This window comes from Acidobacteriota bacterium (genome assembly GCA_040754075.1).
In the GTDB taxonomy this organism is placed as follows: Bacteria; Acidobacteriota; Blastocatellia; order UBA7656; family UBA7656; genus JBFMDH01.
Genome location: JBFMDH010000012.1, coordinates 1 through 57,671, shown reverse-complemented (window position 1 = coordinate 57,671; position 57,671 = coordinate 1). Strand labels below are relative to the sequence as shown.

The 57,671-nt window shown below is 48.4% G+C and carries 51 protein-coding genes, 1 tRNA gene and 1 pseudogene (1 of these 53 running past the window's edge); 34 read left to right on the top strand and 19 right to left on the bottom strand.

Features of this window, described 5'->3' with window-relative positions:
• The 5 genes from AB1757_14525 to AB1757_14505 all read left to right on the top strand — a co-directional run.
• On the top strand, positions 1-1,545 hold the 3' portion of the coding sequence (locus AB1757_14525; GenBank protein MEW6128252.1) for a hypothetical protein. It extends 513 nt beyond the left edge of the window; only the last 1,545 of its 2,058 coding nucleotides appear in the window; its start codon lies off the left edge, out of view; the stop codon is at positions 1,543-1,545.
• A gap of 89 nt (positions 1,546-1,634) precedes the next feature.
• Entirely contained in the window at positions 1,635-2,243 is a 609-nt protein-coding gene (locus tag AB1757_14520) for a hypothetical protein (GenBank protein MEW6128251.1), read from the top strand.
• Between the two features lie 278 nt (positions 2,244-2,521).
• Positions 2,522-3,286 carry a 5'/3'-nucleotidase SurE gene (gene surE / locus AB1757_14515; GenBank protein ID MEW6128250.1) on the top strand — a complete coding sequence of 255 codons (765 nt, stop codon included), beginning with the start codon at positions 2,522-2,524 and terminating at the stop codon, positions 3,284-3,286.
• Positions 3,283-3,951, top strand: coding sequence for a protein-L-isoaspartate(D-aspartate) O-methyltransferase (locus AB1757_14510; GenBank protein ID MEW6128249.1), 669 nt, complete (start codon positions 3,283-3,285; stop codon positions 3,949-3,951). The genes surE and AB1757_14510 overlap by 4 nt, the downstream gene beginning before the upstream one ends.
• Before the next feature lie 29 nt (positions 3,952-3,980).
• Positions 3,981-4,643 carry a DedA family protein gene (locus AB1757_14505; protein ID MEW6128248.1) on the top strand — a complete coding sequence of 221 codons (663 nt, stop codon included), beginning with the start codon at positions 3,981-3,983 and terminating at the stop codon, positions 4,641-4,643.
• A 27-nt stretch (positions 4,644-4,670) separates the two neighbouring features.
• On the opposite strand, the gene truA is transcribed toward AB1757_14505, so the two are convergent.
• Entirely contained in the window at positions 4,671-5,462 is a 792-nt protein-coding gene (gene truA, locus AB1757_14500; GenBank protein ID MEW6128247.1) for a tRNA pseudouridine(38-40) synthase TruA, read from the bottom strand.
• 155 nt (positions 5,463-5,617) lie between these two features.
• On the opposite strand from truA, the gene AB1757_14495 reads away from it, so the two are divergent.
• The 10 genes from AB1757_14495 (at position 5,618) to AB1757_14450 (ending at position 13,294) form a co-directional block, all read left to right on the top strand.
• A complete protein-coding gene (locus AB1757_14495) occupies positions 5,618-6,118 on the top strand; it encodes an Lrp/AsnC family transcriptional regulator (protein ID MEW6128246.1) in 501 nt (166 codons plus the stop codon).
• A gap of 33 nt (positions 6,119-6,151) precedes the next feature.
• Positions 6,152-7,393, top strand: a complete 1,242-nt coding sequence (locus AB1757_14490; GenBank protein MEW6128245.1) for a PLP-dependent aminotransferase family protein — start codon at positions 6,152-6,154, stop codon at positions 7,391-7,393.
• A 10-nt stretch (positions 7,394-7,403) separates the two neighbouring features.
• The gene (locus tag AB1757_14485; protein ID MEW6128244.1) at positions 7,404-8,327 is read left to right on the top strand and encodes a PhzF family phenazine biosynthesis protein; all 924 of its coding nucleotides are present in this window, start codon (positions 7,404-7,406) and stop codon (positions 8,325-8,327) included.
• A 122-nt stretch (positions 8,328-8,449) separates the two neighbouring features.
• A complete protein-coding gene (locus tag AB1757_14480; protein ID MEW6128243.1) occupies positions 8,450-8,899 on the top strand; it encodes a GNAT family N-acetyltransferase in 450 nt (149 codons plus the stop codon).
• A gap of 114 nt (positions 8,900-9,013) precedes the next feature.
• Positions 9,014-10,021 (top strand): type I glyceraldehyde-3-phosphate dehydrogenase, encoded by a 1,008-nt coding sequence (gene gap / locus AB1757_14475; GenBank protein MEW6128242.1) that lies wholly within the window; start codon positions 9,014-9,016, stop codon positions 10,019-10,021.
• Between the two features lie 76 nt (positions 10,022-10,097).
• Complete coding sequence (locus AB1757_14470) at positions 10,098-11,303, top strand: phosphoglycerate kinase (protein ID MEW6128241.1); 1,206 nt, start codon at positions 10,098-10,100, stop codon at positions 11,301-11,303.
• A 28-nt stretch (positions 11,304-11,331) separates the two neighbouring features.
• Positions 11,332-11,922, top strand: a complete 591-nt coding sequence (locus AB1757_14465) for a hypothetical protein (GenBank protein ID MEW6128240.1) — start codon at positions 11,332-11,334, stop codon at positions 11,920-11,922.
• A 12-nt stretch (positions 11,923-11,934) separates the two neighbouring features.
• Entirely contained in the window at positions 11,935-12,690 is a 756-nt protein-coding gene (gene tpiA / locus AB1757_14460; protein MEW6128239.1) for a triose-phosphate isomerase, read from the top strand.
• Positions 12,691-12,701: 11 nt separating this feature from the next.
• Positions 12,702-13,154 carry a preprotein translocase subunit SecG gene (secG, locus tag AB1757_14455; protein ID MEW6128238.1) on the top strand — a complete coding sequence of 151 codons (453 nt, stop codon included), beginning with the start codon at positions 12,702-12,704 and terminating at the stop codon, positions 13,152-13,154.
• Positions 13,155-13,212: 58 nt separating this feature from the next.
• Positions 13,213-13,294 (top strand) — tRNA-Leu (locus AB1757_14450).
• An 85-nt stretch (positions 13,295-13,379) separates the two neighbouring features.
• On the opposite strand, the gene AB1757_14445 is transcribed toward AB1757_14450, so the two are convergent.
• Complete coding sequence (locus tag AB1757_14445; protein ID MEW6128237.1) at positions 13,380-14,294, bottom strand: cation diffusion facilitator family transporter; 915 nt, start codon at positions 14,292-14,294, stop codon at positions 13,380-13,382.
• Positions 14,295-14,426: 132 nt separating this feature from the next.
• Between AB1757_14445 and AB1757_14440 the strand changes: the two genes are divergently transcribed.
• The 10 genes from AB1757_14440 to AB1757_14395 all read left to right on the top strand — a co-directional run bounded on the left by AB1757_14440 (position 14,427) and on the right by AB1757_14395 (position 28,284).
• A complete protein-coding gene (locus AB1757_14440) occupies positions 14,427-14,873 on the top strand; it encodes an OsmC family protein (GenBank protein MEW6128236.1) in 447 nt (148 codons plus the stop codon).
• Positions 14,874-14,972: 99 nt separating this feature from the next.
• Positions 14,973-17,411: a prolyl oligopeptidase family serine peptidase gene (locus AB1757_14435; protein ID MEW6128235.1), complete on the top strand. Its 2,439-nt coding sequence runs from the start codon at positions 14,973-14,975 to the stop codon at positions 17,409-17,411.
• Between the two features lie 433 nt (positions 17,412-17,844).
• The gene (locus AB1757_14430; GenBank protein ID MEW6128234.1) at positions 17,845-18,009 is read left to right on the top strand and encodes a hypothetical protein; all 165 of its coding nucleotides are present in this window, start codon (positions 17,845-17,847) and stop codon (positions 18,007-18,009) included.
• Positions 17,984-21,277, top strand: a complete 3,294-nt coding sequence (locus AB1757_14425; protein ID MEW6128233.1) for a C25 family cysteine peptidase — start codon at positions 17,984-17,986, stop codon at positions 21,275-21,277. Before AB1757_14430 ends, AB1757_14425 begins: the two co-directional genes overlap by 26 nt.
• A gap of 99 nt (positions 21,278-21,376) precedes the next feature.
• The gene (rho, locus tag AB1757_14420; GenBank protein MEW6128232.1) at positions 21,377-22,522 is read left to right on the top strand and encodes a transcription termination factor Rho; all 1,146 of its coding nucleotides are present in this window, start codon (positions 21,377-21,379) and stop codon (positions 22,520-22,522) included.
• A 393-nt stretch (positions 22,523-22,915) separates the two neighbouring features.
• Positions 22,916-24,229 (top strand): asparagine--tRNA ligase, encoded by a 1,314-nt coding sequence (gene asnS / locus AB1757_14415; GenBank protein ID MEW6128231.1) that lies wholly within the window; start codon positions 22,916-22,918, stop codon positions 24,227-24,229.
• Positions 24,230-24,240: 11 nt separating this feature from the next.
• A complete protein-coding gene (locus AB1757_14410; protein MEW6128230.1) occupies positions 24,241-25,281 on the top strand; it encodes a tetratricopeptide repeat protein in 1,041 nt (346 codons plus the stop codon).
• A 3-nt stretch (positions 25,282-25,284) separates the two neighbouring features.
• Positions 25,285-25,833, top strand: coding sequence for an LOG family protein (locus tag AB1757_14405; protein ID MEW6128229.1), 549 nt, complete (start codon positions 25,285-25,287; stop codon positions 25,831-25,833).
• Positions 25,834-26,042: 209 nt separating this feature from the next.
• Positions 26,043-26,954 carry an arginase gene (gene rocF / locus AB1757_14400; protein MEW6128228.1) on the top strand — a complete coding sequence of 304 codons (912 nt, stop codon included), beginning with the start codon at positions 26,043-26,045 and terminating at the stop codon, positions 26,952-26,954.
• 208 nt (positions 26,955-27,162) lie between these two features.
• A complete protein-coding gene (locus AB1757_14395) occupies positions 27,163-28,284 on the top strand; it encodes a D-alanine--D-alanine ligase (protein ID MEW6128227.1) in 1,122 nt (373 codons plus the stop codon).
• A 373-nt stretch (positions 28,285-28,657) separates the two neighbouring features.
• Here the strand turns inward: AB1757_14395 and AB1757_14390 are convergent, their stop codons facing one another.
• Both AB1757_14390 and AB1757_14385 read right to left on the bottom strand, forming a co-directional pair.
• Positions 28,658-29,401, bottom strand: coding sequence for a pyridoxine 5'-phosphate synthase (locus AB1757_14390; GenBank protein MEW6128226.1), 744 nt, complete (start codon positions 29,399-29,401; stop codon positions 28,658-28,660).
• A 25-nt stretch (positions 29,402-29,426) separates the two neighbouring features.
• Positions 29,427-30,203, bottom strand: a complete 777-nt coding sequence (locus tag AB1757_14385; GenBank protein ID MEW6128225.1) for a dolichyl-phosphate beta-glucosyltransferase — start codon at positions 30,201-30,203, stop codon at positions 29,427-29,429.
• Between the two features lie 42 nt (positions 30,204-30,245).
• On the opposite strand from AB1757_14385, the gene AB1757_14380 reads away from it, so the two are divergent.
• The 6 genes from AB1757_14380 (at position 30,246) to AB1757_14355 (ending at position 35,719) form a co-directional block, all read left to right on the top strand.
• Positions 30,246-30,566 (top strand): hypothetical protein, encoded by a 321-nt coding sequence (locus AB1757_14380; GenBank protein ID MEW6128224.1) that lies wholly within the window; start codon positions 30,246-30,248, stop codon positions 30,564-30,566.
• A gap of 1 nt (position 30,567) precedes the next feature.
• Entirely contained in the window at positions 30,568-31,512 is a 945-nt protein-coding gene (locus tag AB1757_14375; protein ID MEW6128223.1) for a VWA domain-containing protein, read from the top strand.
• Positions 31,513-31,753: 241 nt separating this feature from the next.
• On the top strand, positions 31,754-32,149 hold the full coding sequence (gene gcvH, locus AB1757_14370) for a glycine cleavage system protein GcvH (GenBank protein MEW6128222.1): 396 nt from the start codon (positions 31,754-31,756) through the stop codon (positions 32,147-32,149).
• A 4-nt stretch (positions 32,150-32,153) separates the two neighbouring features.
• Positions 32,154-33,521, top strand: coding sequence for an aminomethyl-transferring glycine dehydrogenase subunit GcvPA (gene gcvPA / locus AB1757_14365; protein ID MEW6128221.1), 1,368 nt, complete (start codon positions 32,154-32,156; stop codon positions 33,519-33,521).
• 14 nt (positions 33,522-33,535) lie between these two features.
• A complete protein-coding gene (gcvPB, locus tag AB1757_14360; protein ID MEW6128220.1) occupies positions 33,536-35,053 on the top strand; it encodes an aminomethyl-transferring glycine dehydrogenase subunit GcvPB in 1,518 nt (505 codons plus the stop codon).
• A gap of 177 nt (positions 35,054-35,230) precedes the next feature.
• On the top strand, positions 35,231-35,719 hold the full coding sequence (locus AB1757_14355) for a DUF2934 domain-containing protein (GenBank protein MEW6128219.1): 489 nt from the start codon (positions 35,231-35,233) through the stop codon (positions 35,717-35,719).
• Positions 35,720-36,096: 377 nt separating this feature from the next.
• Here AB1757_14355 and AB1757_14350 read toward each other — a convergent pair whose 3' ends face one another.
• A complete protein-coding gene (locus AB1757_14350) occupies positions 36,097-37,338 on the bottom strand; it encodes a cation:proton antiporter (GenBank protein ID MEW6128218.1) in 1,242 nt (413 codons plus the stop codon).
• Positions 37,339-37,356: 18 nt separating this feature from the next.
• Positions 37,357-38,352 (bottom strand): VWA domain-containing protein, encoded by a 996-nt coding sequence (locus tag AB1757_14345; protein ID MEW6128217.1) that lies wholly within the window; start codon positions 38,350-38,352, stop codon positions 37,357-37,359.
• Positions 38,353-38,518: 166 nt separating this feature from the next.
• On the opposite strand from AB1757_14345, the gene AB1757_14340 reads away from it, so the two are divergent.
• The gene (locus AB1757_14340) at positions 38,519-41,014 is read left to right on the top strand and encodes an LptF/LptG family permease (protein MEW6128216.1); all 2,496 of its coding nucleotides are present in this window, start codon (positions 38,519-38,521) and stop codon (positions 41,012-41,014) included.
• Between the two features lie 90 nt (positions 41,015-41,104).
• Here the strand turns inward: AB1757_14340 and nudB are convergent, their stop codons facing one another.
• Positions 41,105-41,563, bottom strand: a complete 459-nt coding sequence (gene nudB, locus AB1757_14335; protein MEW6128215.1) for a dihydroneopterin triphosphate diphosphatase — start codon at positions 41,561-41,563, stop codon at positions 41,105-41,107.
• A gap of 163 nt (positions 41,564-41,726) precedes the next feature.
• The gene (locus AB1757_14330; protein MEW6128214.1) at positions 41,727-42,029 is read right to left on the bottom strand and encodes an HU family DNA-binding protein; all 303 of its coding nucleotides are present in this window, start codon (positions 42,027-42,029) and stop codon (positions 41,727-41,729) included.
• A gap of 470 nt (positions 42,030-42,499) precedes the next feature.
• Between AB1757_14330 and tatA the strand changes: the two genes are divergently transcribed.
• Positions 42,500-42,685: a twin-arginine translocase TatA/TatE family subunit gene (tatA, locus tag AB1757_14325; protein ID MEW6128213.1), complete on the top strand. Its 186-nt coding sequence runs from the start codon at positions 42,500-42,502 to the stop codon at positions 42,683-42,685.
• Positions 42,686-42,749: 64 nt separating this feature from the next.
• On the opposite strand, the gene AB1757_14320 is transcribed toward tatA, so the two are convergent.
• The 6 genes from AB1757_14320 to AB1757_14295 all read right to left on the bottom strand — a co-directional run bounded on the left by AB1757_14320 (position 42,750) and on the right by AB1757_14295 (position 50,572).
• Positions 42,750-43,157, bottom strand: coding sequence for a DUF2203 domain-containing protein (locus AB1757_14320; GenBank protein ID MEW6128212.1), 408 nt, complete (start codon positions 43,155-43,157; stop codon positions 42,750-42,752).
• A gap of 97 nt (positions 43,158-43,254) precedes the next feature.
• Positions 43,255-45,012, bottom strand: a complete 1,758-nt coding sequence (locus AB1757_14315; protein ID MEW6128211.1) for a glycoside hydrolase family 3 N-terminal domain-containing protein — start codon at positions 45,010-45,012, stop codon at positions 43,255-43,257.
• A 98-nt stretch (positions 45,013-45,110) separates the two neighbouring features.
• Complete coding sequence (locus AB1757_14310; protein ID MEW6128210.1) at positions 45,111-46,271, bottom strand: FAD-dependent oxidoreductase; 1,161 nt, start codon at positions 46,269-46,271, stop codon at positions 45,111-45,113.
• A 35-nt stretch (positions 46,272-46,306) separates the two neighbouring features.
• Positions 46,307-48,094 (bottom strand): sodium:solute symporter family protein, encoded by a 1,788-nt coding sequence (locus tag AB1757_14305; protein MEW6128209.1) that lies wholly within the window; start codon positions 48,092-48,094, stop codon positions 46,307-46,309.
• 626 nt (positions 48,095-48,720) lie between these two features.
• Complete coding sequence (locus AB1757_14300) at positions 48,721-49,359, bottom strand: D-alanyl-D-alanine carboxypeptidase family protein (GenBank protein MEW6128208.1); 639 nt, start codon at positions 49,357-49,359, stop codon at positions 48,721-48,723.
• A 256-nt stretch (positions 49,360-49,615) separates the two neighbouring features.
• Positions 49,616-50,572, bottom strand: a complete 957-nt coding sequence (locus AB1757_14295; GenBank protein MEW6128207.1) for a thermonuclease family protein — start codon at positions 50,570-50,572, stop codon at positions 49,616-49,618.
• 244 nt (positions 50,573-50,816) lie between these two features.
• Here AB1757_14295 and AB1757_14290 point away from each other — a divergent pair, with 244 nt between their 5' ends.
• Entirely contained in the window at positions 50,817-52,526 is a 1,710-nt protein-coding gene (locus tag AB1757_14290; GenBank protein ID MEW6128206.1) for a DUF4388 domain-containing protein, read from the top strand.
• 606 nt (positions 52,527-53,132) lie between these two features.
• Here AB1757_14290 and AB1757_14285 read toward each other — a convergent pair.
• The 5 genes and pseudogenes from AB1757_14285 to AB1757_14265 all read right to left on the bottom strand — a co-directional run.
• Positions 53,133-53,327 (bottom strand): annotated as a pseudogene (locus AB1757_14285) (DnaJ domain-containing protein).
• A 256-nt stretch (positions 53,328-53,583) separates the two neighbouring features.
• On the bottom strand, positions 53,584-54,144 hold the full coding sequence (ruvC, locus tag AB1757_14280) for a crossover junction endodeoxyribonuclease RuvC (GenBank protein MEW6128205.1): 561 nt from the start codon (positions 54,142-54,144) through the stop codon (positions 53,584-53,586).
• Positions 54,141-54,887: a YebC/PmpR family DNA-binding transcriptional regulator gene (locus AB1757_14275; GenBank protein MEW6128204.1), complete on the bottom strand. Its 747-nt coding sequence runs from the start codon at positions 54,885-54,887 to the stop codon at positions 54,141-54,143. The genes ruvC and AB1757_14275 overlap by 4 nt, the downstream gene beginning before the upstream one ends.
• 262 nt (positions 54,888-55,149) lie before the next feature.
• Entirely contained in the window at positions 55,150-56,514 is a 1,365-nt protein-coding gene (ltrA, locus tag AB1757_14270; protein ID MEW6128203.1) for a group II intron reverse transcriptase/maturase, read from the bottom strand.
• 665 nt (positions 56,515-57,179) lie between these two features.
• Positions 57,180-57,671: HYR domain-containing protein (locus AB1757_14265; GenBank protein MEW6128202.1), on the bottom strand; the 492-nt coding region annotated here is incomplete at its 5' end.

The window sequence follows — 57,671 nt, the reverse complement described above, 5'->3', positions numbered from 1 at the left end:
TTCGATCAGGATGGCAAAGTCGTGTTGGATCTCGGCTCGACGTCGGAAGCCTTCAAGGTGGCTATGCAAGAGGATGGCAAGATTGTCGCAGTCGGTGATTCCCGACCGCAGAACAGCCTGGAATTCACCATTGTACGACTCAACCCGGCGGACGGGTCACTCGATAATACTTTCGGTACAAATGGCGTGGTGCGGATTGACTTTGGCAACGCTGACCGAGCGATTGATCTGGCGATTGACAACGAGAACATCTTTGTTTGCGGGTTCGCGGTCAAGAGCGCGACCGATTCCAATTTCGGCATCGTTCGATTGAACCTCGCTAACGGCAGTTTAAATCCTGCCTTCGACGGTGATGGCAAACGCGAAATAGATTATTTTGGCAAGCAGGACGGCGCGCAGGCTATCTCCATCCGGCAACCTGTCGCGCCGGTGAATGTACCCCACTTAATCGTCGGCGGCAACGCAATCAACACGGGAGCGGAGGATTTTGCAGTCGCTGCTCTCGATTTCAACGGCAATCTCATCCCTTCGCTCTTCGACCAAGGTTTGGCGACATTTGATTTTAATGGTGTCAGAGACCTGCTTTTCGATTTGGACATTCAGCCGGACGGTGACATCGTTGGCGCAGGTTGGGCTGGCAGCGGAGCGAATTTCGATTTGGGCATAACCAAGTGGGATCGTAATGGCCGTCTGGATTCAAACTGGGGGTTACAGGGCGAGTACACCTTTGATACGGCTGCGGGTGGGAATAACGTCGCCTTTGATGGAATCATATACGGGGCTAATCTTATCACCGTCGGCACAAGCATCAACCCGGTTACCCGAAACGACGACTTTACGATCACCCAGCACGAGAACGAGAAGTTTGTCGAGTTCACAAAGACCGCTTCGCCCGACCCGGCGGTGGAGGGCGATTTAATCACCTACACGTTCACGATAAAGAACCTCACAGACAACACTATTGATTTCTCGATCTTGGATTTCTTCTCTGAAAAAGTCAGCTTTGATCAAGCTAAAAATCCTCTTTGGATCGAAGATCCAGGGCTGGGCATAGAAGAAAGCGCGCTTACTAAAACCTTAACGGTCAGAAACATGGAAATCAAAGAAGTCATTCTGGTTCTCCGTGCTATGTCATCGGGGTCTGTGCAAAATAATGCCGAGCTACTTTATAAGATCGGCGGGGATTTTACAGTTGTTGAGAAAAATAGCATTCTTGCAAAAGCCAACGTGCGGCACGAGGTGACAAAGAATGAAATCACCGGCGTTACGCGAGATGGCAAGAATCTGAATGTCACCGTTAATTCAACCGGCGCAACCCAATCAAGCGCAATCGCGCCCAACGGCTTCGAGCCGCAAGCCGCGTGCCCGGTCGTCCTCTTTGATGGAGTGGAGCAACCGACCAAGCTCGACCCCGATAATCCTTCAACTGTGCTCATCGTCAAGAAAGGCTTCAAGAGAATCACGCCCGGTCAAACTGTGATGATCAAGGTGCGGCTGTGCAGCGGCATCGAGACCGATGTCTTTCTCTACACCCGCCCGCAATGACCGATCAGCGTACAGCCTTAAAGCTGTACGCTGATCCTTCGCCTATTTTCAAGAAACTTATTTGCCAATTCCCAGAAAGGAGATTTTTTATGAGCATCAACCTGATTCTCAGTCTGCGTGACATTACTCTTCTCAAACTACAAGAAGGTGATGAGGATGAAATCTATGTCATCGGCGGCGTAAAAATCACTAGAGACGGCAATCCGGTGGTAGCTAAATCTAAATACTTTGCCTCTTCAAACGTGATGACTTTTACGCAATCCGACAAAGGTCAACCGCGTCGCCTCAACCCGCAAGGCGATGTCTATGACGAGGTACTTGAGGACGACGAGGTTGCTTACACGCGCATCTATGTCGTTGAACACGACGCTGCCTCTACCGTTCAGGACATTACCGGAAAGCTCCGTGAATTTTTGGAGAACACCGACCTGTCTGAACTGCTTGAGAATACGCCACTCGAACAGGGCGCAGACCTGGCAAAGATTCTCCTGGAGTTTATTGACACGCTTGGCAACATCTTCGATGAAGATGACATTATCGGTGAGTGGCAAAAAACCTATCGAATGAAATCCATCAAGCGCGAGATGAGTGCCAGAAACGCCAGAGTTTTGAGCGACAAAATTTCTTTCGCCGCAAACATGGACGATGCCTTGTATGAACCGGTGACCGCGGAAGCCTTTTTTATAAGTCAGAAATAATTGATTTCTGACAACCCCTGTCGCCTCCCGATTGACATCGTGTGGGCGAACGATAACCCACCATTCCCGTTACTAAGCAAAAGACCGGTCAGTGCCACCCTGCTAACACTGGTGGCACTGACCCATCTTGCCTGACGACCAGCGATTGCCCTGCCAATTATTTGCGCTCGACTGATTTCCCCAACGAACGTATAATAACGAATTTATTATTACACGTGATTGCTTGCTGTGAACGGATGTCCCCCTGAACTCCTCTTCACTGCGCCGTTTTTCTAACTATGCCGAAAATATTAGTTACTAATGATGATGGAATTCATTCGGAGGGGATTATCGCTTTGGCAAATGCGTTAGCCGAAGTTGCTGAAATCGTAGTTGTCGCGCCCGCGCATGAAATGAGCGCGGCTTCGCGCTCACTCACCCTGACGCGCCCCCTGCGCATTGATAAAATTGATGAGCGCCATTTTGCGGTTGATGGCACGCCGACCGATTGCGTCACCCTGGCGATGAATAAAATCCTGATCGACAACCCGCCGGATATGGTCTTTTCGGGAATCAACAAAGGCGGCAACCTCGGTGATGATGTCACCTATTCGGGAACCGTTGCAGGCGCGCTGGAAGGCTCGATGTACGGATTGCCGAGCGTCGCCCTCAGTTTAATCGGGCGCGGCGAATTCAATTTTAAATACGCAGCAAACTTAGCCGCAGACCTCGCCGGTTTAATACTAAAGAGCGGATTGCCGCTTGGCACTTTACTCAATGTCAACATTCCGCCGGGCGAAATTAACGGCATCCGATATTCACGACAAGGCGCAAAAACCCTGCGTCCCACCATTGTCGAAGGCACTGACCCGCGCAAACGCTCTTATTATTGGATTGGCGAAGAGACCCCCACCTGGAACGACGAACATGGAACCGATTATGAAGCTGCACGACAGGGACTGGTTTCGATTACGCCGCTTCGCAATGATTTAACCGATTACCGAATTCTTGAGGAACTTAAAAACGGGTTATGGGATGTAGCCCCGAAAGAACATTTGAAATGAGACCGATTTTCGACACCCCAACCGCAAACCTTTATAAAAGCCAACGCGAAAAGATGGTCGAGTTATTGCGTCAACGCGACATTCGTGATGAACGCGTCTTGAAAGCCATGATGGATGTCCCAAGACACCTCTTCGTTTCCGAAGCGCTCGCCGCCAATGCCTACGGCGACCATGCCTTGCCCATCGGTGAAATGCAAACCATCTCTCAACCCTACATGGTTGCGCGCATGACCGAACTGCTTGAAGTCAATAAAAATTCGACGGTATTGGAAATCGGCGCGGGTTCCGGTTATCAAACCGCTGTGCTGTCACAGCTCGCCGGAAGAATTTTTGCGCTTGAACGAATCGGCGAGCTTGCCAGAATCGGACTCGCCAATATCCGCAAACTCGGGTGTTATAACGCCACCATAAAAAATCTCGATGGCACAATCGGGTGGGCTGAATACGCGCCTTATGATGCGATACTGGTAGCCGCCGGAGGCCCGGATATTCCGCAACCGCTGCTTGAACAACTCGCGCCCGGTGGTCGGTTGGTGATTCCGGTTGGCAACGATAAAAATCAACGGTTAATCCGTGTGATAAAAACCGAAACCGATATACACTATGAAGACCTGGGCGCTTGCGTGTTCGTTAAATTAATCGGTAAACATGGCTGGTCGTCATAACTCCGAATGCGAATGAGGAAATATTTTATATGGAATTAATCAAGTCACTGATTGATCTTTTTTTACACCTTGATAAACACTTGAATGAAATTATTCGTGACTACGGTGTATGGACTTATCTGATTCTTTTCCTCGTCATTTTTTGCGAAACCGGACTGGTGGTCACGCCGTTCCTGCCCGGTGATTCGTTGCTCTTTGCCGCCGGCGCTCTGGCTGCAACTGAGGGCAGCCCGCTCAGTGTCTGGTTATTATTTTTCCTTTTATGCATCGCTGCGGTTATCGGCGATACGGTGAATTATTGGATTGGCGCAAAAATCGGTCCCAAAGTTTTCACTCAGGAAAAATCGCGATTTTTCAAGAAAGAGCATCTCCTTCGCACGCAAAAATTTTATGAAAAATATGGCGGCAAAACGATCATCATTGCCCGCTTCATTCCCATCGTTCGCACCTTCGCGCCGTTTGTTGCCGGTATCGGCACCATGAACTATTTCAAATTTATCAGCTATAACGTCATCGGCGGTATCCTGTGGGTCAGCATCTGCCTGTTTCTCGGATATTTCTTCGGCAATATCCCCATCGTGAAAAAGAATTTTTCTCTGGTGATTCTGGCAATCGTGTTTATCTCTGTGCTTCCGGCAGTCTTTGAAATTATTCGCAGCCGGTTTAAACCAGCCGCATCGGTTGCCGATTAAATGTTCGAGCATTTCTAAAATAATTTTTTACAGATTCAATGTCGGTTTGATGGGAAGGGGTTTATCTTTTTCCGTGTAAGTGATTTTTTCTAAAAAGAGACCCGATGGCGGAGCCGTGTTTGCCGCAATATCGAAAATCTGCTTTGCCGCTTCCCGGCGTGAATCCAACAAGGCGCTAAATTGCTCAACCGCTAAATTGCCGCGCCCAACGGCAGCCAAAGCGCCGACGATGCGCCTGACCATCTTCCATAAAAAGTGTGACGCGCCAATTCTCAAGACGATTAAATCGCCTGCCACTTTCAGTTCGCAACCTTCGACAACTACGATGGTGCTTTTCTCTTCTTCGCGTTTATCACTGAATGCCACAAAATCATGGCGACCTGATACCAAGCAGGCGGCTTGCTGCATTTTCTCAATATCCAGAGAATCTTTAATCCACCAGACATATTTTTTGGCAAACGCCGACCGCCGCCGCGATATTTGATAAAGGTAAAATCTCAATACCGCATCGTGACGCGGGTGAAAATTATGACGCGCTTCTTCGACGGATAAAATATTGATGTCAGAAGGCAACCGGTCATTCAATACCCGAATTAATTCAAGCGGGCGCAGCATTTTTGCGGCGCGCAATCGCGCCACCTGCCCCAGCGCGTGAACCCCCGCATCGGTTCTTCCGGCGCCACTCAATTCAACCGGCGCTTTGAAAAAATCTTCAGCGGCACGACGAATTTCGCCGGCAATGGTGCGGGCATTTTTTTGCTCCTGCCATCCGTGATAGCGCGTCCCTTCATATTCAATTGTCAGTTTCCAGGTCGGCATAAATTCAACCGTTCAGAGCTTGCTGAACAAAGCTCACGATGTCAAATCGTCGCCGTTCATTCATTTGGTTCAGAAAAGCCGCATTTCAGTTGACACCAGGTGATTGCTATTTTATTATCGCCACGAACAATAAATACTTAATTTTTATAAGAAAAATGTCATTGAATTCTATAGATTATAAGATACTGGAAATTCTTCAAAAAGATGCGCGCATTACCCAATCCGAACTCGCCGCGGCGGTCGGATTATCACAACCGGCGGTTGCCGACCGCATGCGAAAACTCGAACAGGACGGGGTCATCCTGCAATATGCCGCCCGCATCGATGCGCGTAAATTAGGCAAAGACATCACTGCCTTTATCGGTGTCGGCATCGACCATCCCAAACACAATAAAAATTTTGCCCGCAAAATCATGGGCTTATCCGAAGTCCTGGAATGCCACCACGTCACCGGTCAGGATTCCTATTTATTAAAAGTCAAAATTGAAAATACCGAAAAGCTGGATGAATTAATTTCCGAACATATTCGCACCATCCCTGGGGTCACGCGAACTCACACGGCAATTGTTATGTCTTCGGTTAAAGAGTGTTCATACATCGCAACACCGGAAAAAAATTCACAGCCTGTACAGCGCAACCCAAAACGAAGTAAATAGCTTGCTGATATTTTTTACTGAAAGGAAATAACATTGATAAACAAACCCGCACCCGCAACCGGCGCGCTCTTATCTCTGCCGCTCACTCAGACAGCCTCTTATCGATTCGCTCGTCGCATGTCCAAAATCGGCGTATCGGCGGTTCGTGAAATTTTAAAAGTTACCGAACAACCCGACATCATCTCTTTCGCCGGGGGACTTCCCGCCCCGGAATTATTTCCCGTCGAAGTCATCGCCGATGCGCACGCTGCAGTGTTTCGCGAAAGCGGCGCTCAGGCAATGCAATATAGCACGACAGAGGGCTGGATGCCGCTGCGTCAATGGATTGCCCGACGTCAGGAATCGAGAGGAATCCATTCAGACGCCGGAAGAATCCTCATCACCACAGGGTCGCAGCAAGGTATTGACCTGGTTGCCAAAATGTTTATCAATCCCGGCGATAAAATCATCGTGGAAAACCCGACCTATCTTGCTGCGATTCAGGTCTTCAATGCTTATGAAGCTGAATTCGTTACCGTTGAAAGTGACGATGACGGCATGCGCGTCGATGAAGTCGGACAGGCGATTATCGAACATCATCCGAAATTCATTTATATTGTCACCGATTTTCATAATCCCAAAGGAACTTCGCTAACCCTTGAACGCCGCAAACAATTGATTGAAATATCGCGACGTTTTCGCATCCCGATTTTGGAAGACAACCCCTATGGTGAATTGCGTTATCGCGGAGAGTTGATTCCGTCACTGGCATCACTCGATAAAGACGGGCTGGTGATTTATCTCAGTACCTTTTCAAAAACCCTGAGTCCCGGAATGCGCATCGGTTGGGTTTCGGCTCCCGAAGAAATTTTTCAGGAACTGGTGGTTTGTAAACAGTCTGTCGATTTGCATACCTGCACCATCGAACAACGCGCAGCGGCAAAGGCTTTGGAAATTTTTGATTATGAAGCGCACATCAAAAATTTACGTCAGGTTTATGGTGAACGATGTTTAACCATGATTCACGCGATTGAAAAATATTTCCCAGCCGAAACCCAATGGACACGACCCGAAGGCGGGCTGTTTTTGTGGTTGGAATTTCCTGAAACTCTCGATGTCAAAGCGCTATTTCGCGATGCCCTCGCTGAAAAAGTCGCTTTTGTACCCGGCGCGCCATTTTTTGCGGTCGAAGCGCGCCAGCATTTCGCCCGTTTGAACTTTTCCAACAGCAAACCTGCAATGATTGAGGAAGGCATTCGCCGACTCGGGCAAGTCATTAAAAAGCAACTTTCGTGAAAGGAATTTTATGAGCAGTAAAAATTTCATCATTGCTGATGTGTTTACCGAAAAACCGTTCGGCGGCAATCAACTCGCGGTATTTACGGATGGTTCGGGATTGGATACGGAGGTCATGCAGACCATCGCCCGCGAGATGAATTATTCGGAAACCACCTTTTTGCTTCCCCCGGAAAAAGGCGGCGATTTTCGCGTGCGGATTTTTACCCCCGCCAGTGAATTGCCGTTTGCCGGTCATCCCATCGTCGGAACCGGCTATGCAATCGTTTCCGAAGGGTTGAAAGCCGTCGAAGATGGCTTAACCACGGTTCGCCTCGAAACCGGAGTGGGTGAACTCGTGGTTAAAGTTACCACTTTAAATTTGGCAGCCAAACAACTCGGTGATTCGACCATGACCCAACCGCTCCCCGAAGTGAAATCGCGCTGGACGGATTTACCCAGACTTGCAAAAGCCTTGTCGCTGGACGCGGCAGATATCGAATCCACGCAATTGCCGGTTGAGGTCATTTATAACGGCATTCCGGTGATGATTATCCCTCTGGCTTCGCTGGCAGCCTTGCAAAAAATCAAAGTCGATACCGGCGCGCTTGAAGCCATCAGCCGTGAAGCGGGGGCGATTACCGTGATGGTGTTTTGCCGGGAAACAGCTATGCCGACGAGCACGGTGCATTGCCGAGTATTCGTCCCCGTCGAAGGCATTGCCGAAGACCCCGCCACAGGTTCCGCAAACGGACCCCTGGGGTTTTATTGCGTTCGCCATCGGTTGGTTGAATGGCAACCGACAACCAAAATTATCAGCGAACAGGGGTTTGAAATGAAGCGTCCAAGCCTTATCAACATTGAACTTGACCTGGAACCGGCAACCGGCGAGGTGATGAACATTCGCGTTGGAGGTGGAGTTGTGATTTCCGGAAAAGGCGAAATTTTCATATAATCGAATCGGAATAGGCAGCTTAAAGGATGACAAACAACATACAATAGAATGAAAAACCAGATGTTTTTCTTCTCCTTTCATCCTGAATGCCTATTCCGCACTTCCCTCCCTGCAATAAAAATATGACCCACAAAATAAAGCTTCGACAGGCAACCGCAAGTGATATGGAATCAGTCCATCAATTGATTGTCGCGCTCGGTTACCCGGATATTTCCAAAGAAAAATTTCATGAGGGGTTCAACGCAGTAATCAATCACGCGGATTCGACCGTTTTCCTGGCTACTGATGGTTCGGAAAAACCGCTTGGCTTGATGACCCTCTCAAAACGTCCACAACTCCGGCTTGCCGGAATGATTTTATGCATAGATGAACTTGCGGTTCTGAATGAAGCCAGAGGCTCAGGCATCGGAAGCGCGCTTTTAGATAAAGCCAAAGCGTTTGCCGGAGAAATTCAGGCGGTCAGAATCGAACTGCATACCAATCGAATGCGGGAAAGTTACCGGCGACAATTTTATCTGAAAAACGGCTTTATCGAAGCCAATTCCGCGTTGATGCGAATTGACCTCGGTTGAGTCATCCATCGTGCTTGACTACGATGGGTCAATCCTTTAGTTTTGATAGTTCTTTTATGAATGGTTTCGCAAATCATTTGTCATCATGGGCAAATATGAGAGGAGATAAATATTATGGGAATTAAAGTTGGAATTAACGGATTTGGCAGAATCGGACGAAACATTTTTCGCGCCGCGATGAGCGGCGGCGATTTCGATTTTGTTGCGGTAAATGACATCACCGATACGAAAACCCTGGCGCATTTACTCAAATATGACTCGGTTTTAGGAAATCTGGATGCGGATATTAAAGCGGGTGACGGTTCGATCAACGTCAATGGCGATGAATTCAAAGTATTTTCCGAACGCGACCCCGGAAAAATCGATTGGGGTTCGGTTGGAGCCGAAATTGTTATCGAATCGACGGGGCTTTTTACCAAAGCCGAAGACGCCGGTAAACATCTTCGCGATGGCGTTAAAAAAGTCATCATTTCGGCACCCGCCAAAGGCGAAGACATTACCATCGTGATGGGCGTCAATCATGACAAATATAATCCTGCGGAACATCACATCATTTCCAACGCCTCGTGCACAACCAATTGTCTGGCGCCGGTTGCCAAAGTCTTACACGACAATTTCAAAATTAAAAAAGGCTTGATGAATACCATTCATTCCTACACCAATGACCAGCGGTTGCTCGACCTGCCGCATAAAGATTTGCGCCGCGCTCGTGCCGCCGGGCTTTCCATCATTCCGACGACCACAGGCGCAGCCAAAGCCATCGGTCTCGTGCTACCCGAACTCAAAGGCAAACTCGATGGCATTTCGCTTCGCGTTCCGACCCCGAATGTTTCGGTAGTCGATCTGGTTGCCGAAGTCGAAAAAGAAACCAGCAAAGACGCGATTAACGCCGCCATGAAAGCCGCCGCCGAAGGCGAATTGAAGGGCATTTTGCAATATTGCGACGAGCCATTGGTCTCGATTGATTTTCGCGCCAATCCGCACTCATCCATCCTTGATGCAGACTACACGGCAGTCATGGAAGGCACGATGGTGAAATTACTGTCGTGGTATGACAATGAGTGGGGTTATTCTTCCCGCGTCGTTGATTTGATGCGTTACCTCGTTGAAAAAGGTTTGTAATTTCCTGTGCTTTGTACGTTGGTGAAAGGCGAAAACCCGACACCAGGTACAAAGCACAAAATACCCAGCACAACTCATGGCAAAACTATCAATTTCAGATTTGGAACTTTCAGGTAAACGCCTGTTGATGCGCGTCGATTTCAATGTGCCGCTGGATGAAAATCGCCAGGTCACTGATGACACACGTATACGCGCTGCGCTTCCGACGATTCAATACGCGCTCGATAAAGGCGCGCGCTTGATTCTCGCGTCGCATCTCGGACGTCCAAAAGGTAAAGTGGATGCCAAATATTCGCTTGCGCCTGCGGCTCTCAGGCTCAGTGAACTGTTGGGTCGCGAAGTCAAACTTGCGCCGGATTCGGTTGGCGATGAAGTCAAAGCGATGGTTGACACCCTGGCATCGGGCGAAGTCCTGATGCTAGAAAATGTCCGTTTTCATGCGGGTGAAGAGAAAAACGACAGCGAATTTGCCAAACAACTCGCAGAGTTTGCTGACCTCTATGTCAACGATGCCTTTGGCACGGCGCACCGCGCGCATGCTTCGACCGAGGGCATCACCCATTTTGTCGATAAAAGCGCTGCGGGTTTTTTGATGGAAAAAGAGTTGCGCTATTTAGGTCAGGCACTCGAAAACCCTGACCGCCCGTTTGTGGTTATTCTTGGCGGCGCAAAAGTTTCCGATAAGATTGCGGTGATTGAAAACCTGCTCAAATCTGCCGATGCGATTTTAATTGGCGGCGCGATGGCTTATACCTTTTTAAAATCACAAGGCATTGCAACCGGTCGTTCACTGGTCGAAGATGACAAACTCGATTTAGCGAAAGATTTATTGCAACGCGCCAACGCCCAAGGGGTTGATTTGCTGCTGCCGACCGATAACCTCGTGGTCGATAAAGCGGCAATGGATAGCGGCGCAGAATCGCTGGCATCACATCTTTGTTCGGTTCAAGAAATCAAAGCGCATGAAGCGGGGTTGGACATTGGGGATGAAGCCATCGCGAGTTTCGTCGAAAAAATCCAAGGCGCAAAAACCATTGTCTGGAACGGGCCAATGGGCATGTTTGAACGCCAACCTTTCGATAAGGGAACGCGCGCGATTGCTGAGGCAGTGGCATCAAGTTCGGCGATTACCATTGTCGGTGGCGGCGATTCGGTGGCAGCAGTTTCTGAAGCAGGCGTTGCCGACCGCATCACCCATATTTCGACCGGTGGTGGCGCCTCACTCGAATTTTTAGCCGGTGATGTTTTACCGGGAGTCGCCGCGCTCAGTGAGAAAGCATGAGTTCAGGTTTAAATTTATGAGTAAACGGATGAAGTGTGTAACCATCATTTTGATTTTTTGTTGTGCAGTTGCCATTCAAGGTTGCAACCGCAAGCCGGCATACAGCGATATAAAAACGGATGAACCCAAAAGGGCGGCGGAAACCAAGGCGGAAAATAGCGAAACGGTTGCGCCAAATTCAAATACGGCAACCGACCCGGTCGCTAAACTTGACCAACAATTGCCAAACAGCAACACGGCAACGCCTGCGACACCGTCTAAAACCGTGAGACCTTCTTTCCTGGATACGTCCAAAGGTGAAATTATCGACCTTCCCCGTTATCCGAATGCGGCAATGACCAATATTCAATATGGGCCAAAGGAAGACCTGTTGATTGCTTTTATGGTTTTTCAAGCTTATGACACGGTAGATAAGGTCGCTGCATTTTATGATAAATCGATTAAGAGTAAAGGCTGGACGGTGGTCAGCAGAACCAACGACGCGGCGTTTTACGAATGGAATCTGAAAAAAGGCGAAAGTGATACCGGGGCGGTGAAGGTGATGTTTGATGAATCGAATAAAACTGTCCTCATCAGTTTAACCCGAACCGAACCCAACCCCGAAAAGAAGGCTCAATAAATTAGAGGAATTATGCGAAGACCGCTCATTGCCGGAAACTGGAAAATGTTTAAAACCATTGGTCAATCCCTGGATTTCGTTCAGGCATTTAAACCCTTAGTCAATTCGGCGACGCATTGTGATATTTTCATCGCCCCGCCGTTTACTGCCATTCAAGCGGTTGCTGGCAAACTCGAAGGCGCCAATGTTGGCGTCGCCTCGCAGGATGTCGCAGCGGAAACCGGTGAAGGTGCATTTACCGGGGAAGTCTCTGCGGCAATGTTGAAAGACGCCGGAGCCACCTATGCCATCATCGGACATTCGGAACGTCGTCAGTATTATGGCGAGACCGATGAATCGGTAAATAAAAAGATTCGCGCGGCAATCGCTGCCGGGTTAAAACCCGTCGTCTGTGTTGGTGAAACGCTTCTGGAACGCGATGCCGGAAGCGCAGAAGCAGTCGTGGGCAGGCAGTTAAGCGAAGGACTCAAAAACTTGACACTCGAAGAGGCGTCACTTATTATAACCGCTTACGAACCCGTATGGGCTATAGGCACAGGGCGCACTGCCACTCCTGAAACAGCCGAACAGATGCACGCCTTCATCCGTTCCCGTGTTCAAGAGATGTTTGGAAACCAGATCGCCGAAGGGATGCGAATTCTGTACGGTGGCAGCGTCAAGCCTGACAATATCGCGGCGTTGATGAATCAACCGAATATTGATGGCGGCTTGGTCGGCGGCGCGAGTCTTGAGTCTGAGGCGTTTGCAAAAATCGTAAATTACAAGTAGAGGCAAAAGCGTTGTATTACATTTTAATGACCCTGTTTATTCTTTCGTGTTTCGTACTGATTATCTTTGTGTTGTTGCAACCCGGTAAATCGGACGCTTCAGCGGTGTTTGGCGGAGGTGCCAGTTCAACCGCATTCGGTCCCAGAGGAACACAGACGGTACTTGCGAAAATCACCATTGCCGCGGCGATTATTTTCTTTCTCATCGCGTTCCTATTTTCAATTCCGGGTTTGTTCACCAAGCGTTCGGTCAGCGAAGGTGTAGCGCCCGAAGCCGCCGCACCGGCTCCGGCTCCAACTGAACAACCGCTTCCTCTAACCCCGCAACCTAAAACCCCGGCTGCACCGGCAACTCAAAACGCCACGACACCGGCAGGTAATAGCAGTACCAAACCCGAAGAGAAGAAACCGGAAGCGCCGAAACCGAATAGTTCAGGCAAAGCGCCGGATAAGAATAAAAAGTGATTTTGACTTTAGTTTTATAGCGATTTTATCGCATTGGTATTTGTTAAAACAAAGTTACGGGGATGTGGCGGAACCGGTAGACGCGCACGTTTGAGGGGCGTGTGGGGCAACCCGTGAGAGTTCGAGTCTCTCCATCCCCATTCCATCTTTATTTTGATGGCAATCGATTGATTAACCTTGCGGGTTCGAGTCCCGCCTTCGCGACCGACTCTCTTTCCACAATCTTTAAACTTCATTTTCCAACCGATCAAGTTCCATGTCATTGAATGAAACCGGGTCTTCAATCGGTTCCAGGTGTGTGGTAATCGTCACATCAACCAAAACCTTGCGAATCTCTTCTTCAATCTGTTCAACCAGGTCATGTCCTTTTTTCACGCTCCAACGACCGGGCACCAGAACATGAACGGTTAAAAATTTTCGCGCCCCGGCTTGCCGCGAACGCAAGGCATGAAAATCAATCCCCTGCTGTTTGTATTTATCAAATATCGCTTGAATGGCATCCCGCTCGGCAACCGGCAAAGCTCTATCCATCAACCCCAGAGTCGAGCGCCTCACCAGTTGAAATCCCGTCCACACAATATTTACTGCCACGGCGATGGCAATAATCGGGTCTAGTCGTTTCCATCCGGTGAGGGTAACTAATCCGACTCCTAAGATCACCCCCGCTGAAGTCCAGACATCGGTGAGCAAGTGATGGGCGTCGGCTTCGAGGGTAATCGAATTGGCTTCGCGTCCGACATTTAACAAAATCCTCGCCACTGCGAAATTAATGATCGAAGCAAAGATTGAGATGATGATGCCGATGCCGGTTTGTTCGATTTCTTTCGGCATAATCAACCGTTCAACCGCAGCAATACCGATGCTCACCGCCGCAATCAAAATCAAGCCGCCTTCGACGCCGCTCGAAAAATATTCGGCTTTGCTGTAACCGTAAGGATGTTCTTCATCGGGCGGTCGCGCAGCAATGGTGAGCATCGCCAGCGCCATCAGTGCGCCAACCAGATTGACGATGGATTCAAGGGCATCCGAAAGCAATCCGATGGAACCGGTTACCCAATAAGCCAGCGATTTCAAAAGGATGGTGGCTATAGCGGTGACGATTGATAGATAGGCATAACGTTTGAGAGAGATTCGGTTCATCGCAGGTTTAAACTCTAGCAAGCCGATTAACTTTTTCAAATCGAATTCAAGTTGGCTTTGTCTGAAAGGCGTTTGCTGGCTATATTTTCAGTTCAAGGTTTTCATTCAGCCCCTCAGAGTCAAGGAGACCATATGTCAGACGAAACCCCGATGCAGGAAAACATCACGACCATTCGTTATGCAGGAGCCGAGCAGTTTGTCGGTGAATCGGTATCCGGTCATTCAGTCATTGCAGATTTTCGCCACGATAATCAATCGGCTCCGTCACCGATGGAATTATTATTGATTTCGCTTGGCGGTTGCACAGGCGCAGATGTAGTCAACATCCTGCAAAAAAAACGCCAGCGGATTACCGATTACCAAATCGAAATTCGCGCCCAAAGACGCGATGAACATCCACGCATCTATACGAGCATAGAAGTTTTGCACAAAGTTCGCGGTTTCAATGTTGATGAAAAAGCCGTCGCCCGCGCCATCGAATTATCGGAAAGCAAATATTGCAGCGTTTCAGCGATGCTCGCGGCGTCTGCAAAAATCACCGCGCGTTTTGAGGTAACTCAAGAAGTGACGACTCAATGAAAAACCGCGCCCACGAATATCGCAGGCGCTTAATGTTTGCGACATTCAAGCAGGTCGGTCAGTGGAACGACTAACCACACGGAAATGGAGGAGTCCCCCATGCGTCTACGTTTTTCTTTTTTAACCGCTATCACCTTACTGATTGGTGTTTCTGCCATCGCACAAACCGCAACTCAGTATCAACAACCTCCGGCAGACATTGTGAAAATGTTAGAAGCTGCGCCGTTCCCGCAAGCCCAGGTCAGTCCCGACGGCAAATGGCTGTTGCTTAGTGAACGACCGGCGATGCCTTCCATCACTGACCTTGCGCAACCGATGTTGCGGCTTGCAGGCACGCGCATCAGCCCGAAAACCAACAGCACATTTTTATCACAGGGCATAACCAGGCTGACGCTCACCGATTTGACCACCAAAAAATCGCGTGACCTAACCTTGCCGCCAAATCCTAAAATCGCTTATGTCAGCTGGTCGCCCGACGGTCGCCGCCTGGCGTTTTCACAACCTGTAGCCAACGGCTTGGAACTCTGGCTTGCTGATGTGATAACGGGAAAATCCTCAAAAGTAGCGAGTGTTTGGTTGAACGCAACCACTGGCATGCCTTATCAATGGTTGCCCGATAGCAGCGGCTTAATCTGCAAAGTGGTGCCGAAAGCGCGCGGCGCGGAACCCAAAGCGCCCGAAATTCCAAACGGTCCCAAAATTCAGGAATCGCTTTCGGGTGAAAAAGCCGCGGTTGCAACTTTCCAGGATTTGCTCAAAAACGCTTACGATGAAGCCTTATTCAAATATTATTTCACTGCCGAACTGGCGCGCGTTGACCAGAGCGGTAATGTGACCGCTCTTGGACAAAGCGGTATTTTTGATGATTTCGATATTTCGCCCGATGGCAAATATGTTTACGCGGCGAAAATCGTTGAACCGTTCAGTTACTTTGTGCCTTTTAGCAGTTTCACCAAAGAACTGGAGGTCTATGACGCACAGGGCAAACTCGTACACCATCTGGCTTCGTTACCGGTAGCCGAAAACACCCCGATAAACGGCGTGCGCAAAGGTCCCCGCAATGTGCAATGGCAAGCCAACCTCCCTGCCACACTGGTTTATGTCGAGGCATTGGATGAAGGCAATCCAAAAAATAAAGTTCCCTTCCGCGACCAGGTCAAGCAACTCGACGCGCCGTTTAAAGGCACCGCTAAAGAGTTAATCAAATCGGAATTTCGTTTTGGCAGTTTGCAATGGACAGAAAAAGGTGACCTCGCCATCTGGTCAGAATCCGATAGACCGACGCGCAAAGCCCGAACCTATTTGCAAGACCTGACCACTGCCGGTGCGAAACCGCGTTTGATTTTCGATTTACAAACCGAAGACCGTTATAACAATCCGGGGTTCTTTGTCACCGGGATGAGCAAAACCGGGCAACGGGTTTTGAAACGCTCAAGCGATGGACAAAATTTTTACCTGTCGGGACAAGGCGCAAGCCCGCAGGGCGAACGTCCGTTTCTGCGTCGCTTCAATTTGCAGAGTTTGAAAGCCGAAGAGATTTTCCGTTCGCAAAATCCTTATTATGAATCGCTCGTCAGTTTGCTTGATGACGATGGCAAACAATTTATCACCAGTCGTGAATCGACCAGTGAACCACCGAATTATTATTTGCATGACGGGCAAGCGGTTTCGGCAATCACCGGTTTCGCCGACCCACAACCGCAGTTTCGCAATGTCAAAAAACAATTGATTACCTATAAACGTTCCGATGGCATTCAGCTTTCCGGCACGCTTTACCTGCCGCCCGATTACAAAGAAGGCGAACGCCGTCCGGCATTCATCTGGGCGTATCCCAATGAATTCGCTTCGGCAGATGCAGCAAGTCAAATCAGCGGTTCGCCCAATCGCTTCACCAGAGTTTCAGGGGCATCGCATCTGTTTTTCGCTTTAAAAGGCTATGTGGTTTTAGATAATGCGTCGATGCCGATTCTCGGTGGCGACAAAGCCAATGATACATTTGTCGAGCAATTGGTGATGAACGCGCAAGCAGCGATAGATAAAATCGTTGAAATGGGGGTCGCAGACCGCGACCGCATAGGCGTAGGCGGACATTCTTACGGGGCGTTTATGACAGCGAATTTGCTGGCGCATTCCGATCTGTTCCGCGCCGGTATCGCCAGAAGCGGCGCCTATAATCGAAGTCTGACGCCATTTACCTTTCAAAATGAACGCCGGACATTCTGGGAAGCGCAACAGGTTTACACGCGGATGTCGCCGTTCTTTTACGCCGATAAAATTAACGAACCGATATTGATGACGCACGGCGAAGCGGATAACAATTCCGGCACCTTTCCGATTCAATCCGAACGGTTGTATGCGGCATTGAAAGGCTTAGGTAAGACCGCGCGATTTGTTTTATTACCACTTGAATCGCACGGATATGCCGCCCGTGAATCGAATCTTCATGTGCTCTCGGAAATGCTGAACTGGATGGACAAGTACGTGAAAAACGCGCCTCCGCGTCAAAGCGATTCGGCAATGAAGCCGGCGAATAAATGAAGAGAAAATACTAAAGATGCGACACGGCTCTTTAAGGTGAAGCACCTCGTGAGTCGCCAATTTAAAACAGGATCAATCAATTGATTGATGATCACTTGTTAAATAAAAAGAGCCGTGTCGCATTCTTTTTAATTTTTCTTGACGGCTTATATTCCTCTCTATAAGATTAGCCCGTCCAAAGTAATGTATTTACGAAGCCTGCTGTAAATACACACCCAATCACCCTTTCATTCCATCTATTGCAGCAAAGGCTTTATACATTGCTAAGACCTCAACCGTTGATTCAGTAAATTATTCAGCTCAACGATCTGATCGTCTCGCCCATCCAGCAACGGACAGAGCCGGGGATCAACAAGCTGGCAAACCATTTAAAGCCATTCGGCGCTCACGGAGGCATGATGAGAACAATCAACATCGTTTTGGTATTGGCGTTTTGTCCGATAATCTTCCACCCATCAGCACGGGTAAAGATGAATTACTCCTACAGACACCAACCATTCACTCTGAAAAACTCAAAATTATTCAAAAAACGAATGACATTCCTTACAACCTTGCTATTTTGCTTGATGGTAATGAGCGGTATCGTCTGGCGCGTTGAAGGTCAAAGAGAGTCAGGCGAAACGGTCAATTCCAAAAAGTTTGGACAGAAAATTCCTCCTGGACAAGTTCCCAACAAAATCACCATCACTCCTACCATTTCAAATGGCGGCAACATCACCTCATTTGGAACCCCGCTGACTGAAAATTTTGATAGTCTCTCACAAAGTGGAACGGGCAATGTTTGGACTGATGATTCCACCCTTTCAGGTGGCTATGCCTCTTCGACGACATACAATGCCGGAACTGGCAGCAGCACTACCGGCGCGCTTTACAGTTTTGGCATAGCGGGTACAAATCCCGTCAGTGATCGCGCGCTGGGAAGCCTTGCCTCAGGTGGCACAGGAACGATTCATTATGCTTTTAAACTCACCAACAATACCGGCACATCGATTCCTGCGCTGCAAATCAGCTATGTGGGTGAGCAATGGCGTGATGGCGGAAATTCGACTCCTGTCAGCCAGACACTCAATTTTCAATATCAAGTGGCGAATGCCGGGGTGATAACCGATGCGAATGTCCCCTCGACGGGATGGGTTTCTTACACACCATTAAATTTCACCAGCCCGATTTTTACCACAACTGTCGGGGCACTTGATGGCAATACACCAGCAAATCGAACCGGTAAATCATCAACTTTGGTTTTTCCTACAGCCGTAAGTAATGGACAAGAAATCTGGATTCGCTGGGAGGATATTAACGACACGGGCAACGACCACGCGCTGGCAATTGATGATTTGAGTGTAACAGCACAAGGACTCACAGCTATCACACTTGCAAAATTTTCAGCTAATCCTTTAACAACGGGTAACGATGAATTAACGGTCATCCGTTGGGAAACCGGAAGCGAAGTATCGAATCTCGGATTCAATGTTTATCGTGAAGATGAACCGGGGAAGCTGGTTCGCTTGAATAAAGAAATTATTGCCGGGTCAGCTTTATTAGTCGGCGCGGACACCCGTTTAACTGCGGGCAATGCATATTCATGGGTTGATTCACAACCGGCTACGGATTCGACGCGATACTACCTCGAAGATGTCGATATAAACGGCACCACGAATTTTTATGGGCCAACCTATCCCGAAACGCAAATGATTAATCAACCAGAACTCTTCATTGCAAAAAACTCAGCCATGCTTGGCGACCTCGCGCGCCTTGCAAGCCAAGCGCAAGCGTTCACCCCGCAATTGGAACTAACGACTAACGGCAAATTCAAATCGAAAACGTCCGCATCAGAATCCCTCGCTTTGCAAAATCATCTGGCTTCACAAGCCGCAATTAAATTATCCATCACGCAAACCGGCGTTTATCGCGTCACTCAACCTGAACTCCTGGCAGCCGGATTGAATCCCGCAATCAATCCGAAAAATTTGCAACTCTTCGTTGATGGGGTGCAGATTCCCATAAAAATAAATGGTGAACAGGATAACAAGTTTGACCCAACCGACAGCCTCGAATTTTTTGCCACAGCCATTGACTCCCCATTTACCAAATCGCGGGTTTACTGGTTAATTGCCGCAAGTCAGGCGGGCTTGCGTATTGCCGACCAGCAAAACCTAAACGGCAGACCCGCTATGCTCAACAGCTTTCCCTACACCGTTGAACGCAAAGACCGCTTCATCTATTTTTCGGGTTTGCGTAATGGACCCGATAAAGAAAACTTTTTTGGCTCTTTGATTTTTAACGGAGCGACCCAGCAAACTTTAACTCTTCGTAATCTGGCAGACGAGCCATCGGCAACAGCGGTTTTGGAAATCGCTTTACAAGGCGTCACCGACTCGCCGCATTCGGTGACGGCGCGATTAAACGATGTCGAAATCGGTTCACTCAATTTTGTCAATCAGGATGCGAATGAAACCAAATTGGTTATCTCACATTCGTTATTGCGCGAAGGCGTCAATCAATTAACCCTGACCGGACAAGGCGGCAACGACCTGTCATTGGTTAATTTCATTCGCCTCACTTATCAACACCGATACGCTGCCGATGATAACGCGCTGCGGTTTTCGGCAATCGGCGGCGAACAGATTAGTTTAACGGGATTCACTACTCCCGATATTCGCGTTTTTGACATTACCAACCTAAACTCACCTGTCGAACTCAAAACCAGAATCAACAAGTCAACCGATGGCTATGAAGTCAGGTTGACCGTTTTGCCGAATGGCAGACGCGCGATTTACGCCTTTAGCGAAGCGCAACCCAAACAAGCCGCCGTCAAAGCCAATCGCCCATCAACCTGGCGTTCACGCGAGAATACCGCTGATTGGCTGGTCATTACGGTGGATAACTTCGATGAGGCGCTTAAACCGCTTGCAGCCTTTCGCAAAGCTCAAGGCTTTGCAACCGCGGTTGTCAAAATCGAAGATCTGTATGATGAATTCAGTTATGGCAATAAAACGCCCTTTGCGATTAAAGATTTTCTCAATTATGCCGCGCGCTACTGGGAAAAAGCGCCGCGCTTCGTTCTGCTTGCGGGAGATGCCAGTTACGATGCCAAAAATTATTTGGGGTTTGGCGAAAATGATGTAATGCCAAGCTTGATGACCGATACGAAATCAATGGAATCAGCAAGCGATGCGACACTTGCCGATTTCAACAATGATGGAATTGAAGATTACAGTATCGGACGATTCCCTGCTCAAACTGCAAGCCAACTCGCTACCATGGTTGAAAAAACGCTGGCGTTTGAACAGATGAAACATAACAACCTGGCGGTATTATTTGCTGACCGCAACGATGGATTCAATTTCGAGCAATCGAATGAACAGGTAAAAAATCTGCTGATTACCCGCATGCCGGTCACGGAAATTCGTCGCGGACAGTTAAGCGATAGGGATGCGAAACGACAACTCCTCGAAGCCATCAATCAAGGCGGCAGATACATTGTTTTTAGCGGACACGGGTCAATCACCACCTGGCGCGGCAATATGCTGACGCCTGAAGAGGTAACCCGATTGACCAATCCGCCTGCGGTTTTTGTAGCGATGGCCTGTTTGAATGCTTATTTCGTTGATGCCTTGAATGTGTCGCTTGGTGAAAGCTTAATGAGAAAAGCCGACGGGGGAGCGGTTATGGTATGGGCATCGAGTTGTCTGACTTTTCCAGGCGAACAGGCGATTTTAAACCGTGAATTTCATCGGTTGATTGCCAATGCAGCGAAAGGCTCGACTCTCGGAGATGCAGCCCGAAAAGCCAAGATGATGATGAGTGACCCGGATGTTCGCAAATCCTGGATTCTGCTTGGCGACCCGGCAACCTCCATCAAATGATGACCCCATATCGCGAGGCGGAATTCGTAACGGATTCCGCTTCACCTACCAATTCTCTTTTGCAAATTTCCTATTTCAATGAGATTTTATTTTCATACGATGATGACCACCGCAAATGAAATTCAAATAAGTGAGCCTGTCGAGCAAGCGTCAGGAATTTTACAAATTCACGAAAAAGGCTTCGGCTTCCTCAGAAAAGCCGCTAACAATTACCTGCCGCGCCCAAAAGATATTTTTGTGGCTCGCAATCTGATTCAGAAATTGAAGCTTCGCGAAGGGGTTCACCTTGTCGGTGCAGTGAAGATGACGGAAACCTCTCGCGGACAATCGGATGCGCTTATTGAAGTAGAAACCATCAATGGATTGACCGTCGATGAATATGCCCGGGTCAAGGATTTCAATCAACTCACCAGCATTGACCCGACAGAGCGCTTGGAACTTTCAGAAGGCAATAACAATTTATCAATGCGGGTCATTGATTTGGTTGCGCCGATTGGCAAAGGACAACGTGGATTAATCGTTGCGCCTCCGAAAACCGGAAAGACCACGCTGATTGAAGAAATCGCCGAATCGGTTGCCAACAATCACCCCGAAGTTCATCTGGTGGTGTTACTCATTGATGAGCGACCGGAAGAGGTGACGCATTTCAAACGCCGGGTTCGCGGCGAAGTCATCGCTTCATCATCCGACCAACACAATGACCTCCACCTGCAAGTCGCCAAACTCATGCTCGAACGAGTGAAGCGGTTGGTTGAATGCGGTCAAGATGTCGTCATGCTTTTGGACTCTTTAACCAGGTTGGCGCGCGCCTCGAATCGCGATGCGAGTCGTCGCGGCAGAACCATGAGCGGAGGCGTCGATTCGCGGGCTTTGGAATTTCCGCGCAAATTTTTCGGGGCGGCGCGCAATGCCGAAGAAGGCGGCAGTTTAACCATTGTGGCAACTGCCTTGATTGATACCGGCAGTCAAATGGACGAAGTGATTTTTCAGGAATTCAAAGGCACTGGCAATCTTGAAATCGTTTTAGACCGCAGGCTCGCCGAAAAACGCATCTTTCCGGCGATTGATATTTCTAAATCCGGTACGCGCAAGGAAGAGAAACTTTTTGACGCGGCAACGCTTCCGAAAATCCATCTACTGCGCCGCGCGCTCGCTGACAAACGACCGACGGAGGCAATGGAACTGTTGCTGAATAAATTGCAACAAACTGCAAATAATCGCGAATTTTTCGAGTCGATGAAATAACTCATCAAATCCAATCCATTCACAACGCTCGTTTTCTTGCGAGTGAGCAAATTCGTTTTTAATTGCTGTACTTTTATGGGCAGGAGCAAGGGGTAACCCTGTGTTGATAATCTCATAAATCGATTGGGGTTGAGTTTGTCTTGGCAAACTCGAATTCCACATCGGCAAAGGGGGATATCCACTTCCTGATTCAAGTTTAATCAGGCAAACCTGACTTCACATAACTTTTTTTGTTTTCATCCGTGTAGTAGGATATTGGTTTTAAAACAGCAGGCAGAAACCTAAGTATGAAGTAGGAACGATGAACAATGAATAAAAAAATCCTGGTTCATGGTTTTCGGCATTCTGACTTCTGACTTCTGTCTCCTGACTTCATTTTTCAGGGAGTCTTCAATGACGCAAACATATATTCGAGATATTGCACATCATGTCGGACAGGAAGTAACCATCAAAGGCTGGCTTTATAACATTCGCTCAAGCGGCAAACTCATGTTTCCGCAAATCCGCGACGGTTCAGGCATCATTCAAGGCGTAGTCTTCAAACCCGGTGTCAGTGAAAAGGTCTGGGAAGATGTCAATTCCCTGACCCAGGAATCATCCATCATCGTGCGCGGCGAAGTGCGCGAACATCCCAAACAACCCGGCGTCTATGAACTCGACATTAAAGACCTCGAGGTCGTTCAAATCGCTCAAGAGTACCCGATTACACCTAAAGAACATGGCGTTGAATTCCTGATGGACAACCGCCATCTGTGGTTGCGTTCCAAACGCCAGCACGCCATTCTCTCGGTGCGCGCCGAAGTCATTCGCGCCGTGCGTGATTATTTCGATTCGCGCGGTTTTCTGTTGATGGACACGCCGATTTTCACGCCTGCCGCCTGCGAAGGCACAACCAATCTTTTTGAAGTTGATTACTTCGATGACAACAAAGCCTACCTGACGCAATCGGGTCAGCTTTATAACGAAGCGACGGCAGCGGCATTTGGCAAAGTTTATTGTTTCGGTCCGACGTTTCGCGCCGAAAAATCCAAGACTCGTCGCCATCTGACGGAATTCTGGATGGTCGAACCGGAAGTCGCTTATGCCAAACTTGACGACACCATGGAACTCGCCGAAGATTTTTTGACCTTCATCGTCGAGCGTGTGTTGACCAACCGGCAACAAGAGTTAAAAGAGTTGGAACGCGATATATCGAAACTTGAAGCCATTAAAAAACCCTTCCCGCGATTGCATTACGATGATGCGGTGAAAATGCTTCATGAAGGATTTGAGAAAGGCGAACTCGAAAATTTATTTGAATGGGGCGGCGACCTCGGTTCACCCGACGAAACTTATATCTCGAAACAATTCGACAGTCCGGTGATGGTGCATCGTTATCCGGCGGCAGTGAAAGCGTTTTATATGGCGCGCGACCCTGAGCAACTGGATTTGGCTTTGTGTGTCGATGTACTCGCGCCTGAAGGTTATGGCGAAGTGATTGGCGGCGGCGAGCGTTCGGCGGACTTGAATTACCTGCTCAAACAAATTCACGCCCACGGACTGCCCGAAGAAGCTTTTGACTGGTATCTGGATTTGCGCAAATACGGGTCATTTCCACACGCAGGGTTCGGTATGGGAATTGAACGTTGCACCGCCTGGATGTGCGGCATCGAACACATACGCGAAACCATTCCCTTCCCGCGAATGCTCTACAGATTGAAACCATAGACAATAACCATATGAATTTAGATTTTGAACAACAAATTGAGAAGTGGCTCAAGGAAGGTTTTCAGCATTTTTTGAATGACGATTACCAATCTGCCTTGTACTGCTTCTCCCAGGTTCTAAATCTTGATGAAGAAAATCCAATGGCAAATTCATTTGCTGCCGCGTGTTTAAATGCAACCGAACGTGCTGAAGAAGCCGAGCCATTGGCGCGCAAAGGTGTGCAAAATGCTCCACAGGTTGCATTGGCACATTTCTATTTAGCCAGCGTTTTGGCAAGTTTAAATAAAAACGATGAAGCCGAAAGCGAATTATGGGAAGCCGTAGCAGCAGAACCACAACAACCGGCTTTTCAAATAGAACTTTCCAGATTCCATATAGTTCATGGGAAATATAAAGAGGGCGAGGAAATCGTTTCCCGCCTTCAAGTGCTATTCCCTCAAATTGCCGAAAGCTATTTTTTGCTTTCATTAAGTCGGTGTTTTCAAAATCAATATCTGGAAGCGGAAACACCGATCAATCAAGCGCTTTCGCTGGAACCGCAAAACCCAACTTACCTGGCATTCAAAGGAATCATCCAAGCCGGTCAGGCAATGAATATCAAAAAAGCCGAGGAGCGAACAGCTATGCTTCAAACCGCTCAAGATTTTTTGAGAACTGCAAAAGAACATCAGCCTCAGGATGTACGCATAGCCACGGCGCTGGAACAAATCAATAAAGCCAAGTGGGCAAACGATGATTATTTGCATCTGAAAAGCGAACTGCCGAAAGCTATATTGCAGGTCATCGGTTGTATCGCTTTACTTTTTGTTTTGGGGTACTTCTGGGGGTTTTCTCTATTTCAGGCAATCCTGTATGGCGCAATCACAATCGCGACACTAGGCATTTTTGCATACGGAAATAAAAGGCTTTGGTCAACTTCCTCTACACCAACGGGTGTCAGTACAGATGGATTTCTAAAACTACCTCAAATAACCCGGAATCAGGGTCTCGAAAGTCAAATCGCAAAACAAACCAATTTTATTATCTACACTGACGAAAATATCAAACATTAAGTTATGCCAAACGAATTTAGTTCATTGAGTAAACCACGCATCACAGTATTTGGTGGGGCGCGTTGCACGCCCGAAGCGGCGGAATATCAGGAAGCTTTGAAACTCGGACGGCTGATTATTGAAGCTGGGTTCGAGGTCTGTTCAGGCGGGTATGCAGGAATTATGGAAGCCGTCAGCATCGGCGCGCATCAAGCGGACGGGCACGTTGTCGGCATCACCATGACGCAATTCGCCGCCCAACCCAATCCTTATTTGAAAAAAATCGAGCCGAGCAAGGATTTTTATATGCGGCTCGAAAAGTTGATTACCGAATCCGCCGGTTACGTTGCCTTGCGCGGCGGAATGGGAACCGTAACCGAAATTTCTCTGGTGTGGAATAAATTGACGACTCGCGTGATGCCGATGAAACCTTTGATTTTACTGGGCGATTTCTGGGTTGAGGTCATTGAAAGTATGCGACAGCACCTTGTCATTTCCGACGCCGATATTTCACACTTGATATTTGCCAACACAGCGGTAGAAGCTGTTGAAATTTTAAAACAGAAATTATGAATGGGTGTGGTGGGAATATACTCAAACAAGTCAACTGAAACTTTTACCAAGGCAAATACAGAGTACGGAACAAACGGAAATAACCGAACAGACGGAGAGCAGAAACGAAATCACCATGACCATCAGCAGATTATAAAAATAATTCCGTTTGTTCCGTATTCAGCGAAGCTTTGTCTCAGTATTGAGGCGCAAGAAATTTAAAGGTAGTTATGAAACGTAAAATTAGAATCATCGGCGTCCCGATGGATCTCGGAGCAGGCAGGCGCGGCGTTGATATGGGACCTTCCGCAATTCGCATCGCAGGACTCAATCAGGCGATAGCTTTTCAAGGTTATGAAGTGAGCGACGCAGGCAATGTTCACGTTCACCCGCCGGAAGCCATGCAAGCGGTCAATCCCCGCGCTCATTATTTGAAAGAGATTGCCGAAGCCTGCGAAGAGTTGGCTCAGATGATTGAAACGGCACTCAATGAAGACGCGCTGCCGGTCATTCTTGGAGGCGACCACTCCATCGCCATCGGCAGCGCCTCAGGAGTTGCGACTTATCATCGTAAACGGCATGAAAAAATCGGCATCGTCTGGCTGGATGCGCATACCGATGTCAACACGCCAACGACTTCGCCATCCGGCAATATTCACGGCATGCCGCTTGCCGCGCTGCTGGGTCACGGAGCCAAAGAACTGACCCATGTCGCGGGATTCGCGCCCAAAGTCTTGCCCGAAAACACCGTCATCATTGGCGCGCGCAGCATCGATCCGGGGGAACGCGAGTTGATTAAAAAATTGAATCTGCGGGTTTACACCATGAGCGAATTGGATGAGCGCGGAATGGGTACGATTATCAAGGAAGCCATTGACATTGCCTCGAATGGAACCGCCGGTTTTCACGTTACGATGGACATGGATTTTATTGACCCGTTTTATGCGCCGGGGGTGGGAACCCCTGAACGCGGCGGCGCGACTTATCGTGAAGCGCATCTGGCGATGGAAAAACTGGCAGAATCCGGTAAAGCCCTTTCGGTTGAAATCACCGAGGTCAATCCGTTGTTTGATACCTCTAATCAAACTGCGACCTTTGCGATGGAGTTGGTGTTATCAGCATTGGGAAAACGGATTTTGTAATCGCAAATATCTGCGAGGTTAATAATGGGATTCGCGCGGAGTCATAATATTTTTAATCAATAGTTTTTACCGAAGAGGCAGCGCAGAGGTAAGTTTAGCCGGTTGACAGTTCATTCATTTTTTTCAAAGAACAACTTTTTAATAGAGCAACCCTTGCGTGAGTCGTGAATCTAAGGGCGCAAATTCAAAATCAAGAGAGGGAATATTTTTGGCAAAAAAAATTCGAGTCGGGGTTATTTTCGGAGGTCGTTCCGGTGAACACGAAGTTTCGCTGCGTTCAGCCGAATCGGTCATCAATGCAATGGACAAATCGAAATATGAAATCGTGCCCATCGGCATCACTCAAGAAGGCAAATGGCTGGTTGCCGCAAATGCCAAAGCTTTACTTCCGCAAGCGGTGATGACCGCTAATGAAAAACAACCGGTCGCCATCATCGGCGACCCGACAAAAAAAGGGTTGATGAAATTGGCTGATTCGGGACGGGTTGAAAAACTGAAACAACTTGATGTCATCTTTCCGGTTTTGCATGGGACGTATGGCGAAGACGGAACCATTCAAGGTTTATTTGATATGGCGGCGGTCGCTTATGTCGGTTGCGGAGTGCTGGCTTCGGCTACCGGAATGGACAAAGTGGTGATGAAACAGTTGTTTCAACAGGCGGGACTCACAGTTTGTAAATACGAATGGTTTCTGCGTTCGGCGTGGGAAGAAAATCCCAATAAAATCCTCAACACCATCGCCCGCAAAATCGGCTTTCCCTGTTTTGTTAAACCCGCCAACCTCGGCTCATCCGTAGGCGTATCGAAAGCCGATGATAAACAGGAACTTCGTGATGCGATAAAAGATGCCGCGCGTTATGACCGGCGCATTATCGTCGAAGAAGCCGTCACCGGGCGCGAAATCGAAGTATCGGTCTTGGGCAATGACCATCCGATTGCCAGCCTTCCGGGTGAAATCATCGTCGGGCAGGGACACGAATTTTACGATTACAACGACAAATACGTTGACGGAAAATCGCGAACCGAAATTCCCGCAAAACTTCCTGCAAAGGTGAGCAAAAAAATTCAGGAAGATGCGATTCGCGCCTTTCGCGCCTTGGATGGGTCGGGACTGGCGCGCGCCGATTTTTTTGTTGAAGGCGGAACCAATCGGGTGATTATCAACGAAGTCAACACCATGCCGGGATTTACTTCAATCAGTATGTACCCCAAGATGTGGGAAGCCAGCGGCATTCCTTACCGTGAATTGATTGACCGGTTGATTCAACTGGCATTTGAACGCCACGCGGATCGCTCGCGTAATCTGACGAGTTATAAGCCGAGGGATTAGGTGTCAGGTGCCAGGTTATAGCGCAAGTGATTTAAGTTCACTTCTTGCCGACAGATTAAAAAATCTTTCAGATGTGGCGCTATTTAAGCACGAAGTTCATTTAATCTACTCCTAACACCTGACACTTATAGCGGTTTGCCATACTGTTTACTGAGTTGAACAAGCGGTCTTTGACCGCGACTGCCTAACGACGTGGTCAAAGACCACTCTCTCAACAGAGACTGAGCAAACTCTTTGGCAAACCGCTATAAATATTTCTGGAAGGTGTCGCGCATTGCTCGTTTATTAAAAATGCGACGATAATAGCAGTAAGTTTTCTCCTTAGTTCAAGGTTGCCCCCGCGCGGTTTTTCACCACCGCGCGGTTTTCTTTTTTACACCAACTTACCCTGCATGGCTGCAAGCATTTCCCGAACCGCGCGCTCCATGCCAACCAACGACGCGCGAGCCACAATGTTATGTCCGATATTTAATTCTTCAATCGGGTGAATTGCCGCAACGGCTTGAACATTGCGATAAGTGAGTCCGTGACCGGCTGCAACTTGAAGTCCCAATTCACCTGCCTGTTTGGCAACCGATGCGATACGCGAAAGCTCTGCTTGCACTTCATCTGAATGGTGATGTTTTGTCGGGTCGGTTAAATCGGCGTAGCGCGCCGTGCAAATTTCAATTTGTTGCGCGCCGACGCGATGGGACGCCTCGACCTGTTCGGATTCCGGGTCGATGAAAATGCTCATTAGAATGCCGCTTCGTTTTAACGCCGCAATCGTTTTTTTAATCGGGGCTTCATTGGCGATGACATCCAGCCCGCCTTCGGTGGTAATTTCAGTCGGGCTTTCGGGAACCAGGGTGACGGCATCGGGTTTTATTTTTTTAGCGATGCGCACCATCTCTTCGGTGACCGCCATTTCGATATTCAGATGGGTTTTAACCACCGAACGCAAAATATCGGCGTCATCGTCTTGGATATGTCGGCGGTCGCCGCGCAGGTGAATGGTGATGCCGCTCGCGCCTGCCAAATCAGCCAGCACGGCTGCAGCCGCGACCGAGGGTTCAAAGGTTTTTCGCGCCTGTCGAATGGTCGCGATGTGGTCAATGTTTACATTCAATCGAATCATTTTTTTCATGTTTTGCAATTTATCGTTACTTCAAAGCGGTTTGTAATTTCTCTTCAACCAGCGCGTCGTTATAACGCCCTTTGAGGTCGTTGCCGCGAATCTGGAAAAGGTCGGCAGTCATCTTCATCGAAGCAATGGCATAGTTGCCAACTTTGCTGCCCGGCACATCATTCCAAATCACCGGGACTTCCATAAGTCTCAACCCGCGTTTTTTCGCAATGAATAAAATCTCCGGGTCAAACCCGAAGCCTTCGATGGATTGCAGGGCAAAAACCGGCAGCGCCTCTTTGCGACGAAAGGCTTTAAATCCGCACTGGGTGTCGTGAAACGGTAAGCCGGTGATGGTTCGCAGTAAAAAGTTGAATACACGACCGCCGAAATCCCTGTAAAACGGTTGTTTTTCGCCAATCAATTGGCGATTCAAAGCCCGCGAACCGAAGGTTAAATCCGCCTGATTGTGCAGTATCGGGTCAAGCAGTTTTGGCGCTTCGGTCATCGGTGATGACAAATCGGCATCGGTAAACAAGACGATGTCGCCCTGCGCTTCGATAATCCCGCGTTTGACGCTATAGCCTTTGCCGCGATTGGGGTTGTTGGTTAAAACGCGCAATTCCACGCCCTGTTTTTGAAAGTCCTCTACGCGACTTAAAACATAGGCTTGGGTGTTATCGGTTGAGCCATCGTTTACCACGACGACTTCCGCTTGATAGGTGGCGTGGGTCAGGAATTCCAGAATCGAATCCAGGCTCGGGGCGATGCGCTGCTCTTCGTTGTAAGCCGGAATAATGATTGATATCAGCATCTTCAAAAAGTCCTTAATTGGAAAACTTGGACTATACCATAAGTGGCGAAAGATTCGCAGGGTTTGATGCGTCAGGGTGTTGCCGAAAAAATAAATTATGCTATTATGAAATTGCCGGTCACGCTTATTCGGCGAGCAGCGATCTGGCACCAATTCTCCAAACTTAAATCAACCCCTAACGATTTAAGCCAGTGTTTGAAGTGGCAGCTCATGCCAACAAGCTTTCAAAAAGCCCTGCTTACCTCAGCCTTGCGCAGGTTTTTTTTGAAACGATCAATCAACGAGGGCACGTGTTATGAAACCAAGAATCGCTCGCTTACTTCTGGTTTTTCTTCTGACCATTACACTCCTATCTGCGAATAGTTTGTCTCAGGAAAGCTCCCTGCAACAAAAATCCGGAGAATCGTTCAATACGGACAATAAAACCAATGTCATAAAACAATCGCCAACACCGGTCAGAGAAAAGCAGGATGGAACGGTCAAAATCGGCACCAATCTGGTTAGCATGACCATCAGCGTTACCGATCCTTATGGCAGATTTGTTACCGGATTATCGCAGGATAACTTCGAGATTTTTGATGAAAAGGTTAAGCAACAAATCGCTTTGTTTACCGACGAAGATTCGCCGGTATCCATCGGCGTCGTTTATGATGTTTCGGGGTCGATGAAGGAAAGAATCGCCCGTTCGGTGCGCGCCGTTAAACGCTTCATCGAAACCTCTCATGATGACGACGACTTTTTCCTGATTGGCTTTAATGACCGCGCCAGACTGGTGCAGGACTTTACCACCTCAGGAGATCAACTGGTCAGTCATTTGACCTTTGTGCAACCCAAAGGTTCGACGGCGCTTTATGATGCATCATATCTTGGAGTTGAAAAACTTGCACAAGGACGTCATAAGAAAAAAGCCCTTCTGATTATTTCCGATGGGCAGGATAACAACAGCCGTTACACCTACAAAGAACTTCGCAATCGCGTTAAAGAAGCCGATGTGCAGATTTATGCCATAGGCATCACCGACCCTTATTCGGATTCACTGGCTGGTTTCGGGCGTTCGGTTTTGGAAGAGATTACCCGTATGACCGGCGGTCGCGCCTTCTTCCCGAACGCTTATAACGAACCGGAACTCGTGGAAATCTGCACGCGCATCGCGCTCGAATTACGCCATCAATATTCGATTGGCTTTTACCCATCCGATACCTCAAGCGAAGCCAAATGGCGACGATTGCAGGTGAAGGTCAATCCCCCGAAAGGACTTGGCAGACTTTCAGTAAACTACAAAGACGGCTATCAATCTTTTAAACGTTAGTTTGAGTTGACAGGAATAAAACGGCAGGAAATAGAAGGCTAAACCGCAGCCATTACCTTTTATTTCTTGCCGTTTTATTTTTATTTATCATCACCCCGATTTTCTACCAACAGGCGTTGACAGAACCCACAGGCACACGTTTCAATACCTCATTTGATAACCAATGCTAAGTTTTTATGGTGACGTATCAAATAACTTGTGCTAAAGACTTGGAATAACTACAACATTAAGGGGAGAAAAAATGTCCAATATTTTAGAAGATTTGAGCTACACGAAAGACCACGAATGGATTCGCGTTAGCGGCGATTCAGCGACCGTCGGCATTACCGACCACGCGCAAAATCAACTTGGCGATGTGGTTTATGTCGAGTTGCCGAGAGTCGGCGATAAATTTGATTTGTCGGAATCCTTCGGGTCGGTCGAAAGCGTCAAAGCGGTCAGTGAAATTTATATGCCGATTGCCGGAACCGTAACTCAGGTGAATGAAGCACTCAACGAATCCCCCGAAAAAGTCAACGAAGACCCTTATGGAACAGGATGGATGATTGTCATTAAGATGGATGACCCATCACAAGTTGACAGCCTGTTGAGCGCAATTGAATACGAAGATTACATCAAATCAGAAGGCGCAGAATAATCGAATGAGATATATTCCGAACTCACCCGAAGAGCGCGAGTCGATGCTGAAAAGTCTTGCGCTCACCGACATCAACGACCTCTTTCAACGAATTCCCGAAAATTTAAGGTTGAATGACGCGATAGGCATCGGGCAACCGATGAGCGAACCGGATTTGATTGCCCATTTTCGCCATCTGGCTTCGCAAAATGCCGCCGATTTTCAATCCTTCCTCGGCGCTGGCGCGTATTCGCATTTTATACCGGTGATCATCGATTCATTGATTTCCCGTTCCGAATTTTTTACCGCTTATACGCCTTATCAACCGGAACTCAGTCAGGGAACCCTGCAATATATTTTTGAATTTCAAACCATGGTTTGCCAGTTGACCGGGATGGAGGTTGCCAATGCCTCGCTTTACGACGCCTCGACAGGCGTTGCTGAAGCCGTATTGATGGCGCAACGTGTGACCCGTCGCAACAAAATCATCATCGCCGGCTCCGTTCATCCGCAGTATCGCGAAGTCGTTAAAACCTACACGCGAAACCTCGACACCGTGGTTGAGATTTTACCGTTCACCGAAGCCGGAACCGTTGATTTAAACGCCCTCAAAATTGATAAAGAGACCGCCGCAGTGGTGATTCAATCACCGAATTTTTTCGGTTGTATCGAAGACCTCGCAAGTCTCGCTGATGCTGCCCATCAATCGGGCGCATTACTGGTCGCCTGTTTTTCAGAAGCCCAGAGTTTGGGCGCTTTGAAATCGCCGGGCGCGTGCGGCGCGGATATCGTTGTCGGCGAAGGTCAATCTTTCGGTATCCCGCTCAGTTATGGCGGACCATATTGTGGATTGTTTGCGACGCTGGATAAATACATCAGGCAAATGCCCGGACGTCTGGTTGGCGAAACCAAAGACGATAAAGGCAATCGCGGATATGTTTTGACGCTTTCAACCCGCGAACAACATATTCGTCGCGAAAAAGCGACATCAAACATTTGCACCAATCAGGGATTGTTCGCTTTGATGGCGACCATTTATCTGGCAACCACCGGTCGTAAAGGGGTTCAGGAAGTCGCCCGGCAAAATTTACAAAAAGCCCACTATGCGGCTTCGGCTATCGGTCAACTGCCCGGTTATTCAATTAAATTTTCCGCGCCTTTCTTTAATGAATTTGTGGTGCAAACGCCACGACCTGCAAAAGACATTCTCAAAAATCTGATTGATCGAAAAATCGTCGGCGGTCTTGCGCTTGACACTTATTATCCTGAAATGACCAACTCAATGTTGGTATGCGTGACCGAAACCACCAGACGCCCAGCGATTGATCAATTGGTTGATTCATTGGCATCAGAAGCCGAAATTCAACAACCGGTGTTGGAAAACCCCGAATAAAAACTGTTTTTACAATGAGCAATAAAATTAAAAAAGCAACTTCTCATACGGTTCAAAACGAGGGCTTACTATTTGAAGAATCTCATGCGGGACGCATCGGCTATTCTTTACCGACTTTGGATGTTCCCGCACAAAGCGATTTGATTGATAAAAAATTTCTGCGCGACGATGACCTCGAAGGAATGCCGGAACTTTCCGAAGTCGATGTGATTCGCCATTTCACACGCCTTTCAACCTGGAATTATGGTGTCGATACCGGTATGTATCCGCTGGGTTCCTGCACCATGAAATACAACCCGCGGTTGAATGAACAAATGGCGCGACTCGAAGGCATTGCCAGTCTCCATCCGCTGACTCCTGATGCGCTTGCCCAAGGGGCGCTTGAAATCGTTCGTCATCTCGAAGAGGCGTTATCGAAAATCACCGGGCTGCCTGCGGTATCCCTGCAACCCGCAGCGGGCGCGCAGGGTGAGTTTACAGGCATTGCCATGATTCGCGCTTGTTTAACCGATAGAGGCAATCCGCGTAAAAAGGTTTTAATTCCCGATTCAGCGCATGGAACCAATCCGGCGTCGGCATTCATTTGCGGTTATACGGTTGAAACTGTCCCTTCAACCGAAGACGGACTGACGGACATTGAAGCCTTGCGCAGCGCCATGAATGAAGATGTCGCGGCGTTTATGCTCACCAATCCGAATACGCTTGGCAAATTTGAAGAAAACATTCAGGAAATTTGTCGAATTCTACACGATGGCGGCGGGTTTGTTTACATGGACGGAGCCAATTTGAATGCGCTCGTCGGCGTAACCAAACCGGGAGATTTCGGCATTGATGTGATGCACATGAATTTGCACAAGACCTTTTCGACGCCGCATGGCGGTGGCGGACCCGGCGCTGGACCCGTAGCCGTCACCAGCGAACTCGCTCCCTATCTTCCCTTCCCGCGCATTCAGCAATCTCAAAATGGAAGCCTCAGTTGGAATGATGATTGCCCGAAATCCATCGGTCGGGTGCGCGCTTATCACGGCAATTACGGGGTGCTGGTTCGCGCCCTCAGTTATATCCTGACGCATGGCGATAGTGGTTTACGTGAAGCTACCGAAACGGCAGTGCTCAATGCCAACTACATCGCCCATCATTTGAAAGCTACCTATGAAATCGCTTACCCTGGCGCATTGATGCACGAAGTGATTTTTTCGGATAAACATCAACTGCCTTATGGCGTCAAAAATGTCGATATTGCCAAACGCCTGATTGATTATGGATTTTACCCGCCCACCATGTCTTTCCCATTAATTGTTCACGGGGCATTGATGGTTGAACCAACTGAAACGGAAAGTCGAAAAGAACTGGATTTATTTATTGATGCAATGAAGTCAATCCACGAAGAGGCAGTTGAAAACGCGGAACTCCTCAAGACCGCTCCTCATACGACCAAAGTCGGAAGACTTGATGAAGTCACAGCGGCACGAAAGCCTGTGTTACGCTGGAAACCATCAAACAAAGCCGACTCCGCAGGGAGTAATATGTAGTTAATTATCCGTTAGTAATTGCTTATACGAATACGGATTTCCAAGACTCCAGACCGCTCAAGCTTGTCTAAAGTGTAGTCTATTTCTATCTATTGGATGATTTCGCGAGTATCGGTTTATGCGATAAACTAATTCTCGTATTTCGTCCAAGCAACCAACAAAAAGGAGATTTTTACCATGAAAGAGACCATAGAACAGATTCGTCAAAGATTATTGAACGACGGAAAAGTGAATCAGATTATTCAACAAAGAGCTTATGAAATCTGGCTGCTTCGAGGTCGGCAAATCGGCAGAGACCGCGAAGACTGGCTGCTCGCAGAAAATGAAGTCCTCAATTTTTTCGTTGAACAGGAACTGAAAAACGCAGATGAGTCAGAGGCAGTGTCTGAAAGCGTTGAAGAGGCTGTCGAAGTTGAAGTTGTAGCGACCCCCGTCGATATTTCACCGGAACCGATTGTCGAGTCCGAAGTGGTTTTAGTTGCCACACCGATTGAAGAAAAGAAACCGCGAAAACGCGCAACCACACCGCGCAAACCGCGAGCCGTAAAAGAAGGCGCTGAGAAAAAACCGGCTGCAAAAAAACTCTCAACCGCGAAAAAAACGACCGGCACTCGCAAAACCTCAGGGAAAAAATCGGCGAACCCTGAAGCCCCAATCGCCGACTAGTTAAACCTTGCTCGTTTAACCGAACGATTTGAAACTACCCGCATTCTCACTCGCAGTTGTGCGTTGTCAAAGGTCGAACCCTTTCTGCCCTTCAACAACGTACAACTGTTACGGGTGTCAACGACTTCCCTGCATTCCCTTATTCATATTTTTCAGCCTGAATCAAACAGCTTGCAAAAAATTTAGCGAGGTTGAGAAAACGGTCTTTAACCTCACTTCAACCAACATCGCAATCAAAGACCACTTTCTCAACGGAGTCAAAGTAACGACAATCGCAAACGGGTCTATTGCGCCTGCAATAAAATAGTTTTTGAAAGAAAGGAAAATTTGTTTTACGCCAGCACACTGAAAATCAATCTCGGCGCATAAGCGTACAGTTACCGTATACCGCGTTCCGGTTCGGTTGCGGGGTGAATCAAATGCAGGAGCGGCGTGGTAATCGTCGTGGTCACGAGCGCCATCAGCACCATCATGGTAAAAACCGTCGGCGTAAGGATGCCCGCTTCCAGCCCGATATTGAGCAACACCAATTCAACCAATCCTCTGGTATTCAATAACACGCCAACGGCGCTCGCCTCGCGCCAGGGAATTCCCGATGCGCGCGCCGCAAGGGTTGCGCCGCCCACTTTACCGAGAATAGCTATGACAATAATCAGCAAACAAAATCCCCAGAGATTTGCGCCCGATAGCAAACCGATAGTAGTTTTCAGACCGGTGAAAGCAAAAAAGATGGGCAGTAGCAGCACCAACGTCACGTCTTCAAATTTATGCGCGATGGCGTTTGAAAAATTTTCACTCTTGGGCATAATCGCGCCCGCCAGGAAAGCGCCGAATAAGGCATGAATGCCAATCCATTCGGTAACTAATGCCGAAGCGAGAATCAGCAGGATGATCAACGCTAAAATCCCCGTAGGAATCTCCGCCGTTTGATGATGATGGGCTTCAACTTTTTTCAATAACGGGCGAATCAAAAAAATCATCACACTGATAAAAACCACCAATTCAATGAACATCCCCACAAGATGCGAAGCGATGCCACTGCCGCGAACCAGCAAAATAGAAACCGCCAGGAGTCCCCAAGCCATCACATCCCCGACAGCAGCACTGGCTATTGAAAGCGCACCGATGCGCGTATGAAAGAGATTACGTTCAATCAAAATTCTCGCGAGCACCGGAAATGCCGTCACACTCATTGCCGCCCCGATGAAAACCGCAAAGTGAATCGCGTTAATATTTTCTGATGCCAGGTGAGGATGAATGTACAACGCCAATAAAAAACCTGACACGAACGGAACGAGGATGCTGCTCAAACTGGTGGTGATGGCGATGCGACCTAATCGTTTCAGTAAGGTTAAATTGAGTTCCAATCCAACCAGAAACATAAACAGCACGACGCCAAGCTGGCTGATGGCGTTTAAAAAGCCAAAGCTTTCGGAAGGAAATAGTCGATTAAACGTAGCCGGCGCAAGCCAACCAAGCAAAGAAGGTCCCAGAGAAATTCCGGCGACCATTTCGCCAATCACCTGGGGTTGATGAAGCCTGCGAAACAACCATCCGAATAATCTTGAAATGCCTACAACAACGGCAATTTGCAAAAGCAGCGTGGGCAGATGTGGCATTTTATGGGTTAAAGAGCTTTAATTTTTTGGACTGTAATAGCTGTCGCGGGTGCGCGCTGTATAACCGCCGCGTGAAAGAAAAACTTTAATCGAGCGTAAATTGCCATCACGTTTTTCATTTTTTGGAACGTAGGTAATGATGTACTGATTTTTTAATTCACGGGCAATCTGCGCATAAATTTCTTTCATTTCCTCATCTTTTAACGGGGAAAAAAGCTGCCCACCGGTTTTGCGGCAAAGCTCGGTCATAATTCTTTCGGCGCGTTCAAACCGTTGCACTGCCGCGCCTCTATATAACGCGCCGTTCATGGCTTTAATCATCTGTTGCGCTTTACTAATCACATAAACCACTGCGCCCGATTTAATGATCGAAGCAAGCGCCTGATTGTAAGTAATCTTGCTCGACGTATCATCCCCATCCGTCAAAATGATGATGGCTTTGCGACCTTCGACTTTGGCGAGTTGTTCATCGGCGGCAAGAAAAATCGAATCGTAAAGCGCGGTGCTGCCATATTGCGTGTTGCCGGAAGTGGTGCGAACCATTCCGGGCTTGTAGCGCCACGAAATCGCATGGCGCACGTCCTCGCCATTCGATGTCCAATCCTGCAACAGTTCATTGGTAGTGTGAAATTCAATGATCGAAACTTTGTCATTGGCATCCAGTTCGGATACAAACCGAATTGCCGAATCGCGCAGGGAGACGATTTCGCCAACCACCGACCCCGAAGCGTCCAACAGCATAACGACATTTACCGGCACTCTGCCGATTTGAAAACTGGCGATGTCCTGACGCTGCATGTCCTCGGCAATTACAAAATCCTCTCTTTTCAAATCGGTCGCCTGCCTGCCAAAACTATCGAACACCGAAATGTTTAATAACACCTCTTCGGCGCGCAGTTTAATCGTGTCATCGCCGTTTGCTGGCGCACCAGTTGGTTTTCGTCCGCTTTGCGCAAGCGAGCCAACCACTAAAAACAATATTAATAATGCGCTGATCTGACTTCTTATGTTCATAAGCTGCTCTAGGAAAAATAATAACCTTTTGAGTATAGCCCACCGATTCAGGTCGCGTCATCATTCACCAGGATTTTTCGATTCATATGAAAAAATCGGTTCAGGAAGCATTTCGATAAACGGAAATCATGACTTTCGATTGCCCCACATGCTAGACTTTTCACTGATGCCAGGCTTAATCGACCGTTATTTAATTCGAGAAATTCTGCCCTATTTTCTGCTCGCCCTAATCTTGCTCACGGCGATTATTTTTGCCCATGAATCCAGTCGGTTTTCAGAATTACTGGTGGTTTATTCACGTCAAGGTTTGCCGATGGAAGCGGTTTGGAAAATCCTGGCAGCGTTGATTCCCGGCATACTGGTTTTCACCTTACCCATCTCGCTTTTAATCGGCATTCTGGTCGGTCTGGGTCGTTTATCCGGCGACAGCGAAATTGTCGCGCTGGTTGCCAGCGGGCTTAGCCGGTTTCGCATATTGAGGCCGATTCTGTTCTTTGCGGCGCTGGTTGCCGGGTTGATGCTCTATATTACGTTTAATGTTTTGCCAGTTTCGATGCGTAATTTGAATAACCTGAAATCCAATCAATCACTGGTCTTCCAGGGATTGACGACGCAAATCAAGCCGCGAGTTTTTGAAGAGAGCATTCCTAAAAAAATCATTTATATCGAAGACATTGACCGTAATAAACTCTGGCATAACATCTTCATTGCGGATTTGAGCGACGAACAGGGCGGCATGAAAATTTTCACCGCCCGGACAGGCTCACTAAGACAAACCCTAAAAGTGGCAGGACAACCGGAAATTCCTGAACTTTATTTAAAGGAAGGCGAGATTCATCAAACGCCCACTCCGAAAAAAGGCGATGCGGGTGATGATAGCGAAAGCGGCGCGACTGATGAACGAAAAGTCGATACGCCACTTACCGCTGAGCAGATTGCCAATCGCGAAAGAAAACGCTCACGCGCTCAGCAACCCTATTATTCAAATTATTTTCAGGAGATGACCTTTGGCGTCACCCTCGATGATGATAAAAAGGCTGAAGCGAATAATCAGGCGGTTGAAAAAAATGAGGTTGAAGAGATGTCGTTTACCGAACTCATCAACTATTCACCGCCCGTCGAGGAGGTTCGTGAATGGCGTTCGCAAATTCATAAACGCCTGTCTTATCCGGTGGCTTGTCTTATTTTTGCGCTGCTTGGCGTTGGATTTGGCATCACACACATTCGTACAGGACGCTCATTCGGTCTATTACTCGGACTCGCCATAACCATTGTTTATTATCTGCTGGCGCTTTACGGCGAACAGTCGGCGCTGTCGGGCAAACTGCCGGTGTGGTTGGGCGTCTGGCAGGCGAATATTATTTTAGGCTTAGCGGGAATCTTTGTTCATTACTGGCAACGGAAACCCGGCTCTGACACGCTCAATTTTCTTGGCAGCATTCGCCACTGGTTACCCTCGAAAAAAGTTGCCAGCCCTCAGCCACAAGCCAGTCCGAGAGAATCGGATAACCCATTGCCTATCGCCGCCAAAGCTCAGGGCACGATTAAAAGAATTCTTGCCGCGCGCTTTCCGCAATTAATCGACCGCCTGGTTATTGGCGATTTATTGCGCTTTTTCTTTTATATTCTTGGCGGACTGACGACGCTGTTTATCATTATCACGCTTTTTCAACTGCTCAATGCGATTAATAAACATCACATTGAATGGACGATTGTTGCCAACTATCTGTTTTTTCTGCTGCCTTTTATTATCAATTATGTTACCCCGATTGCCGCACTGGTATCGGTGATGATTACCTTCGGAGTGTTACAACGAACCAGTCAGGTTGTGGCGCTGACGGCATCCGGGCAATCGATTTACAGACTGGCAGCGCCGGTCATCATTATTGCCGGAATCTTATCGGTTTTCCTCTTCATCAACCAGGATTACATCATGCCGTTTACCAATCCCCGGCAAAATAATTTACGCGCCTTGATTCGTAGCGGACAGGAACCGGCGCAGACTTTTTATCAAAAAAGCAATCAATGGATATTGGGTTCCGATTCGCGAATTTTCAATTACGAATATTTCAATCCCAAGAAAAACGCTTTTGCGACATTGAACGTGATTGATTTATCCAAAGAGCCTTTCGGCATTAAACGCAGGCTATACGCAAACCGCGCGGTTTGGGATAAGCAGGAAAACCTTTGGATTTTTCAGGACGGTTGGGAGCGCACCTTTGAGGGCAATAAGTTAGTCGCTTATGAAAATTTTAAAGAGCGCAAATATCATCTGGGAGAGCAACCGGAATATTTTAAACAGGAGATGCGCGGGTCGAATTCGATGACGCTTGCGGAAATTCGCAGAAAAATTGTTGAGCTTTCACGCGCCGGGTTTGATGTATTGGATTTGCGAATCGCGCTGCAAAGTAAAATTGCATTTCCGCTGACCTGTCTAACGATGGTGCTGGTCGGCTTGCCATTTTCTTTTTCGGTCGGAAAACGCGGTGCCTTATATGGAGTTGCCATTGGCATGATCATCGGGTTGTTCTATTGGGGAATGATTGGTTTGTTTGAACAGATGGGGCGCTATGAAATCCTGCCACCCATTTTAGCCGCCTGGGGACCGAATTTACTTTTTGGCACCGGCGGCATTTATCTGTTTTTAACCACACGAACCTGAGTTCATGCAATGCCTTTCCCGGCAATAGAGCGCTTGGCGATTGCGTTTACATATCACCAAGCAAGCTCCCTCAACATCCCCTCAGTCAGTTCAACGGTGATGCCCTCTAATTTCTTGCAACTTTGCCAGTGCTTTTTTATTGGATTCCCAGTAAAGCCGCGCCATCGCCTCATCATATTCAACCCAGACAAATTCCTGATGTTCACGAAGATCAATTTTCACTTCACCAATTCGGGTTTCCAGGGCAAAACAAATTTCTTCATTGTGGGTTACGTCCGGCGCATATTTCGGACGCCACAATCTGGCGATTTCAAAAACATTGGTTAATTCCAAATCTATCAACTCCGATTCGACGCAGGCGATGCCGGTCTCTTCGTAAACTTCACGGACAGCCGCCCGTTGATGGGTTTCATTGATTTCCAGCGAACCGGTGACCGATTGCCAAAACCCGCCCTGGTCATCGACCCGTTTGAGCAATAAGTAACGGGTCGGCTCTTCGTTTGCTGAAAAGATGATAACCTGGATTGAACGGGGTTGTTTGTAATTCACCGAGCCTTTTAAATCCCTGCCTTGGAGATGACTGAAAAAAATAAAGCCGATTGATGAACTTTATCAATCGGCTTCAGGTATGAGTGCTTCGCATTGCCCACCCGGGAAAGGTTATTAGCCTGGGTTATTTAGTTTGGGTCAATGCGAAAAATATATGTATCAGCTATTTTTTTCCGCCAAGAACGGAATCCTTAGCTGCTTTTGCAACTCGGAATTTAACCACAGTTTTAGCAGGAATTTTGATTTCCGCACCGGTTGCCGGATTACGACCTTTGCGGGCTTTGCGGTGGGATTTGACCAATTTGCCGATTCCTGGAAGAGTGAATTCACCATTCTTCTTGGTTTCTCTGTAGGCGATGCTCGTCAACGTATCAAGAAACGCTGTAGCAGCTTTTTTATTGCTGCCGGTTGCATCTGCCAATTCCGCGGTTAATTGAGTTTTCGACAATTTTTTTCCTGTTGCCATAGATTTTTAAGTATCTCCTTCTCGATATAATCTCTGCGCCGCGCGCAGGAAACTCACCTAAAACCCTGAAGTCATAAGAACGGACTTCCTACAACTTCTTTTGTCTTCCTTATGAACCCTCAAGATATTGTTTATTCCCCTCCGGGATGTTAAGTGAGGAATCTAACGACGGGAAGACTACAATACTTACTCGGAACTTTCAACTAAAATGTAAAAAAAAAGCCTGATTTTATTGGTTAATTTTAATATTTAAGAAAATTTCTCACCCCTTATCAAAGCTTGGATTTATAAATTCGGGTCAACCGATTTTCCCATCTCATCATCATCGTTTCTTCGCATTCATATTTTTTTCAAACTCCGGGATGATCTCCGCAGTCCGAAATAATTGACACTCTATTGTGGTATGACTAGAATCGTTTTAACATTATTTCAGCTTGAGTATGCAAAAGGAATCATAGGAGGAAATTAAAATGGGTCCATTAGGTTTGCCTGAGTTATTAATTATCGTGCTAATCATCGTTATTTTGTTTGGCGCGCGTCGTATACCTGAACTTGCCAAAGGGCTTGGCGAAGGCATCCGAAATTTTAAAGCCGGTATGCGCGAAGACGAAAAGCCCAAACTGAATACCAATAAAGAGGCGGAAAGCAAAGAGTAAATCCAAACCATCTGCATGTACCCATCCACTTGGCATTATTTAAAAGGTCAAGCGGATTTATAGGTTACTCAAAATCTTCGGTAAGTAGTTGGCGACCGGCGAAACCTGCTTCAATCTCATGCCACCAGTCAATGTCATCTTCATCGGTTTTCCAACACAGATAAACGATTCGACCTTCATATTCATAGGGAAAATCAATCAGCCCGGTATGGAAATCTTTAATCAATACACCCAGGCTTTGCACCTTGTGTACCATCGTTGAGAAAGCCGTGAGATGGGTTAAATAAGCAACGCCTTGTGGGGTTCCGCCATTCGCTTCGGCTTTTTCACGCGCTCGTTGCAATTCATCATTCATCTTCACCAAAACCTCGCGTTCTTTATTCAGGCGCGCAAACAAGGTGCGAAGTTTGGGAATCAGGCTGCGAGCTTCCCTGAGGGTAAAGGTTCGGATGGCTTCTTGCTCTTCTGACATCAAATTTAATCTAACCAGATTACCGGTGCTTCGCAATCCTGAACACTAGAGCAGGTTGCAAAACCATTGACGGAAGTTACGGCAGACGCAACCGACTTTAAGGTTTTATGCGATGCCCGAATTCATACAACCCCGGCAAATCAATTGGCAATTTGCCTTTGAATTCGATTTCACCAAGCACCGCCTTCAATGCTGCCTCTTCCGCGCCTTGATAATATTCATAAGCTAAAACATAGGTTGGAAGTTCGGGCACAAAACTCAATAAATAAGGGCTGCCGTACATCACAAAGGCAAACGGTTTTGCAGATTTCGACAGGCTTTTCAATAAATTCAATTCGCCCTCGGTCAAATCAACATCGCCTTTGTAGGCAGCAATGCGAATGAAGGCGTTGACAATCACCACATCGGAATAAGCCGCGAGTTTCCTGATTAACTCGAATTCAGCGGGCGAGGTTTCCTGCGAAATCGTCACACTTGTGGCATTGCGATGACGACGAAGGAGGTTTGTATAAAAGGTTCTGCCCGGCAGGTATTCGCGCCAGCCTTCGCCGTTGTCGACGATGGAAATAAACAGCACCTTCTGTTCGGGCTTTAATTTCAAAGGCAAAACCTTTTTCTCATCGCGCACCAGAGTGATGGCGCTATCAATGATTTTCTGCGCGGTTTCCTGATGTTCTTTATTACCGAGAACCGTCGTCAGTTTTTCCATATCGGTAAAGCGATTTTTATCGAGTCCGAGTTTTTGTTTGGCGGATAAAATGCGTCGCACCGATTCATCCAAACGCGATTCTTTAATCTCACCCGATTGCACCGCTTGTTTGATTCCGTTAAAAGCTTTTTCAACGCTTGGCGGATAAAGAATCACATCGGCTCCGGCTTTGACGGCACGCGCGGCGGCTTCACCTTCCGGGTAATGCGCTGCCACGCCGCGCATATTCAGGGCATCTGTAAAAATCACGCCTTTGAAATTCATCTCCTTGCGCAACATATCCGTGAGCATTTGCGGCGCAAGCGTAGCCGGGGTTTTATCGCCGGTAATTTGCGGTAAGGCGATATGCGCGCTCATCACGCCGCCGACTCCTTCTTCAACAGCAGCGCGAAACGGCGGCAATTCGATCTTGTCCAGACGCTCACGACTGACATCAACCGCTGGCAATTCCATATGTGAATCCGTAGACGTATCGCCGTGACCGGGAAAATGTTTAGCGGTTGCCATCGCACCCGCAGATTGCAATCCGCGAATGTAGGCGCGCGCCAGACGCGATACCAACGCCGGGTCGGAACCGAATGAGCGAATGTTGATAATCGGATTGCGGGCATTGTTATTGACATCCACGACCGGATAAAAATTGACGTTGATGCCGATGGCGCGCGATTCTTCTGCGGTGATACGCCCGGCTTGAAAAATCAACTCTTCGTTATCGGTTGCGCCCATCGCCATCGCTCTCGGCAGACGAGTTGCGCCGATGAAGCGATAGCCCGCGCCACCTTCAAAATCGGCGGTGATGAAAAGCGGCAGTTTCGAGAGCTTTTGAAAATAGTTGGTGATCAGGGCGACGCCCGCGGGTTCATGCAACGAGGTCACATCGCCGAGCCAATGATAACCGCCGACGTGAAATTGCGTGATGTCGCGTTCGATTTCTTTATAGGCATCGCTTTCGCGCACCATAAACATACCGACCGCCGCAGGAATGATTAACTGCCCGACTTTTTCGTCGAGGGTCATCTGCGCAAGCGTCGCATCCACCCAGTTTTGTTCAACCGGTTTCGGTTTGTTTTTCTGTTTTTGCGGAATAAAGGCGAAGACATTTGTCGAACTGAAGATTAAGCAAATGATGATGATTTTTTTTAACATTATCGCTCCTACGATGATAGAACGGCTCTATAAATCCGTTTAGCAAGCGGTCTTTGACCGCGCCAGTCACTGGTTATGAACTGATTGCCAATTACAATTTAATACACCGCGCGTTGATGAACGTTCTCTTTGGTCGCCAGGGTGAATCGCGGGTCAATATCTTTCGCTTCGTCAATCACTCGCTTTGCAACATATTCTCCAAGCGCAGGACCATGTTTAAAGCCGTGACCGGAACCGCCGCCGACTAACCAGACATTTGCAAATTGAGGATGACGGTCGATTAAAAAATCACCTTTCGAGGTGTTTTCATATTGGCAAACCCGCCTCTCTAACACGGGCGCATCGTGCAAAGCCGGAAAACGTTTAGCCAGATAAGCGCGCACCTTTGCCAAATTTTCGGCTGTGGTTTCACGCAAACCAAAATCCGGGTCGAACAATTCACCGTGCCGGTCAATAGCGATTTTGAATCCGCGATTTTCTAAATCCGGTATCCCATAAACTTCATCACCGAAATCTCCCCAAACCGGCATTGCGGGTGGCGCGAATCGCTTATCCCCGGCACTGACGCCAAAGAAATAAACTTCCTGTTTAGTCGGTTGAATTCGTTCGCCAATTACTTCAGGAAAAAGTTTTGGCAACCACGAACCGCAAGCAAAAATAAATATTTGTGCTTGAATAACCTCTCTGTTGCGGGTTTCAATTTTTGAAAAATCTTTTTGATTCACCGGACAGACAACGGCGTCCTGCACATATTCAACGCCGGTTTTCAGGCATTCAAACAACAGCGACTGTACGGCGCGACGTGCCATGAGTGCCCCGCTTTCCGGTTCCCAGATTGCCCAGGGAATGTCCGAGAAATTGATTTGCGGAAAGCGTTTCGCCAATTCATCATGTGATAATTTTTCACACGGCACGCCGACACGATTCAACGTTTCAAAGCTTGCAGTTGATAACCGGTCATCCTCGCGCGCCATCCACAACACACCGGTTTGATGAAAGAGCGGCAAACCGCCAACTCGATTAAAGAACGCTTTCCATTTTGCAAGCGACGCCCAAGCCCAGCGGGTGTAAATTTCTTCCTGTCCATAGCTGCAACGAATCACTCGCGATTCGCCGCCTGAACTTGCGCGGTTATTGGCTGCGCCATAGGCATCCATCAACAACACGCGCTTCCCCGCGCGATTTAATTCGTAGGCAATCCACGTCCCGAATACCCCTGCACCGATTACCGCTACATCATACTTTGTTAATGACTTCATTTTGACTGAGATGGTCTCAACACTGCTCAAACGAATTAAGCTTCATCACCGACAGCCTTCCAATTCGCCCGTTGCAGGTTTCGCGAAATAATCACCCAGGCAATGATACCGACAGCGAGTAATAACAGCCCTTTGATAAGCGAACCTAAAATCACATAGCCGATGCCAAATAAAAAGGCGTAAATCAACACACAGCCGACGAACCAGTTTAAAAATTGTATCGCCAGTCCGCCGCCGAGATTGGTATCGACTATCCCTGCCTGCGCCGCTACCGGTTTCCAACCCGCGCCATCGGGTCTCACTTTGCGATAAAAATGCACCAGCTTTTCCATAGGCTCAGCGGGCGTGAGAAAAGTAACCACAACCCAGACAACCGTCGTGAAAGCCACCGTGATGAGCATCAGGTAAGCGAAATCCTTTGGCTGGTCGCTATCCATATTGAATCCAAGTTGTAAAACGATTGAGCACAATGCCGCAGCAATCATCGCCGAAACTTCCGACCAGGCATTGATGCGCCACCAGAACCACCTGAGTAAAAGCACAGTTCCGGTTCCCGCGCCGGTGACCAACAACACTTTCCAGGCTTTGCCAATCGAATCCAGGTAAAAAGTAACGATTAACGACACCACCATTAACAGCAAGGTGACCAGTTGCGAGATGATGACATAATGGCGTTCGTTTCCGTCTTTTTTCACAAAGCGGCGATAAAAATCATTAATCACATACGACGCGCCCCAATTGAGTTGCGTGCCGATGGTTGACATGTAAGCCGCCGCAAACGCCGCAAGCATAAACCCGCGCAAATAGGTCGGGAATACATTGGGGTCAAGCAGCGTTTTGATGTAACCGGCTTCTTTGTCTTCAAGGGTGGGATACAAAATCAATGAGGCGAGGGCGGTTAAAATCCAGGGCCAAGGACGCAAAGCATAATGCGCGATGTTGAACCACAGAGTTGCAAGCAGTCCGTGGCGTTCATCTTTTGCGGAAAAGATGCGTTGCGCGACATAACCGCCGCCGCCCGGTTCAGCGCCGGGATACCAACTCGCCCACCAGTTCACCGCAAGATAAGTGAATAAGGTGATGGCGGGCATCCACACCGAATCCCATTCGGGAAAGAAGGCGAGGCGGGAACCTTGCTGCCCGCTGGTGGCATCGAGTTCGGCAATTTTCATTTTCATCGCATCAATGCCGCCCACGGATTTCACCGCTAAAATCGCAAGCAAGATGACCATTCCCATTTTCAACACAAATTGAAACAGGTCTGTGACCAATACGCCCCACAGTCCTGAAATCGTCGTGTAAAATGCGGTAAAAATCAGGATGCCGATGACTATGTAAATCGCCTGTTTTTTATCAACGCCAAGGGTGACTTCCAGAATTTTAATCATCGCCAGATTGACCCAGCCGAGAATGATGCAGTTGATTGGAAGCCCTAAATAAAGGGCGCGAAAACCACGCAGGAAAGCCGCAGGTTTACCCGAATAACGCAATTCGGCAAATTCAATATCGGTCATCACCCCGGCTCTGCGCCAGAGCCTTGCATAAAAGAAGACCGTCATCATGCCGCTCATCACGAAATTCCACCAGAGCCAGTTCCCGGCAATGCCGTTTTTGGCGACAAATCCGGTGACCGCAAGCGGCGTGTCTGCGGCAAAGGTTGTGGCAACCATCGAAGTCCCTGCAAGCCACCAGGGAACATCTCTGCCGGACAAGAAAAATTCCGACGTGCTGCCGCTGGCGCGGCGCGCATAATAAATTCCGATTCCTAAATTAAACAGAAAATAGGCGGCAATCACCGCCCAATCAAAAAACGATAAAGTCATTCGTATTCCTCAACGGTTTCGACGATTTAATTTTTAACGGTACAAATAGAAAAACTGCGGTGGCAATTTACCACAGCCTTTAAGAGGTTGAAAAACATCAAGTGAGATTTTTGTTGCACCTTGCCGATTTGCGCGATGGATATTTAATTTTTATGGAAGAAATGAATTGCTTAAAAAAGCCTTTCAATTTTTCCCCTCGAATTGAGCCAGGGAAACAGATTGAGTGAATAAAAGGTTTTTCATAGGCTTCAAGTCAAAAGAGTGGTTTATGATTGAACAGTTTTAATTCTATCCTTGATATTTATGTCTTAGTCTATATTGAAAGTAAGAGCGATGGATTACAATCAAACCATTTACATTTCGATTGCTATCATGGCGGGAATTGCAATTTTTGCGATTGGTGCAGCGTATCTGAAATTTTCGAGAGCGATGAAGATGAGTAAAACCCGCGAGAAAAAACTCAAAGAAAAATATCGAAAGCCAACCCCATGAACTTCAAATATATCTCTGAGGAAAATTACCTGAAATTAACTTGTGGAGCACAGCAATCGCACTGATGAAAACTACTGCGCTCCACAAGCGTGGTTAGAAGTCGATTAAGACCGAAGAAAAACCGGCTCTACCGTTTACCGCTTTTTACGCTTGGAAATTTTCACGCTGCAATTGGTCTGGGTGTATTTAATCGCCTGTTTGAGATTTTTATAACCGTGACGGCGCGGGTCGGCTTCAAAATGCGCGGGGTCTTTCAACCCATAGCGCCAGGAAAATCCGTTCTTCTGCATCACCCGCACGATTTTTCGCCCTTTCGGAGTAAGCCGTTTTGCGCCGCGTCGCCCGGTTGCCACTCCTGAAATATCGACGGCAAATCCGGCTTCGTGCGCAGAGGTTCCCGGTGCGCTGGCGTAATACAAACCCGGATTGCGTGTGCGACAGGCGGCACTTCGCGTACAGCGATAAAAATAAGCTTGCTTGGATGAGGAACGCCACAGACTGGTGACTTTGGGCTTGATGCCATTGCGATGTAAATCGCGCATGGCGGAATTGTAATTTTTTCTGATTTTCGGATTGAGGTAATTCGCCGGATGACAGGATGCCGTTTTAACCGCCTTTTTACTGCGACAGGTCGGACAGGTGGCAAGTTGGCTTTTGGATTTACGACTGCTGTTTTGTGCGTCGCGGGTTGTTGAATAACCGGCAACGGGAAAGGTCAAAAGGAAAATAATCAGAAAGAGATTCTCTTTTTTCATTAACTGAAAAGCTTTCATTATGACTAACCTGCTTGTGGGGATGGTAATTTCAACCGGAGAAAGCTGAGTTTCCTCCGTGAAATTGGGAGCGGAGAATCAAGTCAAGGTGAGGAGCCGACGAATCTGTGGGGCAGATTAATTACCCTGGCGCGAATGCCACCGTTTCGGTGACAAAGGTAGTATAAACCACTCGTCAATACTTCCCTGCAAGGGGTTCGATAAACCTGCCAAACCGGTTGTCTCGCGATATTCAATTAAATGATTTCGCTCACCGTCACTGCTTGATTCCAGTAGAAGGAAAACAACGGGAACAGGGGGCGTAACCCGATGATTTTGCCTGCGAAAGTCCCATCGGTTTGCCTTTTTTGCCGAGGTATTCACAGCCGGCTTTGTGATACATCCGGTCACCGGAAACCATCACTACAGGCTCACCCGGATTAACGCTTGGGGTTGTCGGCTGGGTCACGATGCCGCCCGGAGTGATATTGGGACCGACCGCCGAGGGGTCCATCGGAGTCAGTTTAGGTCGCTTACCCGGGGCATTGGGGTCTGTGGGTGGGGTTGTCGGGTCAGTTGGTGTTGGGGGCATTGAAGCCGTGGTCGAACTTCCCCAAACCCCGCGCATCGCCATCAAAGCTTCACGCTCATAGGAATTGAATTCTTCTGCCAGCTTAAATTTTTCCGAAGTCTTCACAAATGCCAGTCCCTGCTTTAAAAGCTCGGCATTGATCAGCAGTCCATCCTTGGTATAAACATAAGCTGCGGTTTGCCCGGCTGCATCTTTATTTCCGTTTGCGGCATAAACCGGGTCGAATTCGATTCTGACCTCCTGATTCAATAAATTTTTCTCGGTAAAGCTGCGGGCATCGCGGGCAGTTTCCTGATAAGTGGAATTGGGATTATTGTCAGGGGTTTCAATGCCAATCAGGCGCACGGTGCCCAATTGCTCAATCTCAAGGGTGTCGGCATGTAAAATATTGGTTACCTGATAAACGCCTGAGCCGGATTTGACTTCATTTTTTCGCGTTCCCAGCGCCTCTTCCATTCGCTTTTGTTCGGCGGCTTTGGCTTCCTCGGCGCGTTGGATAAATTTGGCTGAGGCAAAACCCAAAATAAAACCGGCAATCAATGCCAATCCGACAAACACTGCAACCTGTTGTTTATCAATACCGATTTTCCAACGCGGAGCCAATTCGTTTTGAGGAATTTCTTGTGATTTAAATGAGAGCATAGATACCTACTGCCAGCCTGCTGAATTTGCGAAGTCATCCAGTCACACATAATTTTTGCAAGTGATAATGGAAAACTTTCGCTAAATTTTCTCATTGGCATACTCTTAGCGTCAACGCTGACAGAATCAACTCTTGAAAGCCGATGAGCGCCGCCGTACAATAACCGTGAACTCCAAAATAGCCCTCGCGAAACAGTCTTTGGCTACCGTCCCCGTAGTCCACAACCAAATTAAGGTGGTTTAGGTGCAAGGACAATTAAGTCAAAAGCCCATCACGAAAGTAATCAGACAACTTTCAGAACGTAAAGCCAACGGGCTTCTGAGAGTCACCCGCAACAAAACAATCAAAGCGATTTTTTTTGAGGGTGGAAATCCTATCTTTGCCATCAGCAATGTGGCACAGGAACAGATTGAGTATAAGCTACTACAGGAAAATCTGGTTAAATCCGACGATCTCGAACACGCCCGCGCCGAAATCGACAAACCCAATCAACTAAGCGCCAAACTCATCGAAAAAGGCGTCATCACTACTGAGGTGCTCCATCGAGCCATCCGTGAATTGATCAAGAGTATTATCCTTTCATTATTTGACTGGGAGCAGGGAGATTTCGTATTTGATGGAAAGATGCGGGCAGCGCATGAGGTCAAATTAGAAATCACTGCAATGGAGATTCTCCTTGAAGGTGCCCGGTTAGCCGCAACCAGTCAAAAAAATTCCAAGGTAAGTTTACCTCCCGACACCATCGTCGGGCGCGCCGTTGTCACCCAGGCGCTTCTGGATTCAGGAAAACTCCTGCCGGTTGAAAGTTATGTCTTTTCGCGTATTGATTCACCCATTTCCATTAGTGAAGTCGGGGCGCTCAGCGGACTGCCCGACAGCGAAGCGCAAAAAGCCGTTTCAGTTTTAGTTGCCGGAGGGTTCTTGAAATTACTCAACGACGATTCCGATGATGAAGCTTTGGTCACAGAGGCAGACCTCAATCTTGACCGCTTGAAAGATGAGGTCGAAAGACGAACCTTTTTTTATACCAACGCCGATTTCTATGAAATTTTGGAAATCACCCGGCAATCTACCTCAGCAGAAATTAAAGCTGCTTATTACAACCTCGCCAAAAAATTTCATCCCGATAGATACCGGAATCTGCAAAACACCGAATTGCGCAATAAAATTGAGTCCATGTTTGCCTCAATCACCCAGGCTTACGAAACGCTCAGCGAAAATGGGCCACGCGCGGCATACGATAATAAATTACTGAAAGACAGTAAAACGGGAGTTGGCACCAGAACCGCAATCCCAATGGCAACGCCAATGCCAACGGCATTGAAACCTCCGGTCAATCCATCCAGCCCGTTGAAGCCACCGCCAAGCATTGACCCCCTCCCTCTCAATTCAGGGGTTCTGCCGTCGCCGGGGCAACCGCAAACGCCCGTGATTCCTGAAAAACCGGCAGTCAAACCGCCGGTGTATTCCTCTAAACCTGCAAGCGCTTCCACCACCAGCGACGCTCAGGTAAAAGAAGGCAACAACCAATCCGCCGAACGATTTTATCAACAGGGGCGCGCCAGAATTGAGCATAAGGATTATTCCGGTGCGATTCCCCTGCTTCGTGAAGCCGTGAAATTAGAACCTAAAAAATCGCATTACCATTTCTATCTGGGGTCAGCTTTGATTCGCAGTCCGCGAAATCGTCGCGAAGCCGAAGACCACCTTTCCAAAGCCGCCAAGTTAGATCAGTTCAACACCAAGTTGAAGTTGAAAATCGCCATGCTATTTAAAGAGATTGGCAATCAACCCAAGGCTGATGTCTATTTTAAAGATGCGCTGTCTTTAGACCCGGATAATCCGGTCGCCAAAAAAGAGTTGCGCATGGATACTAAATCGAAAACCTCGGGTGTGCCGATTTGGAAACAGGATGTCGGGTCAATTGCCAAAAGAATTTTTAAACGCGGTTGATGGCAAAAAATATTCGAGAGCAATTTAAAAGCGGTCAAATATTCCGGCTATTCTGCGTAAACTTCCGATGATGAGTACAGTAATTGGCGGATAGATGAATCCGCCGAGAATCGCTGCGGGCGACAGGTCTTTGGTGATGGGCAGCGGAATAATCGTGCTGACGACATAGCCCAAGCCGAGTGAAATGATATAACCGCAAACCAGAAATACCAGCCCGGCTTTTCGGCTGATGGGTTTATCGGGCGGGTCTTCTTCTTTAAAAACCGAGGTATATTGGTCGGGCGATTGATAGGTATAACGTTTTAAAACCAGTGCCAGATTTCTTACCAGATAAATCAAACCGTAAACCGCCAGCGTGGTCAATACGAGTTTGCCGATTACACTGAACCGCTGAAAAATTGCCGGTTTGGCAACCATTGCATAAAAGGCTGAAATAAATAATGGAACCACAACCAGAACCGCATGACGGCGTTCCGCCATCTCCTGCCGGAAGTGCGCCATATCCGCATCAACGTGAAGATTGAATTCACGTTCTTTGGCTTTCACCTGTTCGACATAGGCAATGACGGCAGCATAATATTTATCATAAAGGTAAGGGTCTTCTCCTCGATCATAAGCAGCGCGACGGTCGGGGTCTTTTAAAATTTGATAGGCTTCATTGATTTCCGCAAATTTGGTAGTCGCTTCCGGTGATGCTGAAACATCCGGGTGCCATTCCCGCGCCAGTCTTCGATAGGCAGATTTGATTTCGCGAGCGGTTGCTTCGGGTGTAACGCCAAGAAGTTGATAGAGGTCCGTCATTTATCTAACACCTTGAATGAAATTATCGGCGCTCTATCTAAAGGACTGAGACAACCACCCGTTAAAAGATACGGCACCGCAAGAGGTTTCTTCTCAGCAGGGGCAATCAACTCGGCTCCGATTCTTCAATTTTACCGATTGCCCTTTAGATGTTTTCATCTTACTACGAGGCAATGGCTCTCTCAAGAGTTAAAAAAACAAACATCCCCTTCCCTGAATTTGGAAGGGATTTCTTAAACAAAATTACCTTGAGGAATTATTTGATTTTTCTTTTGGTCATGGCGTTGTTGATATGGCAGATGGCAATCCCTAATGCATCGGAAGCATCCAGCGGTTCCGGCAGTTCTTTTAATTTCAACAACAAGCGAACCATCTCCTGAACCTGTTGTTTTTCAGCCCGACCATATCCAACCAAAGCAGATTTAATCGCTAACGGGGTATATTCATAAATCTCAACTCCGGCACGCGCGGCGGTCAGCAAAATCGCGCCGCGCACGTGACCGAGTTTAATCGCACTCTTAACGTTTACTGCATAAAACGTATCTTCGACGGCACAGGCGTGCGGTCTGAGGCGTTCAAAAACCTCTTCCAGCTTTTGCGCGATGATTAACAATCGTTCAGCAAAGGTAAATCTTGAGGGTGCCCGAATTCCCGCGTATTCAACCAACTCATACCGACGCCCATCGCTATCGATAACCCCATAACCGGTGGTGTTGCTGCCCGGATCGATGCCAATCACCCGCAAGGCGCGACCGGTTATCACATCACTGACAGATGCTTGCGAGACAATGGATAATTTGCCGGGATGCGGATTCAACCGGCAGCCTCCAATTCTTCGGCGGGAATATCAAAGTTGGCAAACACATTGGAAACATCATCGTGGTCTTCGAGCGCGTCCATCAACCGGAGAACCTGTTGAGCGGTCGCCCCGGTGACTTGCACGGAATTTGTCGGACGCATGCCAATCTCTGCCGAAATCGGTTCAAGGTTTGCCGCTTTAATCGCTTCGTGTACCGCATCGAAATCTTCAGGAGAAGTAACCACTTCCCAACTTTCGCCATCGCCGCTGACGTCTTCGGCTCCAGCTTCAAGGGCAATCTCCATAATCTTTTCTTCATCAACCGTAGAGCCATCCAGGATGACGCTGCCTTTCTTTTGAAACATCCATGAAACCGAGCCGCTTTCACCCATGTTGCCGCCATTTTTAGAAAAGAGGTGGCGAATTTCGGCAACTGTTCGCACCCGGTTATCGGTTTGGGTTTCGACAATGATAGCAACACCGCCCGGGCCATATCCCTCATAGGTGATGTCTTCAATTGCAGCTCCGGCGATTTCCCCGGTGCCGCGTTTGACCGCATTGGTCATGGTATCTTTCGCCATGTTCATGGCTTTTGCATCATCCATAGCTTTTCTTAAACGCGGATTGGCGCCGGGGTCGCCGCCGCCAATGCGTGCCGCTACAGTTAATTCTTTAATCAATTTGGAAAACGCTTTTCCGCGTTTGGCGTCAATCGCTCCCTTTTTATGCTTAATCGAATGCCATTTACTATGTCCAGACATCGTTGTTAATCCTTTTATAATATTTTTTCGGTTGAAGAGTTTTATTCACAGTTAAAAAGTAAACTTGAAAACCAATGATCTAATTCATTTCCACCTGTGATGTTGCAGTATAAGCCAATCGGTCATACATCAGCAATAAGATGAAAAACGATATGCATTGACAAGCAACCGTGGGTTATTTAAACCACATCGGGTAGGAGGGAGCCTCACGGCTCCCGTCCTCCCACACCACCGGACATACGGTTCCGTATCCGGCGGTTCGTTAAGCGCGCTGCAAGCGGCGCAGGGAATCTATCAGTGACACGAGTCCCAACCGATCAAAGTAGCTTTTAGGATAGGCTTCATTCAGGTGTGATGCTCCCGCGTTCCACCACGGGCCGCGCCCGTTGGTCGCCGAGCGCCACGCCCGTGCTTCCGCCAGTCCCCGCTTCATCAAATTCTTCGCTCGCCGCAGGGGTCGCTTCCAACGACGCCACAGTAAACTCCGCAGTTTGCGTCGCAGCCACCCGTCGAGTTCTTCAATGATCCCTTTCACCTCGGCCAGCCGATAATAATTGATCCAGCCGCGCAATACCGGTTCAAGTTCCTCGATGAACTTTTCGAGGTTGCGTCCTTTGGCTTCGCGAATCTTCATCCGTAGTTTGATCTTCAGCCGTTTGACCGATTCTCCGGCCACTTTCAGTCGTGGTTGTTTATGCCACGTCATCGAGTAGCCCAGAAACTTCCGCTCCCACGGTCTGGCTACTGCGCTCTTCTCTTCGTTCACTCGCCGGCACAGTCGTTGTCCAAGGTACTGGCTGACCGACGCCATCACTCGTTCGCCTGCTGCCCGTGACCGCACGTAGATGTTGCAGTCGTCGGCGTAGCGCACAAACTTATGTCCGCGTCTTTCCAGTTCCTTATCTAACTCATCCAACAGGATATTTGACAGCAACGGCGACAGCGGGCCGCCTTGCGGGGTGCCTTCCCCTCGCGAACTCACTATCCCACCGCTCATCATCCCGGCTTGCAAGTATCGTCGGATCAGCCGCAGCACCCGTTTATCTTTGACCTTACGTGCCACTCGTGCCATCAAGATGTCATGGTTGACGCGGTCAAAGAACTTCTCCAAGTCTAAGTCTACGACCCACCGTCGCCCGCCGCCCACATACGCGCGGGCTTGCGCCACCGCTTGATGGGCATTGCGCGATGGCCGAAAGCCGTAGCTTGACTCCGAGAATCCCGGTTCAAACAGCGGACTCAAGACTTGATGCAACGCTTGTTGAATCAGCCGATCCACCACCGTTGGAATGCCCAATTGTCGCATTCCGCCGCTTAGCTTTTCGATCTCTACCAACCGCACGGCCTGCGGTTGATAGTCGCCCTTCAACAAGGCTCCCTTGATCGTTGCCCAATGCTGTTGCAGATATGGCTTCAATTGCTCGACTGTCATCTTATCGACGCCAGCCGCGCCCTTGTTGCTCATCACTCGGCTATAGGCGTTGAGCAGGTTCTCGCGGGCGACCACCGCTTCCATTACCTGCACACTTGTGGGATCGGGTTCGTCTCTGATTGCCGCGACGTTTGACGCACCCACTACCGTCTCTCGTGACTTCCGGTCACTTCCTCCGGCATGGGATTCGGGCATCTCAGCCATACTGTCTGCGTCTCCTTCGTCTGCGAAATTCGAGTCCCGCTCCGTCACTCAGCGTTCGGGCCTTCGGCGCGGTCGCTGCGCCTACTATGCCCTCTGCTGACTTCTGTGGCTCCTTCCGGCCACCTCGCGATAGCCGTAGCACTCAAGCAGAGCCACAGACCTCCCCGGGTAATGCGCGATCACCTTCGCGCTTATGCCCGCCACATCTACGCCGCGCCTTGCCGTGCAGGTATCGGACTTTGAAGATATTGGCCTTCTCATCCAGGCGCGTCGCCTTCTATGTGGTTTCTGTTCGTCGGGCCAGCGTTTTGCCTACAGCTTCCTTCAGATTCCACCTCGCGATGGACACCCTTGCCGTTCGGCTAACGATTCCCCCTGCCGGGTTCGTAGAGGACTTTCACCTCCAAGTAATCGCGCCCTGCCGGGCGCACCAAAAAAAAGGGCTGGAATTTATCCAGCCCTTTTGGTTTTTGCAACCTGAAACCACCTGTTAGGCGACAATGGCATGAAGTTAAGCGGCGCGGATGTAGCGCAGGTTGTCTAACCTGCGCCCGTCTTGGTCAAAGCCCTCTTAAAATTTTGTGGACGGGCTTTCATAAATCGGCACCGACTCGACCGTCGGCGCTACCGTTTTCCTTCACTTCATGCCATTGCCCTCAGGGAGTGGTTCCCGGTCGCTGGTTATTGGGTAAAACACAGTTACACCCGTTGTCCGTGATATTCCTATCCATTATCGTACAGCGCGTCACTCCCGGCGGCGCTTGCAAGGTTGCCGTCGCCCGATTCAACGTCTTATCGATTGACGCTTGCACCTTGCGGTCTACAGGGTTATGAACAAACGTCACCAACCCGCCTTTCTTGGTCACGGTGCCTTTGCCGAAGTATTTATCGACGCCACAACAGAACACATAATCGCCCGTCAGGCTGTTGAGTAACAGCACCGTTGTCGCATTGCTGTCATCCTGAATGCAGATGTCAAAGGTCGTCACCACGAATGAACAATTCGCGGTGTTGCCACTGGCATCGGTCGCCGTGCAACTCACCGTCGTCACGCCTAAGCCGAAACAACTCCCCGATGGCGGCACACACACCACACTCTCGCCAGGACAGTTATCACTCACTTGCGGCGCCGGGTAGTTCACCACCAC

Excerpts from the sequence above, each read along its gene's own strand:
- AB1757_14350 (MEW6128218.1), bottom strand. The coding sequence starts at position 37,338 with ATGCCACATCTGCCCACGCTGCTTTTGCAAATTGCCGTTGTTGTAGGC.
- AB1757_14435 (MEW6128235.1), top strand. The coding sequence starts at position 14,973 with ATGCGTCTACGTTTTTCTTTTTTAACCGCTATCACCTTACTGATTGGT.
- gcvH (MEW6128222.1), top strand. The coding sequence starts at position 31,754 with ATGTCCAATATTTTAGAAGATTTGAGCTACACGAAAGACCACGAATGG.
- AB1757_14495 (MEW6128246.1), top strand. The coding sequence starts at position 5,618 with ATGTCATTGAATTCTATAGATTATAAGATACTGGAAATTCTTCAAAAA.
- rho (MEW6128232.1), top strand. The coding sequence starts at position 21,377 with ATGATGACCACCGCAAATGAAATTCAAATAAGTGAGCCTGTCGAGCAA.
- gcvPB (MEW6128220.1), top strand. The coding sequence starts at position 33,536 with ATGAGCAATAAAATTAAAAAAGCAACTTCTCATACGGTTCAAAACGAG.
- gap (MEW6128242.1), top strand. The coding sequence starts at position 9,014 with ATGGGAATTAAAGTTGGAATTAACGGATTTGGCAGAATCGGACGAAAC.
- AB1757_14310 (MEW6128210.1), bottom strand. The coding sequence starts at position 46,271 with ATGAAGTCATTAACAAAGTATGATGTAGCGGTAATCGGTGCAGGGGTA.
- surE (MEW6128250.1), top strand. The coding sequence starts at position 2,522 with ATGCCGAAAATATTAGTTACTAATGATGATGGAATTCATTCGGAGGGG.
- AB1757_14485 (MEW6128244.1), top strand. The coding sequence starts at position 7,404 with ATGAGCAGTAAAAATTTCATCATTGCTGATGTGTTTACCGAAAAACCG.
- AB1757_14320 (MEW6128212.1), bottom strand. The coding sequence starts at position 43,157 with ATGTCAGAAGAGCAAGAAGCCATCCGAACCTTTACCCTCAGGGAAGCT.
- tpiA (MEW6128239.1), top strand. The coding sequence starts at position 11,935 with ATGCGAAGACCGCTCATTGCCGGAAACTGGAAAATGTTTAAAACCATT.
- truA (MEW6128247.1), bottom strand. The coding sequence starts at position 5,462 with ATGCCGACCTGGAAACTGACAATTGAATATGAAGGGACGCGCTATCAC.
- tatA (MEW6128213.1), top strand. The coding sequence starts at position 42,500 with ATGGGTCCATTAGGTTTGCCTGAGTTATTAATTATCGTGCTAATCATC.
- AB1757_14385 (MEW6128225.1), bottom strand. The coding sequence starts at position 30,203 with ATGCTGATATCAATCATTATTCCGGCTTACAACGAAGAGCAGCGCATC.
- rocF (MEW6128228.1), top strand. The coding sequence starts at position 26,043 with ATGAAACGTAAAATTAGAATCATCGGCGTCCCGATGGATCTCGGAGCA.
- AB1757_14465 (MEW6128240.1), top strand. The coding sequence starts at position 11,332 with ATGAAGTGTGTAACCATCATTTTGATTTTTTGTTGTGCAGTTGCCATT.
- AB1757_14520 (MEW6128251.1), top strand. The coding sequence starts at position 1,635 with ATGAGCATCAACCTGATTCTCAGTCTGCGTGACATTACTCTTCTCAAA.
- ltrA (MEW6128203.1), bottom strand. The coding sequence starts at position 56,514 with ATGCCCGAATCCCATGCCGGAGGAAGTGACCGGAAGTCACGAGAGACG.
- AB1757_14480 (MEW6128243.1), top strand. The coding sequence starts at position 8,450 with ATGACCCACAAAATAAAGCTTCGACAGGCAACCGCAAGTGATATGGAA.
- AB1757_14315 (MEW6128211.1), bottom strand. The coding sequence starts at position 45,012 with ATGTTAAAAAAAATCATCATCATTTGCTTAATCTTCAGTTCGACAAAT.
- AB1757_14295 (MEW6128207.1), bottom strand. The coding sequence starts at position 50,572 with ATGCTCTCATTTAAATCACAAGAAATTCCTCAAAACGAATTGGCTCCG.
- AB1757_14275 (MEW6128204.1), bottom strand. The coding sequence starts at position 54,887 with ATGTCTGGACATAGTAAATGGCATTCGATTAAGCATAAAAAGGGAGCG.
- AB1757_14390 (MEW6128226.1), bottom strand. The coding sequence starts at position 29,401 with ATGATTCGATTGAATGTAAACATTGACCACATCGCGACCATTCGACAG.
- AB1757_14330 (MEW6128214.1), bottom strand. The coding sequence starts at position 42,029 with ATGGCAACAGGAAAAAAATTGTCGAAAACTCAATTAACCGCGGAATTG.
- asnS (MEW6128231.1), top strand. The coding sequence starts at position 22,916 with ATGACGCAAACATATATTCGAGATATTGCACATCATGTCGGACAGGAA.
- AB1757_14510 (MEW6128249.1), top strand. The coding sequence starts at position 3,283 with ATGAGACCGATTTTCGACACCCCAACCGCAAACCTTTATAAAAGCCAA.
- AB1757_14355 (MEW6128219.1), top strand. The coding sequence starts at position 35,231 with ATGAAAGAGACCATAGAACAGATTCGTCAAAGATTATTGAACGACGGA.
- AB1757_14425 (MEW6128233.1), top strand. The coding sequence starts at position 17,984 with ATGAGCGGTATCGTCTGGCGCGTTGAAGGTCAAAGAGAGTCAGGCGAA.
- gcvPA (MEW6128221.1), top strand. The coding sequence starts at position 32,154 with ATGAGATATATTCCGAACTCACCCGAAGAGCGCGAGTCGATGCTGAAA.
- AB1757_14405 (MEW6128229.1), top strand. The coding sequence starts at position 25,285 with ATGCCAAACGAATTTAGTTCATTGAGTAAACCACGCATCACAGTATTT.
- AB1757_14440 (MEW6128236.1), top strand. The coding sequence starts at position 14,427 with ATGTCAGACGAAACCCCGATGCAGGAAAACATCACGACCATTCGTTAT.
- AB1757_14305 (MEW6128209.1), bottom strand. The coding sequence starts at position 48,094 with ATGACTTTATCGTTTTTTGATTGGGCGGTGATTGCCGCCTATTTTCTG.
- AB1757_14340 (MEW6128216.1), top strand. The coding sequence starts at position 38,519 with ATGCCAGGCTTAATCGACCGTTATTTAATTCGAGAAATTCTGCCCTAT.
- AB1757_14410 (MEW6128230.1), top strand. The coding sequence starts at position 24,241 with ATGAATTTAGATTTTGAACAACAAATTGAGAAGTGGCTCAAGGAAGGT.
- AB1757_14445 (MEW6128237.1), bottom strand. The coding sequence starts at position 14,294 with ATGAACCGAATCTCTCTCAAACGTTATGCCTATCTATCAATCGTCACC.
- AB1757_14300 (MEW6128208.1), bottom strand. The coding sequence starts at position 49,359 with ATGAAAGCTTTTCAGTTAATGAAAAAAGAGAATCTCTTTCTGATTATT.
- AB1757_14345 (MEW6128217.1), bottom strand. The coding sequence starts at position 38,352 with ATGAACATAAGAAGTCAGATCAGCGCATTATTAATATTGTTTTTAGTG.
- AB1757_14470 (MEW6128241.1), top strand. The coding sequence starts at position 10,098 with ATGGCAAAACTATCAATTTCAGATTTGGAACTTTCAGGTAAACGCCTG.
- AB1757_14505 (MEW6128248.1), top strand. The coding sequence starts at position 3,981 with ATGGAATTAATCAAGTCACTGATTGATCTTTTTTTACACCTTGATAAA.